The sequence below is a fragment of the Clostridium liquoris genome (genome assembly GCF_002995785.1).
GTDB lineage: Bacteria > Bacillota > Clostridia > Clostridiales > Clostridiaceae > Clostridium_AO > Clostridium_AO liquoris.
The window spans coordinates 1-57,671 of sequence record NZ_PVXO01000030.1 but is presented as its reverse complement, the minus strand read 5'-3'; the positions used below and the strand labels follow the sequence as shown (position 1 = coordinate 57,671).

The 57,671-nt window shown below is 31.4% G+C and carries 51 protein-coding genes, 1 pseudogene and 1 other annotated feature (1 of these 53 running past the window's edge); of the genes and pseudogenes, 43 read left to right on the top strand and 9 right to left on the bottom strand.

What is annotated here, in order from left to right; translation table 11 throughout:
* Positions 1–433: the 5' end (the start) of an SH3 domain-containing protein gene (locus tag CLLI_RS05215; protein ID WP_106063174.1), read on the bottom strand. The gene continues 785 nt to the left of window position 1, outside the view; the window shows 433 of its 1,218 coding nt (coding positions 1–433); the start codon lies at positions 431–433; its stop codon lies beyond the left edge, outside the window.
* A 177-nt stretch (positions 434–610) separates the two neighbouring features.
* Complete coding sequence (locus CLLI_RS05210; RefSeq protein ID WP_106063173.1) at positions 611–856, bottom strand: AbrB/MazE/SpoVT family DNA-binding domain-containing protein; 246 nt, start codon at positions 854–856, stop codon at positions 611–613.
* Positions 857–1,159: 303 nt separating this feature from the next.
* On the opposite strand from CLLI_RS05210, the gene CLLI_RS05205 reads away from it, so the two are divergent.
* Positions 1,160–4,087 carry an insulinase family protein gene (locus CLLI_RS05205; protein ID WP_106063172.1) on the top strand — a complete coding sequence of 976 codons (2,928 nt, stop codon included), beginning with the start codon at positions 1,160–1,162 and terminating at the stop codon, positions 4,085–4,087.
* Positions 4,088–4,135: 48 nt separating this feature from the next.
* On the opposite strand, the gene CLLI_RS05200 is transcribed toward CLLI_RS05205, so the two are convergent.
* Entirely contained in the window at positions 4,136–5,029 is an 894-nt protein-coding gene (locus tag CLLI_RS05200) for a DUF2156 domain-containing protein (protein ID WP_106063171.1), read from the bottom strand.
* Between the two features lie 146 nt (positions 5,030–5,175).
* Positions 5,176–5,421: a binding site (T-box leader), on the top strand.
* Positions 5,422–5,552: 131 nt separating this feature from the next.
* On the opposite strand from CLLI_RS05200, the gene CLLI_RS05195 reads away from it, so the two are divergent.
* The gene (locus CLLI_RS05195; RefSeq protein ID WP_106063191.1) at positions 5,553–6,062 is read left to right on the top strand and encodes a tryptophan transporter; all 510 of its coding nucleotides are present in this window, start codon (positions 5,553–5,555) and stop codon (positions 6,060–6,062) included.
* 82 nt (positions 6,063–6,144) lie between these two features.
* On the opposite strand, the gene CLLI_RS05190 is transcribed toward CLLI_RS05195, so the two are convergent.
* Positions 6,145–7,461: a M48 family metallopeptidase gene (locus tag CLLI_RS05190; protein WP_106063170.1), complete on the bottom strand. Its 1,317-nt coding sequence runs from the start codon at positions 7,459–7,461 to the stop codon at positions 6,145–6,147.
* A gap of 189 nt (positions 7,462–7,650) precedes the next feature.
* Between CLLI_RS05190 and CLLI_RS05185 the strand changes: the two genes are divergently transcribed.
* The 6 genes from CLLI_RS05185 (at position 7,651) to CLLI_RS05160 (ending at position 15,818) form a co-directional block, all read left to right on the top strand.
* Positions 7,651–8,385, top strand: coding sequence for a hypothetical protein (locus CLLI_RS05185; RefSeq protein WP_106063169.1), 735 nt, complete (start codon positions 7,651–7,653; stop codon positions 8,383–8,385).
* A gap of 237 nt (positions 8,386–8,622) precedes the next feature.
* The gene (locus tag CLLI_RS05180; protein WP_106063168.1) at positions 8,623–10,422 is read left to right on the top strand and encodes a putative bifunctional diguanylate cyclase/phosphodiesterase; all 1,800 of its coding nucleotides are present in this window, start codon (positions 8,623–8,625) and stop codon (positions 10,420–10,422) included.
* 813 nt (positions 10,423–11,235) lie between these two features.
* Positions 11,236–12,390, top strand: coding sequence for an amidohydrolase (locus CLLI_RS05175; protein ID WP_106063167.1), 1,155 nt, complete (start codon positions 11,236–11,238; stop codon positions 12,388–12,390).
* Positions 12,391–12,506: 116 nt separating this feature from the next.
* Positions 12,507–13,208: a nucleotidyltransferase domain-containing protein gene (locus tag CLLI_RS05170; RefSeq protein WP_106063166.1), complete on the top strand. Its 702-nt coding sequence runs from the start codon at positions 12,507–12,509 to the stop codon at positions 13,206–13,208.
* Positions 13,209–13,471: 263 nt separating this feature from the next.
* Positions 13,472–13,855 carry a hypothetical protein gene (locus tag CLLI_RS14695; RefSeq protein ID WP_207655078.1) on the top strand — a complete coding sequence of 128 codons (384 nt, stop codon included), beginning with the start codon at positions 13,472–13,474 and terminating at the stop codon, positions 13,853–13,855.
* A 148-nt stretch (positions 13,856–14,003) separates the two neighbouring features.
* Positions 14,004–15,818: a MutS family DNA mismatch repair protein gene (locus tag CLLI_RS05160; protein ID WP_242975533.1), complete on the top strand. Its 1,815-nt coding sequence runs from the start codon at positions 14,004–14,006 to the stop codon at positions 15,816–15,818.
* A gap of 67 nt (positions 15,819–15,885) precedes the next feature.
* On the opposite strand, the gene CLLI_RS05155 is transcribed toward CLLI_RS05160, so the two are convergent.
* Entirely contained in the window at positions 15,886–16,365 is a 480-nt protein-coding gene (locus tag CLLI_RS05155) for a spore coat protein (RefSeq protein WP_106063164.1), read from the bottom strand.
* A gap of 233 nt (positions 16,366–16,598) precedes the next feature.
* On the opposite strand from CLLI_RS05155, the gene CLLI_RS05150 reads away from it, so the two are divergent.
* Together CLLI_RS05150 and CLLI_RS05145 are read left to right on the top strand one after the other, a co-directional pair.
* Complete coding sequence (locus CLLI_RS05150; RefSeq protein WP_106063163.1) at positions 16,599–17,297, top strand: metallophosphoesterase family protein; 699 nt, start codon at positions 16,599–16,601, stop codon at positions 17,295–17,297.
* Between the two features lie 507 nt (positions 17,298–17,804).
* Positions 17,805–18,794, top strand: a complete 990-nt coding sequence (locus CLLI_RS05145) for a ComEC/Rec2 family competence protein (protein ID WP_242975532.1) — start codon at positions 17,805–17,807, stop codon at positions 18,792–18,794.
* 114 nt (positions 18,795–18,908) lie between these two features.
* Here CLLI_RS05145 and CLLI_RS05140 read toward each other — a convergent pair whose 3' ends face one another.
* Entirely contained in the window at positions 18,909–19,355 is a 447-nt protein-coding gene (locus CLLI_RS05140) for an Lrp/AsnC family transcriptional regulator (protein ID WP_106063162.1), read from the bottom strand.
* 142 nt (positions 19,356–19,497) lie between these two features.
* Between CLLI_RS05140 and CLLI_RS05135 the strand changes: the two are divergent.
* A pseudogene (locus tag CLLI_RS05135) lies at positions 19,498–19,902 on the top strand (carboxymuconolactone decarboxylase family protein).
* A 98-nt stretch (positions 19,903–20,000) separates the two neighbouring features.
* On the opposite strand, the gene CLLI_RS05130 reads toward CLLI_RS05135, so the two are convergent.
* Positions 20,001–20,882: a Cof-type HAD-IIB family hydrolase gene (locus CLLI_RS05130; protein WP_106063161.1), complete on the bottom strand. Its 882-nt coding sequence runs from the start codon at positions 20,880–20,882 to the stop codon at positions 20,001–20,003.
* A gap of 378 nt (positions 20,883–21,260) precedes the next feature.
* On the opposite strand from CLLI_RS05130, the gene acrC reads away from it, so the two are divergent.
* From acrC to CLLI_RS05095, 7 genes are all read left to right on the top strand, one after another.
* Positions 21,261–22,406, top strand: a complete 1,146-nt coding sequence (gene acrC, locus CLLI_RS05125; RefSeq protein WP_106063160.1) for an acryloyl-CoA reductase — start codon at positions 21,261–21,263, stop codon at positions 22,404–22,406.
* A gap of 19 nt (positions 22,407–22,425) precedes the next feature.
* Positions 22,426–23,229 carry an acryloyl-CoA reductase electron transfer subunit gamma gene (gene acrB / locus CLLI_RS05120; RefSeq protein ID WP_106063159.1) on the top strand — a complete coding sequence of 268 codons (804 nt, stop codon included), beginning with the start codon at positions 22,426–22,428 and terminating at the stop codon, positions 23,227–23,229.
* Between the two features lie 21 nt (positions 23,230–23,250).
* A complete protein-coding gene (gene acrA, locus CLLI_RS05115; RefSeq protein WP_106063158.1) occupies positions 23,251–24,354 on the top strand; it encodes an acryloyl-CoA reductase electron transfer subunit beta in 1,104 nt (367 codons plus the stop codon).
* A 158-nt stretch (positions 24,355–24,512) separates the two neighbouring features.
* Positions 24,513–25,883 (top strand): branched-chain amino acid transport system II carrier protein, encoded by a 1,371-nt coding sequence (gene brnQ / locus CLLI_RS05110; RefSeq protein WP_106063157.1) that lies wholly within the window; start codon positions 24,513–24,515, stop codon positions 25,881–25,883.
* Positions 25,884–25,948: 65 nt separating this feature from the next.
* A complete protein-coding gene (locus CLLI_RS05105) occupies positions 25,949–26,407 on the top strand; it encodes a beta-alanyl-CoA:ammonia lyase (protein ID WP_106063156.1) in 459 nt (152 codons plus the stop codon).
* A 56-nt stretch (positions 26,408–26,463) separates the two neighbouring features.
* Positions 26,464–26,841 carry a hotdog fold domain-containing protein gene (locus CLLI_RS05100; RefSeq protein ID WP_106063155.1) on the top strand — a complete coding sequence of 126 codons (378 nt, stop codon included), beginning with the start codon at positions 26,464–26,466 and terminating at the stop codon, positions 26,839–26,841.
* 29 nt (positions 26,842–26,870) lie between these two features.
* Positions 26,871–28,052, top strand: a complete 1,182-nt coding sequence (locus CLLI_RS05095; RefSeq protein ID WP_106063154.1) for a CaiB/BaiF CoA transferase family protein — start codon at positions 26,871–26,873, stop codon at positions 28,050–28,052.
* Between the two features lie 115 nt (positions 28,053–28,167).
* On the opposite strand, the gene CLLI_RS05090 is transcribed toward CLLI_RS05095, so the two are convergent.
* Positions 28,168–29,034 carry a MerR family transcriptional regulator gene (locus CLLI_RS05090; protein WP_106063153.1) on the bottom strand — a complete coding sequence of 289 codons (867 nt, stop codon included), beginning with the start codon at positions 29,032–29,034 and terminating at the stop codon, positions 28,168–28,170.
* A gap of 232 nt (positions 29,035–29,266) precedes the next feature.
* Between CLLI_RS05090 and CLLI_RS05085 the strand changes: the two genes are divergently transcribed.
* The 12 genes from CLLI_RS05085 to CLLI_RS05030 all read left to right on the top strand — a co-directional run bounded on the left by CLLI_RS05085 (position 29,267) and on the right by CLLI_RS05030 (position 44,903).
* Positions 29,267–31,048, top strand: coding sequence for a sensor histidine kinase (locus CLLI_RS05085; RefSeq protein WP_106063152.1), 1,782 nt, complete (start codon positions 29,267–29,269; stop codon positions 31,046–31,048).
* Positions 31,049–31,050: 2 nt separating this feature from the next.
* Positions 31,051–32,658: a response regulator transcription factor gene (locus tag CLLI_RS05080; RefSeq protein ID WP_106063151.1), complete on the top strand. Its 1,608-nt coding sequence runs from the start codon at positions 31,051–31,053 to the stop codon at positions 32,656–32,658.
* 52 nt (positions 32,659–32,710) lie between these two features.
* Complete coding sequence (locus CLLI_RS05075; RefSeq protein WP_106063150.1) at positions 32,711–33,262, top strand: YesL family protein; 552 nt, start codon at positions 32,711–32,713, stop codon at positions 33,260–33,262.
* A 129-nt stretch (positions 33,263–33,391) separates the two neighbouring features.
* Complete coding sequence (locus CLLI_RS05070; RefSeq protein WP_106063149.1) at positions 33,392–34,681, top strand: ABC transporter substrate-binding protein; 1,290 nt, start codon at positions 33,392–33,394, stop codon at positions 34,679–34,681.
* Between the two features lie 81 nt (positions 34,682–34,762).
* Positions 34,763–35,647 carry a carbohydrate ABC transporter permease gene (locus tag CLLI_RS05065; protein ID WP_106063148.1) on the top strand — a complete coding sequence of 295 codons (885 nt, stop codon included), beginning with the start codon at positions 34,763–34,765 and terminating at the stop codon, positions 35,645–35,647.
* A 1-nt stretch (position 35,648) separates the two neighbouring features.
* Positions 35,649–36,527: a carbohydrate ABC transporter permease gene (locus CLLI_RS05060; RefSeq protein ID WP_106063147.1), complete on the top strand. Its 879-nt coding sequence runs from the start codon at positions 35,649–35,651 to the stop codon at positions 36,525–36,527.
* A gap of 21 nt (positions 36,528–36,548) precedes the next feature.
* Entirely contained in the window at positions 36,549–38,717 is a 2,169-nt protein-coding gene (gene gnpA, locus CLLI_RS05055) for a 1,3-beta-galactosyl-N-acetylhexosamine phosphorylase (RefSeq protein WP_242975531.1), read from the top strand.
* Between the two features lie 19 nt (positions 38,718–38,736).
* Positions 38,737–40,776 carry a beta-galactosidase gene (locus CLLI_RS05050; protein WP_106063146.1) on the top strand — a complete coding sequence of 680 codons (2,040 nt, stop codon included), beginning with the start codon at positions 38,737–38,739 and terminating at the stop codon, positions 40,774–40,776.
* Positions 40,776–41,699 carry an ROK family protein gene (locus CLLI_RS05045; RefSeq protein WP_106063145.1) on the top strand — a complete coding sequence of 308 codons (924 nt, stop codon included), beginning with the start codon at positions 40,776–40,778 and terminating at the stop codon, positions 41,697–41,699. The genes CLLI_RS05050 and CLLI_RS05045 overlap by 1 nt, the downstream gene beginning before the upstream one ends.
* An 83-nt stretch (positions 41,700–41,782) precedes the next feature.
* Positions 41,783–42,802 (top strand): UDP-glucose 4-epimerase GalE, encoded by a 1,020-nt coding sequence (gene galE / locus CLLI_RS05040; RefSeq protein ID WP_106063144.1) that lies wholly within the window; start codon positions 41,783–41,785, stop codon positions 42,800–42,802.
* A gap of 23 nt (positions 42,803–42,825) precedes the next feature.
* Positions 42,826–43,743, top strand: a complete 918-nt coding sequence (locus tag CLLI_RS05035) for a nucleotidyltransferase family protein (protein WP_106063143.1) — start codon at positions 42,826–42,828, stop codon at positions 43,741–43,743.
* A 50-nt stretch (positions 43,744–43,793) separates the two neighbouring features.
* Positions 43,794–44,903 carry a phosphotransferase enzyme family protein gene (locus tag CLLI_RS05030; protein WP_106063142.1) on the top strand — a complete coding sequence of 370 codons (1,110 nt, stop codon included), beginning with the start codon at positions 43,794–43,796 and terminating at the stop codon, positions 44,901–44,903.
* 385 nt (positions 44,904–45,288) lie between these two features.
* Here CLLI_RS05030 and CLLI_RS05025 read toward each other — a convergent pair whose 3' ends face one another.
* Positions 45,289–45,390 carry a putative holin-like toxin gene (locus tag CLLI_RS05025; protein WP_106063141.1) on the bottom strand — a complete coding sequence of 34 codons (102 nt, stop codon included), beginning with the start codon at positions 45,388–45,390 and terminating at the stop codon, positions 45,289–45,291.
* A gap of 339 nt (positions 45,391–45,729) precedes the next feature.
* On the opposite strand from CLLI_RS05025, the gene CLLI_RS05020 reads away from it, so the two are divergent.
* The 13 genes from CLLI_RS05020 (at position 45,730) to CLLI_RS04965 (ending at position 57,550) form a co-directional block, all read left to right on the top strand.
* Positions 45,730–45,927, top strand: a complete 198-nt coding sequence (locus CLLI_RS05020) for a glycine zipper domain-containing protein (RefSeq protein WP_106063140.1) — start codon at positions 45,730–45,732, stop codon at positions 45,925–45,927.
* 23 nt (positions 45,928–45,950) lie between these two features.
* Complete coding sequence (locus tag CLLI_RS14990) at positions 45,951–46,079, top strand: hypothetical protein (RefSeq protein WP_278335568.1); 129 nt, start codon at positions 45,951–45,953, stop codon at positions 46,077–46,079.
* A gap of 109 nt (positions 46,080–46,188) precedes the next feature.
* Positions 46,189–46,530, top strand: coding sequence for a PadR family transcriptional regulator (locus CLLI_RS05015; protein WP_106063139.1), 342 nt, complete (start codon positions 46,189–46,191; stop codon positions 46,528–46,530).
* Positions 46,514–46,801 (top strand): hypothetical protein, encoded by a 288-nt coding sequence (locus tag CLLI_RS05010; RefSeq protein ID WP_106063138.1) that lies wholly within the window; start codon positions 46,514–46,516, stop codon positions 46,799–46,801. Before CLLI_RS05015 ends, CLLI_RS05010 begins: the two co-directional genes overlap by 17 nt.
* Before the next feature lie 205 nt (positions 46,802–47,006).
* Complete coding sequence (locus CLLI_RS05005; RefSeq protein ID WP_106063137.1) at positions 47,007–47,957, top strand: DUF1002 domain-containing protein; 951 nt, start codon at positions 47,007–47,009, stop codon at positions 47,955–47,957.
* A gap of 16 nt (positions 47,958–47,973) precedes the next feature.
* Complete coding sequence (locus CLLI_RS05000; RefSeq protein ID WP_106063136.1) at positions 47,974–48,843, top strand: DegV family protein; 870 nt, start codon at positions 47,974–47,976, stop codon at positions 48,841–48,843.
* 189 nt (positions 48,844–49,032) lie between these two features.
* Entirely contained in the window at positions 49,033–50,634 is a 1,602-nt protein-coding gene (locus tag CLLI_RS04995; protein ID WP_106063135.1) for an ATP-binding protein, read from the top strand.
* Positions 50,627–51,298 (top strand): response regulator, encoded by a 672-nt coding sequence (locus tag CLLI_RS04990; protein WP_106063134.1) that lies wholly within the window; start codon positions 50,627–50,629, stop codon positions 51,296–51,298. Before CLLI_RS04995 ends, CLLI_RS04990 begins: the two co-directional genes overlap by 8 nt.
* A gap of 347 nt (positions 51,299–51,645) precedes the next feature.
* Positions 51,646–52,824: an NAD(P)-dependent malic enzyme gene (locus CLLI_RS04985; RefSeq protein WP_106063133.1), complete on the top strand. Its 1,179-nt coding sequence runs from the start codon at positions 51,646–51,648 to the stop codon at positions 52,822–52,824.
* A gap of 37 nt (positions 52,825–52,861) precedes the next feature.
* Positions 52,862–54,100 (top strand): dicarboxylate/amino acid:cation symporter, encoded by a 1,239-nt coding sequence (locus CLLI_RS04980; protein WP_106063187.1) that lies wholly within the window; start codon positions 52,862–52,864, stop codon positions 54,098–54,100.
* Between the two features lie 38 nt (positions 54,101–54,138).
* The gene (gene cuyB, locus CLLI_RS04975; protein ID WP_106063132.1) at positions 54,139–54,831 is read left to right on the top strand and encodes a cysteate racemase; all 693 of its coding nucleotides are present in this window, start codon (positions 54,139–54,141) and stop codon (positions 54,829–54,831) included.
* 22 nt (positions 54,832–54,853) lie between these two features.
* A complete protein-coding gene (gene aspA / locus CLLI_RS04970; RefSeq protein WP_106063131.1) occupies positions 54,854–56,266 on the top strand; it encodes an aspartate ammonia-lyase in 1,413 nt (470 codons plus the stop codon).
* 99 nt (positions 56,267–56,365) lie between these two features.
* Complete coding sequence (locus CLLI_RS04965) at positions 56,366–57,550, top strand: MalY/PatB family protein (RefSeq protein ID WP_106063130.1); 1,185 nt, start codon at positions 56,366–56,368, stop codon at positions 57,548–57,550.
* The last annotated feature ends 121 nt before the right edge of the window (positions 57,551–57,671 follow it).

The window sequence follows — 57,671 nt, the reverse complement described above, 5'->3', positions numbered from 1 at the left end:
GTTTATCATAGTCCCTTCGTACGGAAAAGTTACCTTCGTTAAAATATACAGTGTTACCTTCTACCTTTTCTACAAAGGCTACATGACCATAACCTGAGTTTCCGCCAGACCAAACAGCTATGGAATTAGCTTTTGGTTTTGTGCCATAAGGATAATCATTTTTGGATAAATTGCTGTACCACCAATCTACAGCATTACCATAAAACTCTTTAGGTAATTTGGTGTCTAGCTTTTCCAAAACTCTACCGTAGGTAAACCAGGTACATTGTCCTTTATATCCGCAGGTGGTAAATATGTTATCATTATTATAAGCGCTGCTAAATGTATTTGGTGTTAGATTATTACTATAAGCCTTTACTGAAACAGTAAAGGGATTGCTCATAACTGTAGTAGTAATACATGAAATAACAATTAATTTTTTTAATCTATTCATTTTGTAAAGCCTCCAATTTTAAAAAGGTTGCGACGCAACCTTTTTAAATAAGATTTGCACTCCCCAATCTTATCGTGATAAGAATCAAATAATTAACTTTATTTCAAAAAAATTAAATGAAAAAGGCACATGGGGGCATGTACCTTTTTTCAATAGGTGTATAATAGAAAGATACAATTATCTTCCTGATTTTAGTTCTTCAAGACAGCTTTTACAGATATTTTTGCCTTTGTAGTTTACTACATCCTTTGCATTGCTGCAAAAAATGCAGGATGGATTATATTTTTTTAATATAATATGTTCTCCATCTACAAAAATTTCTAAAGAATCTTTTATTTCAATATCAAGAGTTCTTCTTAACTCGATTGGAATGACTATTCTTCCAAGCTCGTCAACTCTTCTTACAATACCAGTTGATTTCATCAAAAAATTCCTCCCTTTAAACAATATTCGACTTTATTTAATTAAATAATAGCAATAATAGCATAAAAAGTCAATGCGCTTTTTGAGTAATTTAAATAAATTTAATAAAAAATTTATTATAATGCAACTTATACAAGATATAGACAAATATTATAGTTTTTAAAATAAATATAAAAAACTCTTCATATTTATGGCATAATATAATTATAATAGAATGTTTTTTTATTATAATTTTACTAATACTATAGTTTATGAGCCCCTGGAAATGTTTTATATTAATATATTTGATTAGGAGGATAAAAAATGACTTTAGAAATAGGAAAAATGTATAATGGATTTAAATTATTAGAAGAGAGTACAATAAAGGAAATCAATTCAAAAGCATTATTATTTCAGCATGAAGAAACTGGTGCCAGATTATTAAAGTTAGAAAATGAAGATGACAACAAAGTATTTTCAATAGCTTTTAGAACACCACCTAAGAATAGTACTGGTGTTGCACATATATTAGAGCATTCTGTACTATGTGGATCAAGGAAGTTTCCAACAAAGGAGCCTTTTGTAGAATTAATAAAAGGATCTTTAAATACATTTTTAAATGCTATGACTTTTGCAGATAAGACCATGTATCCAGTAGCTAGTAGAAATAAAAAAGATTTCTTTAACCTTATGGATGTCTATTTAGATGCAGTTTTCTATCCTAATATATATAATTATCCTCAAATTTTTATGCAGGAGGGATGGCATTATGAGTTAGAGGATAAGAATAGCGATATTACATACAAAGGTGTAGTTTACAATGAAATGAAGGGTGCTTATTCTTCACCGGAATCTATATTAATGAGAAAGATATCAGAATCCTTATTTCCTAATACTACTTATGGGGTGGAATCTGGAGGAGATCCAGATTTTATACCTGAACTTAGTTATGAAGAGTTTATAGACTTTCATAAAAAGTATTATCATCCATCTAATAGCTATATATTCCTATATGGAGATGGAGATGTTCTAGAAGAACTGAAATTTATTCAAGATAATTACTTGAAGGATTTCCACAGGCTTAATATTGACTCTAGCATAAAGATACAGCCTTCCTTCCCTAAAATGAGAGAAATGACAGTAGATTATCCTATATCTCCAAATGAAAAAGAAGAGGATAAGACCTTTCTTAGCTTAAATTTTGCTGTAGGAAAATCTACAGACAAGGAGCTATATCTTGCTTTTGATATATTAGAGCATTTGCTTTTGGAAACTCCAGCAGCTCCATTAAAAAAAGCTCTTATTGGGGCTAATATAGGAAAAGATGTATTTGGAATCTTTGATAGTAGTATTTTGCAGCCTTCTTTTAGTGTGGTAGTAAAAAATTCTAATGAGGATAAAAAAGATGAATTTAAACAAGTGGTATTTAATACATTAAAGGATTTGGTGGAAAATGGGATAGATAAAAAGCTCATAGAATCTTCAATAAATATAAAGGAATTTGCTTTAAGAGAAGCGGATTTTGGGGGATATCCTACAGGTCTTATATATGGAATAAAGTGTATGGATAGTTGGTTATATGATGGAAATCCTTTTATGCATCTTAACTACGAGCCGCAGTTAGAAAAAGTAAAGGAAGCTTTAAGGTCTAATTATTTTGAAAGGTTAATAAAAGAATATATATTAAATAACAACCATAGTTCTCTGCTTATAGTAAAACCTAAAAAGGGATTAGGTGAAGAAAAAGAAGAGCAGTTAAAGAAGAATCTAAAATCTTATAAGGAAAAGCTTTCAGAGAAAGAAATAAATAACTTAATAGAAGAAACTACTAAGTTAAAAGAAAGGCAAACAACTTCTGATTCTCCAGAGAGTTTAAAAAAAATACCACTACTTTCTATAGACGATATAGAGAGAAATACTGAGGAATTACCTTTAGAATTGGGGGAAGAATCAGGTATAAAGATACTTAAACATAATATATTTACAAATAAAATTGCCTATATAAATTTATATTTTAATACTACAGTAGTACCCCAGGAATTAATACCTTATGTAGGGCTTTTATCTAGTGTGCTAGGGAAGGTTAGTACTAAGAAATACAGTTATGAAGAATTGTCTAATGAAGTAAATATACACACTGGAGGAATATATTATACTGCAACAGCATATTCAGATAGTAAAGAGCTAGATGGATTTGTGCCAATGTTAAAAATAAAGGCTAAGGCTTTGACGGAAAAGCTTCCTGATATGTTTAAACTCCTAGGAGAAGAAATAGAAAGCAGCAAATTTGAAGATTACAGCCGTATAAAGGAGATAATTTCTGAACTAAAATCTAGAATGGAAATGACCATATTTGATAGAGGACATATGGTTACTGCTGGAAGAGTAGCCTCATATTTTTCTTCTGTAGGAAGCTACTTAGAAAGTGTAACAGGATTAACTTTCTATCATTTTATAGTGGAGCTAGAGAAGAACTTCCAAAGTGAAAAAGAAAATATAGTAAATAAACTAAAGGAAGTCTCAATGCTTATTTTTAATAAAGAAAATCTTACTGTAAGTGTAGCTATGCAGGAAGAAGAATATAAATATTTTAGAGATAACTTCTCAATACTATACAATAGACTTGGAAGCAGAAAATTACAGTGTTATGAATATAATTTTAATTTGAAGCCTGAAAATGAGGGATTAATGACCTCTGGGAAAGTACAATATAATGCAAAGGGCTATAACTATAGAAAATTAGGATATGAATATACTGGGGCTATGCAAGTACTTAAAACTATTATAAGTTATGATTATCTATGGAATAATGTTAGGGTACAGGGAGGAGCTTATGGATGCTTTGGCGGCTTTAATAGAAATGGAAATATGTATTTTGTATCCTATAGAGATCCTAATTTAAGAGGAACTCTTCAGGTTTATGATGGGGCAGTAAAATATTTAAAGAGTTTTAACACAGATGAACGTGAAATGACTAAATATATAATAGGAACTATTAGTGATATAGATTCACCTCTTACTCCATCCATGAAAGCAGAAAAAGCTGCAGCTAATTACTTTAGTCGAATAACTACAGAAGATTTGCAAAGAGAAAGAGAAGAAATATTAGATACTAATATAAATTCAATTAGGTCTTTAGCAAATGTGGTGGATAGCTGTATGAAGGAACAATATATATGTGTTCTTGGTGGTGAAGACAGGATAAAGGAAAATAAAGATATATTTAACAAAGTAATAAATGTCTTTGAATAGATTATTGCATATCATAATCTATACGATATAATCCATACTCTGTAAAAACTATGAAGTAGTTTTTACAGAGTATTTCATTTCAATTTTATTAGGATTATAAGCAAGCTTTGCTTTTCTTAATCCATCTATGCCCAAATCCTGTTCTCTATTTATATAGGTTACATCATTTAAATATTCCTCTACAAAGGTTTTATTAATATAAGCATAAAGTCCTCTTATATTTGAATCTGCCTTTTCAATATGGATTATAGCCATATCCTTATTTACTTTTTCACCTATGGTGAAGGCAGAGATTTTATCATCTACATATACAGCCATGCCTATGAAATCCAGTTTGTTCATATTTTTAAGCAATTCTTGAATTCCATAAAGCTCATAAAGTATATATCCTTTGCAATCATTTTTATGACACCATTCTTTGGCAGCTTTCATACAATCCCCTATAATATCTTCAGTTATTGGAACTGCCTTATACTGATATTTTTTTATAAATGCATTATAATGATTCTTTTTACCATGAAATTTTCTGCCAGAAAGCTTTATTAAATCTTCCTTCAAATATATATAATCGGCATTATCTCTATCTTTCTCTATTATAAGTTTATCTTTATATATTTCTTTTAGGTCTAACAAGAATGGTTCTTCCACATCTTTAAATAGATAATCTAAATCATTTTCTTCTTTATATTTTATAAGTTCATCTACCAGTTCTTTTAGGTTTTCCTTTTTATAGCCTATAGGCTGCATAAAATGAGAAGAATGATCAAAGTCTACTTTTTTTATTATTAGTGTATCGTTTAAAATAGCATATTCTATATTACAACCCTTTTTCCACAGATATAAATTTGTAAAGGAATATTCACAGGTGGAAAAAGTATATGGATTTAAAAATCTGTTGAATAGTTCCTTATCCTCTATTGAAAGAGGTTTAAAACTTATCATAATAACACTCCTTACTAAAGACAATTAGTATTAATTAATAGTATATATTCATTATATTACAAAAAGGGAAAAGTGCAAAGGAAAAGAAAAAATATATTGAAATTTATTATTTTAAATGGTAATATAAATATATATTTAGTATAAGGGAAAATTCAGTGATAAGGAAGAGTAGTTAGAACTGATTATTCAAAGAGAGCTGAGGATGGTGGAATCTCAGTAGTATAGGTTTTAACGAATGGACCTTATAGAAGTAAACCGAAATCTTTTTTAAGATAGTAGTATTTACCGGGAGCCTACCGTTAAAAAGGACAGGATATGTTAGTATCCTAGTAATGAGAGATGCTTTTGCATAATTTAGGTGGTACCGCGGAAATAATACCTTCGTCCTATTTTGGGATTGAAGGTTTTTTTATTTGCAAAAATATTTTTTACAAAGAAAGGGGGAGTGGTTATGCTTTGAAAGATAGAAACACCATTGGCATTTTCTATTAAAGATGTAAAATTGGAAGGGAAGTTGTTTAATATGAAATTAAAAAGTTTTGTTCTTTCTTCATTGTTTTTAGCTATTGGTTTTTTGCTTCATCAAATCACTCCACCATTCCTGTTTGGAATGAAGCCAGATTTTTTACTTATAATGATGTTTATTTCTATATTTTTAGTGGATGATCATAAGCTTACAACTATAGTAGGTATAGTGTCAGGTATTTTAACAGCAGCAACCACTACATTTCCAGGTGGGCAGATACCTAATTTAATAGATAAAATTATAACTTGCCAAGTTGTGTATATGTTATTTAAAATATTAAAAAATAGGGTAAATAACAACATTACTATTATATTGGTATCTTTTATAGGAACCTTTATAAGTGGATTAGTTTTTTTATATTCAGCCCTCATAATAGTTGGACTTCCTGTATCTTTCATGACTTTGCTGGTAGCAGTGGTTTTACCAGCAACATTACTTAATTCAGTGGTGTCATTTTTCCTGTTTAGGCTTGTAAATAATGCCTTAAGATACTCTATGGGAAATTAAGATAAATAATAAATAATAAAGAATAGATAAGGAGGGAATTTTCGCTTGTAACGTGGATTCCCTCCTTATATTAAGTTTGATATTACTCTTTAATATATTTGCTATATTTTAATGGCTTATTTTCTTTCCATGGCATATATTCAGCAGCAAACTTTATTCTCTCATAATAGGAAGGATGGGAATAGTACCATACTTCATATATTTTACTTGGATGAGGAAGTACTAAACTATTTTCGTGGAGCTTTATAGTAGAGGTTACAACGGAATAATTGTCCTTTGTAAGTTCCAACTCAAATCTGTCTGCTTCCTTTTCTATGTGTCTAGAGTAAGTATTCATCACTGGATTACCTAAAAATATAAAAAAATTCATAAGAAGCACAATAAGCGGAAGCGCTGCAATATCATATAAATTTCTAAAACCAAGCGGATTGCTCCAGTTACTTATTATCCATAAAGAAGCTTTATTTACTAAATACAGTATTAATATGGTGAAGGCTCCACCTAGTACTATTGATTTCCAAACATGACCCATAATGTAATGACCCATTTCATGAGCGGTAATAGCCAAGGTTTCTTTTTCTTCTAAGTTATTTATGGTAGTATCCCATAACACTATTCTTTTAGAAGAAAATACCCCTGTCATATATGCGTTCATTTCTTTAGTGTCTACGCTTTTATTTACTTGATAAATCTTGCTGCTTTCTAGTCCGACCATTTGCAGCTGATCATATATCTTTTCCTCTAAATTTTTATTTTCTAAAGGTGTATATTTATTAAAAAGTGGATCTATATACATAGGAGAAATAAATGTAGTAAAGAAAAGCACAGGTATTGATAATATTCCTATATAAAGCCACCATCTTTTTGGACTAGCTTTCATAATAAAATAGGGAATCCATAAAAAAACAGCTGTCACTAAAGTAGATAAGACAAAATTTTTTAAATAATCATTAAACCATTTGGAAAAGCTTTGAGTGGACAATCCAAAGTTATGCTTATTAATGAAACTACTATAATAGTCTAGCGGGAAAGTGATTAAGTAATTTATTGTTGCAAATATTATAAAAAAAAGTGCTATTTGTAATATAGAATTTTTGGTTATGCCATCTACTAAGGATTTTAATTTCAAAGATAGCCCTGTTGCTAAAAATAAAACTGGAATAGCAAAGGCTAAAATTAGATTTAATGACCATATATTTATATTAATTTTTTTATAAGCTATTGCCTTTTCTGATACTTTAGGAAGACTTATGGGTTGATGATTCTCTATATGTATAGTATAAGAAGAATTGCTTCTTAATTTTTCAATATTGTTATTTTCAGCAGTTCTTATGTAAAAAATAAAAATAAATATGAAAATGAAAAAAGCTGCTAATATTAAATATAAAGATTTTTTCAAAATATCTCTTCTTTCTAAAATTTATATTATACAAATATATTATATTACTAAATTGCTCAACATATTAATATTTAATAAGAAAGGTAAGTAATTTAAATATTATATTAAAAAAGGGATTTATTAATGAATGTCGAAAATATATAATATAGATAGTATTGAATATAAAAAATATTACCTTGAGGTGATAGTATGTATGTAGATTTAGATTATAATGAAATACAAAGCATAGAAAACTTAATTAACAATAGGATAAATGAGTTAAGAATAGGTATAGACGGGGATGCGGAAAATGAAGATGAATTTAAAGAAATAATTAGATCCTACAAAGACTTATTAAAAAAAGTGGAAAATCTAAAAAAGAAACAAAGAGAAAGTAATAACTTGCAAAAAGATATTAATGAGATTCAATATAATGAAAAATTAAAGATAAAAATTAATGAACTAGTTTGGGAAAAATTAAATGGTATAGAAAATAGTAATAAAACTTTTGCAGAGGTTCTTCCACAAGGCTTTGAAAATATTTTAAAAGTATATATATATAATAATAGGGATAAAATTTCTAAGGCTATTAAAAGGTTAATGGAGAGTGATAAGGTAAAGAATAAACTAAAGGAGGAAATTACTAAATTTATTAGTGGTGCTAACCCCATGATTGGTAAATTTATTAATGGAGAAAATGTATGTAATAAGATAATTACAAGGTTTTCCAACTACTTTGACAATGATGAAAATATGATGGCTGTAATTATGAATATAGATAATGCTATAGACAATTTTAAAAATAAGAGAGTTACTGATTTTCTTATGTATGTTCCTTATGAAGGGAAAAAGTCTCTGTGTGATTTTATGAGCAATATAATACTAGATTTTATAAAAAATAAGGAAATTTACGAGGTTATGTGCACAAGAAACAAAAATTATTAATGTCATATAGTATGTAAATTTTATATATTATCTACACTAAGAAAAGGAGGCAATGCCTCCTTTTTATTTTTTTGTAATTTTACATCAATGAATTAATAAATTTTACATTATAAAATCTATATTATAGCATAGGGATATGGTAATATGTAGATAAATAAAATTATTAATAATTACGGAATTTAACAAAGCAGTATTAAATAATGAACTTTATTACTTTAGGTAAGCAGGTGTGAGAATATGGAAAATTCTATAAAAATAAAATATGAGGAACTTTCTAATATATATGAAGAGTTAGCAGTGACAGAAGGGGAACTAAGGGATAAATATGAAGAACTTAGAAGAAATGAAGAAGCATTAAGAATAAGTGAAGAGAGATATAGATTGGCAGTAGAAGGAGCAAATGATGCTCTTTGGGATTGGGATTTTTTAAATAATAAATTTTTTATTTCAGAAAAATGGAAAAAGGAAATGGGTTATGAGGATATAGAAAAAAACTTAAGTATAATTGGAAAGTGGACTAGACTTATCCACCCGGAGGATTTAGATAATGCACTTAACACATTAAAAGATTACTTAATGGGAAAAGCTCCCTATCTTATCTGTGAATATAGAATGAAATATAAAGATGAAGGATATAAATGGGTATTAGCCAGGGGGAAGATATTAAGAGATTATAAAGGAAGACCTATACGTATGGCAGGATCCCTATCAGATATAACAAATAAAAAGATATATGAAGAAAAAATAAAACAATTGGCATATTACGATAGACTTACTGGATTACCTAATTTCCATTTTTTAAAAGAAAAGATAAAAGAAAAGATTGTAGAATGTAATGATAAAGATAAATTTGCATTATTTTTGATAGATTTGGATAACTTTAGAAATATAAATGATACGTTGGGACATAGGTTTGGGGATGAAGTTCTGATAGCTGTTAGTAATGAATTAAAGAAGGTCTTAGATGAAAAAGATATAATATGCAGAATGAGTCAGGATGAATTTTTGATATTTAAGAATTGTATTCAGGATAAAGAAGAGGCAGCTTTAACAGCTGAAAAGATTTTAAAACATTTCCACAATCCTGTTATAGTTGATGAACATGAAATTTATACCACAGTGAGCATAGGTGTAGATATATATCCTAACAATGGTGGTGACTCTTATACTCTATTAAAAAATGTAGACAGTGCTATGTATATAGCAAAGAAAAATGGCAGGAATAGATATGAATTTTTTCATAAGTCTATATATAATAGTATTGTTGAAAAAACAAAATTAGAGGCAGATCTAAGAAAAGCAGTAGAAAATAATGATTTTTTATTGTATTACCAACCTCAAATGAATTTAAATACAGGAGAAATCATAGGAGTTGAGGCACTTGTAAGGTGGAAACATCCGCAAAGGGGAATTGTTTCTCCGGGAGAATTTATTCCTTTAGCAGAAAGCACTGGGCTTATAGTTCCTTTAGGAAAATGGGTATTAGAGGCTGCTTGTAAACAAAATAAGTTATGGCAAAAGCTAGGATATAAAAGTATTAATATATCTGTAAATGTATCTTCACTTCAAATACAACATGGTGATTTTATAGAAATAGTTAAGAATACATTAAATGAGATAGGTATGGATCCTAAATTATTAGATATAGAAATTACAGAAAGCACACTTATGAAATCAATTGATTCTGTTGCTAGGAAATTAGAAAACCTAAGGAAAATGGGTATAAGTATATCTTTAGATGATTTTGGTACGGGATATTCATCCTTAAGTTATTTAAAAAAACTACCTATAAATACCCTAAAAATTGATAAAGTATTTGTAGATGATATTAGGGAACATTCTGCAGAGAATGCTATAACCGGGGAAATAATTCAGCTGGCCCATAAAATGAAAATAGATGTGGTGGCAGAAGGCGTAGAAATGGAAGAACAAGTGGAATTTTTAAAAATGCAAAACTGTGATAAAATACAGGGATATGTTTTAAGTAAACCTCTTCCAAGTGAAGAAATAGAGAGATATTTAAAAAAGAGTGAATAATATATATGATTTTTCTTTACTTTTAGGAATAAAAATCAAAAAAATATGTTGACAAAATAATCTGAACAATGTATTATTATATTAAACAAACAATCAACTTTCTAAATATTACAAAGTTTGATGAATTATAAATAAGTATAAGGAAGCTAATCTATGCTAATTTTAACTTATCTTATTTATAAAATTTATTGATGATAGGGGTGATTCCACCAAAACATTAGCTTAACCAATATAAAAAATATATTAATAGGAGGTATCCTCCAATGGGATAATTATTTAGGGGTGATACCCATAGATTCTAATTCTTTACTATATATCCCTTAGTTTTTAAATTTAAATCTTTAATCTTATTAAGTACAAAGGGTTTTATGTTAGACAAGGATATGGTAATAAGTTAGAATTTGAATATGGAGGTTAGGATAATTTTTTATTTATAAAGTAAGTTGTATTGATTGTGTTATAGGCAAAACAGAAAGGATGGGTGAAAATTCAAATAATTAGTGAAGGGTTTACCATGGAATTAGAATCTATTTTATAGTTGGTTTGTATATGTAAGGGAGTATACAAACCAACTATTATTTTTTGAGGAATTATACGCACTAAAAAACGGAAGATTTCTCTTCCGTTTTAGGGTAAAGGGGGAGGTCGTGTAAAAAATAATGTACAATTCTACTATCTAATGTATAATTTGTACTTTCTACTGTATAATTAATTATATATTTGAATTATTAACTATCAATTATGAATTTATTAACATTCAATAAACTTTTACGTATATGATTATTTATTATTTATTAAGGGGGAATAGGTAAAATGATACTTATAAGAAATGGAAAAACATTTACTGCAACAGGAAGAAATTATGAAAATGGCTGTATATTAATAGATGGAGATAAGATAATTGAAGTTGATGAAAATATAGGAATAAAAAATGATATGAGAGTAATAGATGCCAAAGGCGGATGGGTTATACCAGGTATTATAGATGCTCATTGTCATATAGGCTTAATAGAAGAAGGCATGGGTTTTGAAGGAAGTGATATAAATGAAAGCACAGACCCTATTACACCTGATCTAAGAGCTATAGATGGAATAAATCCATTGGATACAGCCTTTGAGGAAGCTGTTAAGGCTGGTATAACTACAGTTATGACAGGACCAGGCAGTGCTAATGTTATAGGTGGTCAATTTGTTGCTATGAAAACTAAGGGTATATGTGTTGATGATATGATAATAAAAGCACCTGCAGCTATGAAAGTAGCTTTTGGGGAAAATCCCAAAAGGGTATATAATTCCAAAGGAAAAATGCCTATGACAAGAATGGCCACAGCAGCTCTTTTAAGAGAGACTTTAACAAAAGCCAAAAATTATAAACAGAAAAAAGATTCTGCTCAGATTAAAGGTGAGAATTTCGATATAGACTTAAAGATGGAAGCATTAATTCCTGTGATTCAAAAGAAAATACCATTAAAAGCTCATGCACATAGAGCAGATGATATGCTTACTGCTATAAGAATAGCTAAGGAATTTGATGTACTTCTTACTTTAGATCATTGCACTGAGGGAGAAATTATAGCAGAGTATATAAAGAATGCTAAAGTTCCAGCAATAGTTGGGCCAACCTTAACTTTTAAAGGGAAAATAGAAACAAAGAATAAATCCTTCACTACTCCAAAAGAGCTAAATAAGGCTGGAGTAAAGGTAGCTATAATGACAGATCATCCAGTTATTCCAATACAATATCTTCCTATGTGCGCAGGTCTTGCAGTTAAGGAAGGATGGGATTTAGAGGAAGCATTGAAAGCTATTACTATAAATGCAGCGGAAATAATAGGCGTGGAAGATAGAGTGGGTAGTATAGAAAAAGGCAAGGATGCTGACATAGCTATATTTGATGGAAATCCATTGGACAGCTTAACCAAGACCATGTATACAATTATTAATGGAAAAGTGGAATACAGAATTTAAATAATAAATAATAAATAATAAAGTATAAATAATAAAGTATAAATAATAAAGTATAAATAATAAATGTCCAATTTTATTATCTAAAAAGCTGCAAGCAATTTTTGGAGGAGGAGGGAATGGATCCCTATAAAAAAATTGAAGCTTTTAAAAATAAGGTAGTGAAATGTTTTGGAGAAAGGGTGCAGTGCATATTGCTAACTGGCAGTTATGCTAGGGGGGAAGAAAGAGAGAAAAGCGATATTGATATGTGGGTATTTTTAGATAAGGTGGAGTATGAAGATTTAAATTCAATATCAAAAATACTTTTAGAACTTCCTTTAGAACCTAAATTGAATCCTCAGTGTACTTCTTTTGATGAAAGTTTAATTCCTTTTTTCATAAGGGAGTATAGTCCAATACAATACAGCACCGACGGGAAAATACTATATGGTTCCTTAAAAATACCCTATCCTAAAAAAGAAGAGTTTTTAGAGAATAGTAAAAGACTTATAGTTTATGTGTTAATGGGTGTAAGACATTTTATATGTACCAATGAGAGTAATGAAACCTTATTTAAGAAGAAGCTTTGGAAAAGAATTTTAAAGCCATTTATGTGGGCATTAAGATATAGATGTGCAGCACAAGAAGGAATATATCCCCTAAAACTTGAAGAATTAAGAAAGCATTGTAGTGAAGATGAGATAAGTATGATTAATATATATGAAGATTTTTTGGAGGAAGAAAAAGAAAAATATAGGGGAAGATCAAAGGAGATTTTGAATAGTATATATATTCTTTGTGAAAAACTCCTTTATGTTGACGATACAGAAAAGCTTTAAATAAATTTTAAAATAATAAAGTATAAAGAATAAATAATAAATATGGACAATTTTTCTCCATTAACATTACAAAAAATTTTTTATTGAATAGTTTTATTGAAGAAAGCTGCTGGATGTGAGAAAACACTCCCTAACTGTCCACTGTCAATTGTCAATTGTCAACTTAAAAAGATTGCATCGCAATCTTTTTAATAATAGGCACTAAAAAGCCATATGATTAATATAATAGTAGTGTAGTTAAAAATTATTTTATGAGGTGCTTAATGGAGAATTATTCAATGATGGATGACCAAATGAAGGGTATGAGAGAGATGAACCAAATGGGTGGACATATGCACCCAATGTGTCATATGTGTTCAATGCAACATATGTGTCCAACGGCTGGAGGAATGTATCCAATGCAGGGCGGAATGTATCCAATGGCTGGAGCTATGTATCCAATGCAGGGTGGCATGCACCCAATGTGCCATATGTGTCCAATGCAACATATGTGTCCAATGGCTGGAGGAATGTATCCAATGCAAGGTGGAATGTATCCAATGGCTGGAGGTATGTATCCAATGCAAGGTGGAATGTATCCCATGCAGGGAGGAATGGCTCCAACGCAGAGAGAAATGCCCCAAACTCCTGAGGAGGAAGGTATATAATTATCTTTATTAACATAGAAGCATGTAACATAATAAGTTACATGCTTTTATGCATAATTATAATGTATTTCCAATTAGGATAAACTATGAGATAATGTTAATCAATATAATTAGCTTAATAAATAACGTGGATAGGAGATAAGTGAAATTGAGAGATACTAAAATCACATACCTAAAAAGAAAAGATAAATTAGATAAATTGCTTAAGAAACAAATACAAACTATGAATTTTTTTAGCGCCTTAAGACTAATAACTTTTATTACAGGAGCAATCTTTACTTTGGTTTTCTATTATAAAGTTAAAAATTATTATTTTTCTAGCATTATATTATTGGTTACTATTATTCTATTTATAGTATTGGCTATAACTCATGAAAAGGTAATAAAAAATAAAGAACTTACAGAGAAAATAGTAAGCATAAATGAGGATGGAGTAAAACGAGCAGAAGGAAATTGGAAAGAATTTAAGGATACTGGTGAGGAATTTATGGATGAAAATCATCCCTATTCAAAGGATTTAGATATATTCGGTAAATCCTCTCTTTTTCAATATATTAATTGCAGTACTACACCTATGGGAAGAGAGAAATTAAGAAAAACATTAGAATATCCTAATTACACTGTAGAAGAACTATATAAAAGACAGAAAGCTATAGCTGAATTAGGGGAAAAAATATCATGGCGGCAAAGATATATGGCGGAAGGGTTATTAAGAGAAAATAAGAGGGAGGATTTAGAAAGACTCTTAAAGTGGGCAGAAGAAAGATATACATTGTATGATAACAAATTTTTAGTTTTAATGGTTAATGTACTGCCCATTATAACCATAGCAATAAGTATATTGTTTTTGATGACTTCAAGTATACATTATTATACTCCATTATGTTTTATATTTATCCAGGTTATTTTACTATTTTTCCATAAAAATGATAGAGCTGATTCATTAGACACAGTATATATACATAAAAAAAAGTTACAAAGTTATTATGAAATGATTATGCTTATAGAAAAGGGTAATTTTAACTCACAATACCTAAAGGACTTAGAAAAAAATCTTGAAAACAGTAATAATATTAAAGCTTCTCAAGGAATAAAAGAACTAATCAAGATTTCTAATTTAACATCTGATAGAAAGAATCTTTTATATTTGCTTTTTAATATATTTACCCTATGGGATTATCATACTATGATAAAACTAGAAAAGTGGAAGAAAAATTGGGGTGAGGATTTAGAAAAATGGTTAGATACTGTTGGAGAATTTGAAGCATTATCAAGTTTATCTTTATTGAATTATGATCATCCATATTGGGCTTGGCCTACATTTGAGGGAAACTATCTAGTAGTTAAAGGAAAAAACATAGCCCATCCACTAATTGGAGAAAAGGCCGTAGAAAATGATTTTACAATAGGAGAACATGATAAGATACTTCTAATTACTGGCTCTAATATGTCTGGCAAAAGTACCTTGCTTAGAACTGTTGGTATTAACTTAGTTCTAGCCTATGTTGGGGCATCTGTTTGCGGGGAGAATTTTAATTGCTCTTTAATGGATATCTACACTTGCATGAGAATTAGTGATAACTTAGAAAAAAATATTTCTTCTTTTTATGGAGAATTATTAAGAATTAAAGATCTTATGCAAGGGGTTAAGGATAAAAAGCCTATATTCTTTTTATTAGATGAAATATTTAAGGGTACTAATTCTATTGATAGGCATACGGGAGCAAAAATATTAGTAAATAAATTGAGTAATGAAAATGTGCTAGGACTTGTTTCAACTCATGATTTAGAATTAGGGGATTTAGAAAAGGAGAACAAAGAGATAAAGAATTACCATTTTAGAGAGTATTATAAAAATAATCAAATATATTTTGATTATAAATTGAGAAAAGGAATTTCAACAACTAGAAATGCGCTATACCTGATGAAATTAGCGGGAATTGATATAGACAATGAGAAGTAAAATTATTTCATTATAATATGAAAAATGAGCATAAAATTTGCTATATTTATGCTCATTTTCATTAGTATTATTGAGGGTTATACATTCCCTTACTTTGCATATAATTGAATATGTCTTCTCCATGCTGCTGTTCTTCTTTTTGAATGTGATTTAAAGCCTGTCGTATATTTGCATCTCTAAATTCAAATATGCTAGTATCGTAAGTACCTGAAACATATTTTTCTGTCATAAGTAAGTCACCGCAAAGATTTGCATCTATAGGATTATTTAAACTAGATTGGGCAGCAGTTGTGTTGTTTTGCGCAGATGTACTAGTATTATTAGCTGCAGTTCCACCACTTTGCGGCATATTAGGTATTTGGCCACTTAGTATTGTGTTTATAGTGTTTAAATGTTGCTGCTCAGATTGAGCATGTTTACTAAACATTTCCCTAAGTTGAGTATCTTGAGTTTTACTTGCATAATCATTGTATTTAGTTATGCACAATTCTTCATGACTTTTTAAATCTTTTAAAAGCATAGTTTCTTTTTGAGTTAGTTGTACCATTAGAAACACCTCCTATAGTTAGTTTTATCTTTATAGAAGATATTATTCTATAAAAAAGCAGATAGCTTTTCTTTAGGCCATCCGCAAATTTACGAGGAGAAGTAAATCACTTTTTAAGTCATAGTTTGTATATCTTTTTGTTGAAGTAATGTTTATAATATATAATATGTTTTAGTCAAGTTTTGGTTAATTATCTTTGTTGGTATTATTTTAAATTACGGGAGATGATGGCTTTGAAAATAGCAGTTATATCAGATATTCATGGAAATATTTTTGCACTAAAAAATGCTATGGAGGATATAGAGAAAAGAAGAGTGGATTTAATAATAAATCTAGGGGATTTTGTGGGCTATGGACCATATCCTAATGAGGTAATTGATTATATAAGGAATAGAAAAATTATTTCAATTAAGGGAAATTATGATGCATCTGTAGTTGACAATAAGTTTAGCTATATTAGGAACACAGAAATTAATAAATTTTCACTACCCTATGCGGTATCAGTACTTAGAGAAGAGAATAGAAATTATTTAAATAATTTACCTAAAACTTTGGTCATGGAATTTAAAGAAAAAAGCATAACTTTTGTTCATGGAAGCACAAGATCTATCAATGAGTATTTAAAAGAAGATAGTATTGAAGTGGAAGAAGTGATGAAAGAATTTAATGGAGATGTTTTGGTATGTGCTCATACTCATATACCTTATTTAAAGAAGTATGGCAATAAAGTTATTATCAATGAAGGAAGTATAGGAAAGCCTAAAATTGGCAGACCTAATTCAACCTATGTCATATTGAATATAGAAAAGGGAAAGGATATTCAAGCAGAGTTTATAGAAATACCATATGATTATAAGGGTATTGTTGAACTCATGAAAAAGAAGGAGTTTCCAGAAAAACTTATTCAGTCTTATGAAACAGGGAAGGAATAAAATAAAAAAATTGTGGCCAATTTTTTTAGTTGACAGTTGACAGAGGACAATTGACAGTTAAGGAGGCTTTTCTTACGTTGACACTACAGAAAAGCTTTAAATAAAATTTTCTTAAATAATAAATAAGAAAGAAAAAAGAATAAATGTGGATGATTTTTCTCCATTAACATTACGAAAAAATCTTTTATTAAATAGTTTTCTTAAAGAAAACTGCTGGGAGTGAGAAAACACTCCTCGCTTTTTCATAAAAATCTAAGTGTTCTTTTGCTGATGTTACAGGCTTTCGCCTTAAAGTTTATGCAAAAAATTCAATTATTAATTGCTAAATTGTTAATTTGTTAATTTAATAAAGTCCCTTCGGGTCACGCAAAGCGTGCTATTTAGTGAACTTATTAAATTTAAAATTTGACCTAATGACAATGGAGAAAAATTATCCTTATCTGTAATCTGTTCTCTATACTCTGTTATCTAAAAATATTGTGGCACAATATTTTTAAGAGGTGAAATATGAAAATAAGAAGCAGTAATTTAAGAGGAAAATGGTTTAAAACTATACAAGCTATAATGTTAGTAATGTTTATGATTGTTATGGTGGGATGTTCAAATGTTAGTACACCAACCAGCACTAGTACCAAAGATACAAAGGGGAAAATAGAAGAAAATAATAATAATAATAAAGATAATAATAATAAAGATAATAGTAAAAGTAAAGTTCAAGGTAAATTAAAGGTACATTACATAGATGTAGGACAAGGTGATAGTATACTTTTACAGTATGAAGATAAGAATATGTTAATTGACGCAGGGCCAAATGCTGCTACGGAAACAGTGGTTAATTATTTAAAAAGGGCAGGAGTTAAAAAGATAGATTATTTAGTAGCTACACATCCTCATGAAGATCATATTGGAGGTATGGATGGAGTAATAGACAATTTTCAAATAGGCACTATGTATATGCCTAAAAAGACAGCTACCACAGCAACATTTAAAGATGTTGTACAGGCAATGAAAAGAAAAGGTATAAAAGCAAAGACTCCAGTACCTGGTGAAAAATTTTCACTAGGAGATGTTCAGTGTATGATTTTGACTCCTAATAGTGCAGAGTATGATAATGTAAATAACTATTCCATAGTGATAAAGGTCACTTATGGTAAAAATTCTTTCTTATTTGAAGGTGATGCAGAAAGTCTTGCTGAAAAAGAGATTTTAGATAAGGGTTTTGACGTAAGAGCAGATGTGTTAAAACTTGGGCATCATGGAAGCAGAACATCTTCATCTACAGCTTATTTAAAGAAGGTTAACCCTAAATATGCAGTAGTTAGTTCAGGAAAAATAAATGACTACGGACACCCTCATAAGGAAACTATGGACAAGTTAAAAAGTATGGGGATAAAGTTATATAGAACTGATGAAGATGGAAATATTGTAGTCACCAGTGATGGGAAAGATATAAAATTTAATTGTTCTCCAGGAAGTTATACTCCGGGGAGAAGGTAATAAGCATAATAATGTGCTCTCTTTCCTAAGATTAATGTGTTAGGAAAGAGAGTTATTTTATTTAATAATGTATTATAAAATTGAAGATTAATTTATAGATAACATAGTCTTTATTTAAAATAAAAATTTTTTAATATCATCATTTATTTTTACAGATGAAAATGCAATAATGGTTGTGGTTAGTGCATAGGAGGATATTGAATTTATAAATTCTTCTACTTCATTTAACTCTGAAATTGATAATTTTACTAAAAAACATCCATCTCCAGCAATTCTATAGCACCATTCACTTCTTGGAAAATCTTTTATAAATGCTTTGAATTTTTCATATTCCCCATTCTTCATTGTAACTTTTATTATACAATCAATAGGGAACCCCAAATTTTTCTTATTTATTTTTATTGTATATTTTTCGATAACTCCACTATCTTCAAGTCTTTTTACTCTTTCTGAAACAGAAGGGGGAGATAGATTAATTCGTTTCGATAATTCTCTTATGGATAAGCGACTATTTTTTTGCAACTCAGACAAAATCATTGCATCAATTTCATCGATTTTCATATGAAATCAACTCCTCATTATTTCATATCATATGATATATACAACATATTATTATATATCATATGAAATACAATGTTAATATTATATTTTATATAATATTAGTATGCTAAAACAAAATCTGCATAAATAAAGGAGGAATAATATGGCGACAATAACTTTTTCGAAGAATGGAAGTACGCCGTTTGAACAATTATTAGGTCATAACCCAGAAGTCTTAAAGAAATGGTCAAGTCTTGAAGAAACTTTATTTTATTCTGGAGTTTTAGATTTAGAATTGAAAGAAGAAGTAAGAAGAACTTTAGCATTCACAAATCAGTGCCATTATTGAATGTCTAAAGGAGAGCCAAAAGATAATATTAAAAATGTAAAAATTTCTTTGGCAAAATCCTTTGCTCTGCTGGTAGCAGAAAATCATCTTGATGTTGATGATAAAGTCATAAATACACTAAAAGAAGAATTTTCAGATGGTGAGATTTCAGAGTTGTGTGCTTTTATTTGTTTTATAATAGCTTCACAGAAATTTGGGGCAGTGCTAAATCTTTCTTAATGATAGAAATAAGTGCTCAAACATTATTATGGAATAATTGTGAGCACTTATTTTTATATAATCGTGTAACCTTTAAATACTCCATCACGCCAAAATAATTACGCCAGAGTTGATTTAAGCTTTAATTTATTCATTAATTTGTGAATAAAATAAGCTACTCCGTTGAGGTCATTTGACATTGAAACATGGCTGCATATATTTTTTATATCATCTTCAGCATTTCCCATTGCAACGCTTGTCCCAGCTTTTTGAAACATGGATACATCGTTGTAACTATCGCCCATTGCTGTAACATCCTTTAATGAAATACCTAAGTAATCCGCTAGATATTCTAAAGAGTTACCTTTAGAGGCATTGTTATTAGTTAATTCAAAATTATACTCATGGGAAATTACCATGGATAATTCCTTAAATTCTTTATAATATTGCCTACCATAATTAAGCTTTTCTTTATCTATAGAAATTGCAGTTATGCTGCAAAAATCTAAATCTAAGTTTAAAATATCCTCCTTACACTTTATAAGTTTAATACCTTCTTGAGAGAATATGAAGTTTATCATATAGTTGACTAAATTCGTGGGAATAGAAGGATTATTTATTTTTGCTTTTTCAAAGTCTTTTTCTAATAGTGCTTTTATGTCATATGGTAAAAACAAGTTTTTATCTGTGCATATTTGAAAAACATATTCATTTTCATAGAGCCAATTTAGTACATACTTAAGATATTCCTTATCTATAGTATAGGATTTTAGTTTTTTCCCTTCCTTAGAAAATACCATTGCACCATTATTTGAAATTATATGGGCATTAATGTTGGCTTTCTTACATATATGAATAGCATCAGAATGGGTTCTTCCTGTTGCAATTGCTATTTCTATTCCTTTTTTCTGGGCTAATCTTAAAGCCTCTGCATTTTCTTTACTCACTTCATGGTTTGAATTTAGAAGAGTTCCATCTAAATCTGTTGCAATAAGTTTCATTATAATTACCTCGCATTATTCAATTACTATTAAATTTACATTATTCCTTCTTAATATATGCCAATCACCTTTAAAATATAAGGCTGCATAGGTGAATTATAATGAACTATAAGTAAAATGTCAATGAATCATAAGTGATTACAAGCAAATAAAAGCCGTTGCCCTACAGTGGATGGAGGGCTTAATGAAAAAAAGCATATATGCATGATTTAACTTTTAAAAAAGCTATTGACTTTCCACCAACTGTATAAGGTAAAGTCTTATATAAAAGATGATTAAAAGAGCATTATAAAATAAGTTTAAAATATGAAAATGCATGCGTTATATGCTCTCAAGAAATGTTTCTACTTCTATATTAAAAGAAAGGTGGAAGAACATATGGATTTTTCATTAAACAGAGAACAGGAAATGATTAAAAAGTTGGCACAACAGTTTGCTGAAAATGAATTAGAGCCGGTTGCAGAAGATGTTGACCTTGAGCATGTTTTCCCAAAGGAAAATTTTAAAAAGATGGCAGCATTAGGATTTACAGGGATTGGCGTTCCTAGTCAGTACGGTGGCTCTGGCGGTGGTGCATTGGAAAAGATTATAGTTGTTTCAGAATTTGCAAAGAAATGCATGTCTTCGGCAGCGATTTTATCAATCCATTTAATTGCGCCTCAAACTATCTACAAATACGGCAATGAAGAACAAAGACAAAAATATCTTCCTATTCTCACAAAAGGCGGATCTTTAGGAGCATTTGCACTTACTGAGCCAAATGCTGGTTCTGATGCAGGTTCCGCAAAGACAGTTGCTATTTTTGATTCTGAAACAAATGAATATATATTAAATGGGACAAAGTGCTTTATCTCTGGAGGCAGCCGTGCGGATGTACTTATAATATTTGCACTTACACAGCCTAATAAAGGATTAAAGGGAATGTCCGCAATCATAGTTGAAAAAGGTACACCAGGTTTTAGTATTGGTAAAGTTGAGACAAAAATGGGTCTTGCTGGTTCCGAAACGGCTGAACTTGTATTTGAAGATTGCCGTGTTCCAGCTGCTAACCTTCTTGGAAAGGAAGGACAAGGCTTTAAAATTGCAATGCAGGCACTTGATGGAGCGCGTATAGGGGTAGGTGCTCAAGCTGTGGGAGTTGCAGAAGGTGCTTTAGATCTTTCTATTAAGTATTCAAAAGAGCGTGTACAGTTTGGTAAGCCAATTGCAAAGTTACAGGGTATACAGTGGTATATCGCCGATATGGCAACAAAGACAATGGCTGCAAAAACTCTTGTACAGTATGCTGCATATCTTGAGGATGCCGGAAAACCTTTCACAGCAGAGGCAGCTATGTGTAAGCTTAATGCTTCTGAAAATGCACGTTTTGTTACAAATTTGGCACTCCAAATCCATGGAGGCTATGGCTATATGAGGGATTATCCCTTGGAGCGTATGTATCGTGATGCAAAGATTACAGAAATTTATGAAGGTACTTCCGAAATTCATAAAGTAGTCATCTCCAGAGCAGTGATGAGTAAATAAAAAAGGAGTGTAGAGAATAATGAGAATTTACGTTTGTGTTAAACAGGTTCCAGATACTTCAGGCAAGGTTGCAGTAAATCCAGATGGAACTCTAAATCGTGCTTCTATGTCCACTATTATTAATCCGGATGATATGAGTGCAATAGATCAGGCACTTACACTTAAGGGCGCAACTGGTTGTCAGGTAATAGCAGTAACAATGGGGCCTCCTCCAGCAGAGGGAATGCTTCGTGAGCTTCTCGCAATGGGTGTAGATGATGCTGTTTTAATTTCTTCACGTGAGTTTGGTGGTTCCGACACATTTGCAACATCTCAGATTATTGCAGCAGCAATTTCACATCTTGGAATAGGTAAAGATGACATGATTTTCTGTGGCCGTCAGGCAATTGATGGAGATACGGCGCAAGTTGGACCCCAGATTGCAGAAAAACTTAATATTCCTCAGGTTACTTATGCAACTGAAATTCATAAGAAAGATAATGTATTAGTTGTAAAGCGCATGCTTGAAGATGGCTATATGATGATTCAGGTTAAGACACCTTGTCTTATCACATGTGTAAAAGAGAAGAATGTTTCCAATAGTTATATGACTGTAAACGGTATTATGAATTGCTACAGCAAGCCGCTTACCATTCTTGATTTCGAAACACTTAAAGAGGAACCATTAATTGACATTGATATAATCGGACTTAAGGGTTCACCTACTAACATTTTCAAGTCCTTCACACCTCCACAGAAAGGAACCGGCGTAATGTTTGAAGGGGCTAACAGAGAAACAATAGCAGATTTAGTTAGCAGATTACAGAAGGAACACGTTATATAATTTGAAAGGAGATATGAGAATATGATTTTTAATAGTTATGATATAGATGTATTCAAGGACATTTGGGTATTTTGTGAACAACGTAATGGAAAATTAATGTATACTGATTTTGAATTAATCTCCGAAGGCCGTAAACTGGCTGATGAGCGTGGCTCAAATCTCATTGGCATACTTCTTGGATACAACGTGAAGGACATGGCTAAGGAACTTGGAGGATATGGTGCAGACAAGATAATTGTATGTGATGATCCTGCCTTAGATATTTACACAACAGAGGCATATACAAAGGTGCTTTGTGATGTTGCAATGGACAAGAAGCCTGAGGTTATCTTAATGGGAGCATCTAACATTGGTCGCGATCTTGGACCACGTTGTGCAGCTCGTTTACATACAGGTCTTACAGCAGACTGCACACATCTTGATATTAATATGGATAAGTATGTTGATTTTCTTACAACATCTTCTACACTTGATCTATCCAAAACAGCTTTTAAAATGGATGACACTAACTTAAAGATGACACGTCCTGCATTTGGAGGACACCTTATGGCAACAATTATTTGTCCACGTTTTCGACCATGTATGTCAACTGTACGCCCAGGGGTTATGAAGAAGGCAGAGTTTAGTAAGGAAAAGGCTGATGCATGTGAAATAGAGCTATATCCTATTTCTATTTCTGAAGGCGACATAAAGACAAAGGTTCTTAATGTGGTTAAGGAAGCAAAACAGATGATTGACTTAATTGGTGCAGACGTTATAGTTTCTGTAGGTCGTGGTATAGGTAAGAATGTAGAGGATGGAATAGAGCTTGCACATAAGCTTGCAGAGGCTTTTGGCGGTGGAGTTGTAGGTGGAAGCCGTGCTGCTATTGATTCTGGCTGGCTTTCAGCAGACCATCAGGTTGGGCAAACAGGTAAGACTGTACATCCAAAGGTTTATGTTGCCCTTGGCATTTCTGGTGCAATTCAGCACAAGGCAGGTATGCAGGATTCAGAATTAATAATTGCAGTAAACAAGGATGCAACAGCTCCAATCTTTGACTGTGCAGACTATGGCATCACTGGAGACTTATTTAAGGTTGTTCCAATGATGATTGACGAAATCACAAATAGAAAAAAGCAATAAATAGCTAACTTTACCCTAGGTGGACAGTTGGTGTACTAATTTGGGAATATGGGTTTAAAAATATCTAATATATGGTTGACTATCCAACCACTGTATCAAATATAATAATAATAATAACAGTATTTTATTAACTAGGGTAAATATTTAATTTGGGGGGGATGTGTATGAACAACAATTTAAATGAGAAGGGAGATTTGAAATTACCAGCATTATTGTTAATGGGTGGTGGGCTCTTCTCAATGCACTTTGGTGCATCCAGCATGGTGTGGCCAATGAACTGGGGTAAAGAAAGCGGTACATCTGTATGGATTGCATTCTGCGGAGTATTTATAACGGCTTTATTGCTTACGTTGCTTGCATATGTTGCATTAGCAAGGGGGGAAGGCACTTATAGCAAAATAACCAATCGTGTACTTGGAAATAAACTAGGCGCAGTATATACAATAGTAACCATTATTGTGCTTGGACCTCTGTATGCTATTCCCCGTATGAGTGCAGCATCTTGGGATTCAGTAATACAGGCCTTTTCTTTAAATTACGAAACAAAATTACCACTGATTATATTTACGGTATTATTCTATCTGGTAACTTATTGGTTCTTAATGAATCCTGGAAAGACAATGGATCGTATTTCACAGCTTCTTTTTCCTTTCCTTATTATCATTGTTATTGTCGTTGTAGGAAAGGGGCTTATAACACCAATTGCAGAGCCAGTTGCAAAGTCATATAAAGGTTCAGCATTTGCATATGGTTTCACAAATGGTTATGCAACAGCGGAAATTCTTTGCGCATTAATATTCGGTGTTGTTATAATAAATGGTCTTAAATCAAAAGGTGTTCCTGAGGAACGTATGAGTAAGAATGTTATCAGGGTTGGTATTATTGGTGTAGGACTATTAAGCTGTACACACCTTTGCCATATGTTAATAGGTGCTTCTACAGGGGGAACAATTGATTTAACTTATACAGCTCTTTATACAGCAGTTGCTACTAAACTTCTTGGATCATTAGGGGGAATCTTATTTTCAATAGCACTATTCTTTGCAGCACTTACAACAGCAATTGGTATGACTTCTGGATGTGCTGAGTTCTTCGTTGATATAACACAAGGAAAGATTGATTACAAGAAGGCATCTATTGCAATCTTGGTTTTAAGCACATTATTTGGATGCATGGGCCTTGCTTCAATCCTTGAATTACTAGGACCAATACTTGATGGTATATATCCAGCAGCTATTGTACTTGTTATATATTATGCATTAATGCCAAACAGCCAGAATGCAAGACACTTAAATGTATGTCGTTATGCAATGATAACAGCATTAGTATTTGGTATCTTTGATATGGTTCATACTTATGGAATTAAATTAAATATAAATTTAGGCTACTTCAATACATTTTATGATAGCCTTCCGCTATCATCTGATATGCTTGCATGGTTCCCATGGACAGTAGCTGCTGCAATTATTGGATACTTAGTATTTCCAAAAAACAAAGCAGCAGTTGGGAAAAATATAAAAGAAATTTAGATTAATGGATGTTTGTGGAATTCCGCAAGCGTCTAAATAATAAAAAATACTAGGAGGATATCATAATGAGAAAAGTATCTTTTTTAAGCTATAATATGACAACAGCAGATGCTAATAATCCAGATGGGTTAGTTCCAATTGGACGTCAATTTGATTTTATAGGAGACGTTGAGACAGAAGAAATGATTTTAGTTGATGGCGATGAGTCACTTTGCCTTGGATACCATGATGTTAAATGCTATAAGGACATTTATGTAGGAGATATGGTTGATTTTAAAGCAACTCTTACACATATAGGAAACACATCTCGTGACTGTAAAATTGAAGTTTTCAAAGTTGCTACACCTGCTTTCCGTGAAGGTAAGAAGGATTGCAAACCAGGAGATATGGTTTGGTTTGAGGAGCCTGTACTTTGTACACAGGGAAATGTTCGCCTTGTAGTTAAGAAACACTTACAGCGTGGAGAGCAGCCAGACGGATTAGTAATTGATCCATGGCGTCCGCTTGAAGACTTTCCAGAATAAATATAAGCTCTAAAAATAAGATAAACTTAAAATATAGAATAAAGGAGAATTGTATTATGAATGAACAACAAACAGTAACATTTCGTTATAGAATGTCAGACCGTGACGTATTTTATGGTGGCGGAGTTGTAAACGGTGCCAGAAACATTACACTGATGAATGATGCAGCAAATCGCCTTATGGCAAAGGTATTTGGAAACACAGGTCATTGTGTTGAGGTAAAGAAGGTTCGTCTTTATGTGCCTTCACATGCAGGTGATTACATGGAATATATTGCAAGAGTTAAGAACATAGAGGGAAATCGCGCATTAATTGAGGTTCGTTCCTTCAAGATTATTGAAGTTCCTGAACATCCAGAATTTCCAAGTTCTATTGATGTACTAACGGATCCACCGTTATCAACAGTGGTTCAGTTCGTCTATGAGGCATATTAATAAATTACGAATATAGGGGGAGTTTATATATGAGAAAAGCACTTCAAGGCTTAAAAGTAATTGATCTTACCTCTGCGCTAAATGGACCATTTTGTACAATGATGCTAGCTGATTATGGTGCAGATGTTATAAAAATTGAACCAGTTAATGGTGATCAGTGCCGTAAATGGGGACCAATTGATAAAAAAAGCGGTGAAAGCGGTTTTTACTGCTACGTAAATCGTAATAAAAAGGGCACCACTCTTAATCTTAAATCTGAAAAAGGGTTACAGATGTTCTATGAGATTGTTAAAGATGCTGATATCCTAGTTGAAAACTATAAGGGTGGTGTTACAAAGAAACTTGGTGTTGATTATGAATCTGTAAAGAAGGTTAACCCAACTATTATCTATGCTTCAGGTTCAGGCTTTGGTCAGTATGGACCAATGTCACACCGTCCTTGCTATGATGTTGTAGCACAGTCTATGGGTGGTATGGTTTACCTTACAGGCTTTAAGGATACAAACCCAGTTAAGGCTGGTCCTTCTATTGCAGACCATGTTGCAGGTATTTACTTAACAGTAGGGATACTTATGGCTCTCTACAACCGTGAGAAAACAGGACAGGGTCAACTTGTTGATGTATCAATGGTAGACTCAATTTTTAGTTTGCTTGAAAATGCAATTGTAAACTATACAGTTGGTGGTTTTATTCCAGAACGTAATGGGAATGTAGACCAATCCATTGCTCCTTTTGATATATATGAGTGTAAAGATGGTTTTGTTGCTCTTGGAGTAGGTAATGATAGACTGTTCGAAAAATTATGTTCTACTATAGGACATGAAGAACTTCTAGAGGATCCTCGTTATAAAACAAATGTTTTACGTTTCGAAAACTATATACCGGATTTACAAAATTTAATTCATGACTGGTGTAAGGATTACACAAAGAAAGAAATAGATAACATAATGGATAAGGCAGGAATACCATGTGGTCCAGTGTTAAATATTAAGGAAGCAATTGAGCATCCACATATTCAGGCTCGTGAAATGATGGTGCATTGTAAGCATCCAACAGCAGGTGATCAGTATTTCCAGGGTTGTGTTGTAAAGCTTTCAGAAACCCCAGGCAGCGTAGAAACTCCAGCTCCATTGTTGGGGCAGCACAATGCTGAAGTTTTCGGACTTACAGAAGAAGAAATTAAGAAGTTAAGCGCAGAAGGTGTAATATAAATTAAGTATATACACAAGAATATATTGCAAGATAGGCTCCATCCTGGAATAACTTTTTAAGGGAACCCTTAAAAGTGGTTCCCTTAATTTGCACTTTATGTTAACTATTTATAATTTAAATCTTTGTCACTGGAATTATTACTTTGGTAATATGCTCATCAACGTTGTTTACATCAAGAGGCGATATAATAAATTCCTCGGATATATTACCAGCAATCTTGTAACCATTTTTGTTAATCCACTGTATCATTTTTATATGAGTGTTCATGATATTCGAATAATCTCCGATGTGGGTAGTGGTAACAGCAGTAAAACCGCCAAACTTCCTGCAATTATTGCTATTGCAGTTAGCAGGCGATTCTATGGACATTCCAAATTCAACCATTACATCCTTAAAAAAAAACTGATCAAGAGGGTCTGAATCATATGTAACAACAATTAATCCTTTGCTTTTTAGCTGCATCTTATTGCATAAACTAATTATTTCTATCCATCTCTCTAAAGACACCTCTGAATTTGAATATTTTTTCATTAATTTTCTGGTAAACAATAAATACATTTCAGGAATTTCCTCAATGCGTATGTTTTCGGCAGATGTATTTTCTTCTGCACAGTAAGAAATGATATCTACCCCTTCTTTTAACCTTTCCCAAAAAGCATAAGCATCAGAATATATTTTTTGAAGATTATTTATTTCGTTATGTATTTCCAGGAGCTTACATTCTATACTTTCTTTGAGGGTTTCAGTTTTATTATCGTTTACAATATGCTGGATCTGTTCTAATGTAAATCCAAACATTTTTAGTTTACGAATTATACATAGTGTTACCATTTGATCCTTACTATAATATCTATATTTTGTCTCTTCATCTCTAAATTTAGGAACAACCAATTTTATCGAATCATAATAACGCAATGTCTTCCTGGGAATATTACAGATTTCTTCCACTTCACCTATTGAGTATTTATCCCCTCTTTTCATTTATAATTCCCCCTTGATAATTCCTTATTTTACATATACTACTAATAGGCTTCTATTATAGGTTACTACTAATGTGAAAGAAGTGCAATAGTTTAATTAGTACACCCCTGGGGTTATAAAAAATGTGCTACAATTAAATGGGAAAAATAATTTTTAAATGTAAGGCAAATAATAATTATTTATATTGAAAAGGTATTCAAATTTATCTTATTATTAAAATAGGGGGAATTTGATGATTAAAAATAAAAGTATGTCGAAAAAATTTATTAGCAGTTTTATTATATTAATTGTAATACCATTTTTTATTATCACTATTGTTATTAATAGTTTATATGAAGGAGTTTTGGTTTCACATTACAATGAAAAAATTGAACAAATTATGGTGCAATTATCTAGTGATATTGAAATTGAGCTTAGACGAATCCATCTTTATACAGCGAAGGTTTCTAATGAACAAGAATTATTACCACTTGTGAATAGTTGGTACCATGAGAAGGATTCAATTAAAAAGCTTGAAACTTATGAAAAGATTGAAACAAAGCTAGATTATTTATTTGCCTATCAAGGAGAAATAAACTCAATAGTGTTTTTTTCAAAAAACGGTGAAGTGTTTAAATATAAGGACCCACTTTATAAAAATGATTCTGATGTAAAGAAAAGTTCTTTATATAAGGAATGTATGGGCAATAAGGGAAAAGTATTAAGTATAAACAACTTTAATAGTTCTAATGATGTAAATGCTGGTAGAATAGATTTTTTAGTTGGTGTTAGCCCAGAATATAATTGGTACAATTCAGATACGGAGTTTATATATTTTGAAATTAAAACAGATTTACTAAATTCAATTTATTCGAGATTTACAAATGATACTGTAGGAAAAATGATAATAGCTGATTCTAAAGGTAATATTGTAATATCACCAGATAAAAACTTGCTTGGGAAAAATATTTCAGAAGTAAAGTATCTTAATAAAATTAGTAATAAGAACAATGATTATGCTCCTTATAAATATAGATATAAAAAAGATATTAAGTATATATCAAAATACACTTCAGATAAATCAGGATGGACTGTAATTAATATTATTGATTATAAGGCTTTAACAAAGGATACAACAAATATTACAAAAGTACTGTTAATGATATTTTTAATATTCAACTTATTGTTTATTTTATACTCTAAAATGTTCTTTAAAGATATTATTAAACCAATAAAAGAACTTGTGGAAACAATGAAAGGTGTTAAAGATGAGAAACTTGAAAAGATTACAATTACTAATACTAATTTGGAAGAAATTAATGAACTAGGAAGCAGCTATAATAAGATGATTAATGACATTAAGGATCTTATAGCAGAGAGAGATTTGAAGGAAAGAGAGCGTTCCAAAGAAGAAATTAAAGCGTTGCAAGCTCAAATTAATCCTCATTTTATTTATAATACCTTAAATGTAATTAAATTAATGGCTATGATATCAAAGGCAGAAAACATTAGGAAGGTGACAGATTCATTTATGAAGCTTCTACGCGCAACCTTTAGAAGTAAATCAACCTTTATTACCGTAAGGGAGGAATTGGAGTATCTTGATAACTATACGGATATAATGAAGGTAAGATTTGGAGATAATTTCAATATAGTGGTTAATGTTCAGGATAATGTGAAAGATCTTTATATTATCAAATTAATTTTACAACCTATAGTTGAAAATGCAATTATTCATGGAATTAATGATATTGATAGAGAAAAATATATTACAATTTCAGGCTTTCTAGAGAATGGAAAGTTAATTTTCCAAGTTGAAGATAATGGCATAGGAATGACGGAAGATGAGATAAAAAATGTTTTGAATAATAAAGAAAATGATAAGACAGGTTTTAATCATATAGGAATAAATAATGTTAGGAGTAGAATTAAACTTAATTGTGGACAAGAGTATGGATTAAAAATTGAAAGTGAGAAAAATAAGTTTACAAGAGTAACACTTATACATCCTATACTAACAGAAGAGGAGCGATAATAATGTACAAAATGCTTTTGGTTGAGGATGAACCCATTGTAAGGCTTGCATTAAAGTCTTTAGTAGATTGGAATGCTTATGGTTTCGATGAAGTTTTAGAAGCTTCTAATGGGAAAAGGGCTTTGGAAATAATGACAGCCAGGGGAGATATTGATATTGTAATTACCGATATTAATATGCCTGTTATGAATGGCATTGAACTTATTGAAAAGGGTAAGAAACTTGGGGGTAACACTGAGTTTTTAGTGTTAAGTGCCTATGATGACTACCCGCTTGTAAGAAGTGCTTTTAAGCTTGGAATAAATGATTATATTTTAAAAACGGAAATGGAGCCAGATAAGATTGTTAAAATGGTTATGACCGCTTTGGAGAAGAAAGATGGAGGCAGTAATAAGAGGAGCACTATTGATAGAAATGAGTTAATTAGAAAACTTATTGATGGAGATTTAAGCAAGGCGGAGCTTGATCATAGCATACTAAGACTAAAAGGAGATTATTATCTTTGCTGCTCTATTCTAATAGACAACTTTAGAATTATTAAAAAAAGATATGAGGATAATGATCTAAAGGAACTCATAAGCTCTGTAGTAAACGCAGTTTATCAGGTTCTTGAAACAGTAAATACAGGAGAAATTATATCTTTATCTTCAGAAGAATATGGCATGATTTTTGCCTTTGAATCTTCAATGAAAAGCGATATAGATAAGAAATTAGCAGAAATTTTAAGTAAGATTAGGACTTCTCTTTCAAATTTTTTAAACATTGAAGTAACAATTGGCATAAGTGAGATGAATAAAGATATAAGGAAGATAAAGCCTCTTCTCGAAGAAGGGCAAAGAAATGCTCGTCTTAGATTTATCTATGGGAAAGGAAAGAATATTTATCCTAAAGATGAAGAAGAGGTTAATAATATGAGGAAAAACAAAAATAATAATATAACCCAACAGATAATTATTGAAATGGGTAAGGAAAATGGAATACTTGAGGCTTTGGACAGATTAGATGAAGAAAAATGCATAGAGGAAATGAAAAGAATTTTTAAATTGAAAGAACTGTCTTTTACAGGTGACATTGAAAGTTTTTATATATATTATTTAGAAATAATACTAATGATTATTCAGTATGTAATTAAGGATGAGGAAAATAATTATGAAAGTACCATTTTAGAAAACACGGATTTTTATGGAGAAATAAGAAAGTTTGATACTATAGCTGAAATAGAAGAATGGATAATTAAGCTTTTGAAAAATATAATTTCTTCCTTAAGGAAAATGAATATGGTAGAAAGTGAAGCAATTAAACATGCAAAAGATTTTATTCAAAAAAACTATGGCGCCAAACTTACCTTAGATATGGTAAGCAAAGAGGTAGGCTATAGCAAGGCATATTTTAGCAAAATATTCACAGAGGAAACAGGAGATAACTTTACTACTTATTTAACTAATATAAGAATAGAAAAAGCTAAGGAACTTTTGACTAAGACTGAAATGAAAATATATGAAATTTGCGAGCATATAGGATATTCTAATATAGAGCATTTTAGCAGAACGTTCAAAAAGATTGTAGGAGTAAGTCCTATACAGTATAAAAATAACTACATGGGAAGGTGATATTACGAAAGGATTATTTAGCATTGATGGCCCGTTGTATGGGTTTTGCGTATTGATATATGAAACCTTTATGCTGAATTTATTATGGTTTTTAGGAAGCTTGCCACTATTGACAATAGGAGCTTCTACCTCTGCATTATATTATGTTTATGGGAAAAAGGTAAGGGGAGACAGCTATAGTATATATAGGGATTTTGTTAAAGGGTATAAGGAAAGTTTTAAGCAGGCTTTCCCTATTGGAGCCATTGTAACTGTGGTTTTATTCCTTAGTATTTTCAATTTATATAAATTAAATAATATGGGAGGCGGATATAATGCACTTAAGATTCTGCAAGTATTTATTATATTGCAAATACTCCTCATAAGTGTTTTCCTTTTTCCTTTAATATCCAAGTTTAATTTAGGATTATATGATCTAATTAAAGATTCAGTTATTTTAGCTTACAAGCATATAATTGTGAGTGTTTGTTCTGTAGTAATGTTTACAGCTTTTATTATATTTACTATGTACAAGTTATCCTTTGCATTATTTGCCATGAGTGTTTATGCTTATATATCGTCTTATTTTATTGAAAAAGTATTTAATAAATGTGTTAAATTTTAAGATATAGCTTTAGCTGAATATAAAAACATAATAAATATCAAAAAAGCATTAATATATATCATTCAGTAAAAGTGTAAGAATATTTAAAATATAATTATAATATAGTGTAAAATTTAGGGGGGAAGAGGAATGATAAAAAAGAGTTTATTAAAAAAATTAAGCCTGGTCTTGGTAGGTGCAACATTGCTAGGCACAGTTGCTGTAGGATGTTCAAATTCAAAGAGTACCACAGCAGATAGTGATAAGAAGGTAACACTAAAGCTCGCTCTTTGGGGAGAAGGAGATTATAAATATTTATCTGAAACAAACAAATTGGCGGATGCATACAAGAAAGATCATCCAAATGTAACTATTGAGATAGAACACATAGCCCCAAAGGAATATGACAATACAATGAAAATAAGAAATTCAGCTAATCAGCTGCCAGATGTATTCCCAATCAGACAAGCTCAACTTTCTCTTTATGGAGATGTAATGGTACCTTTAAATGATTTAGAGGCAACTAAAAATAATATTTATGCTAATGAAACAAAGATTAAAGGTAATGTTATTGGTATACCTCAAGCTGCTTTTAATGAATTTGTTTTTTACAATAAGAACATTTTTAAGGAATATAACTTACAAGTACCTAAGACTTGGGATGAATTTTTGAAGGTTTGTCAAACAATAAAAGATGGAAATAAATATATACCATTATTAATAGGTGGAAAGGATGGATGGCCGGATTATCCATTTAATGAATATATGCCAATGCTTGAAGCTGGAGATGGACAATATTACAACAAGATGGCAACTATGGATGCACCTTTTACAAAAGGACAGCCATTCTATAATGCATATGAAAAAATACAAAAGCTATATGATGCTAAGGTATGCGGAGATGACCCACTTGGCTATGGATGGGATCAGGAAAGAGCAATGTTTGTAGCAGGAAAAGGTGCAATGATGGCGGCTGGCTCATGGTATAAAGATGATTATGACCAAAATGGCGGAAAAGACGAAAATTTAGGAGTTTTCTTATTACCAACAAGGAATACTACTAGTGATCCATTCTATACCACTGCAATGACTGAGTTCTTCTGGGGAATTCCTAAGACTTGTAAAAATCAAAAGGAAGCAAAGGAGTTCCTGGAGTGGTTCTTTAGCAGCGACTACTATGCACAATTTGTAGGTTCTTTAAAACAAAAGCCTACAGTTAAGGGCGTTAAGTATAATGATAAATTCTTTGCCCAGGCTTTTGAAGGTCTTGATGTTAAGCCAATAACTGTTTTCTATGATGAAAACTTTAATAAAATAATGAATTCTATGAAGTTTGATGTTAAATCAATAGGTCAGCAACAGATGGCAGGAAAAACTAGCTTAGATTCAATTATGAATAATTTAAATGCGCAATGGAAGAAAGCAAGAAGTAATCAATAAGTAAAATAGTTAATCGAAGAAGAATAAGGTATCTGACAGCTGCTTTATTCTTCTTTTAATTAGCAGGCTAGGAGGCAAGGTATGTTTAAAAATAAAGATTTGAAGACGCAAAAAAAATTAGTATTAGTAACTTTCTTATTTATACCAACTATTTTAATATTACTTTTTATGATATATCCACTTATAAAATTAATAGGGTTAAGTTTTACAAATTGGGATGGATTGAGCCCAACATATAATTATATAGGGCTTAAAAACTTTAAAAAGATAATCTTTGATTCCCCAGAGGTATGGGCAGCTTTAAAAAATAATGGGATGTATTTTATTGGTCATATAATTTTTATACCAATAGAATTATTCTTAGCCTTTTTATTAGACAACAGAGTTAGAGGCTGCAAGATGTTTAAAACAATTACCTTCTTGCCTTATATGATCAATGGAGTAGCAGTGGCATGCATGTTTACATTCCTTTATAGCTCCCAAGATGGAGTGCTAAATAATATGCTTCAATATTTCCACTTAAATAAAATTGGATGGCTTAGTGATCCAAGCATTGTCAATTATTCTCTTACGGGAGTTTCATTGTGGAGATTTTCAGGCGTTCATATAATATTATTTTTAGCAGCCTTTCAATCGCTTCCTTCAGATATGATTGAGGCATCTATCATTGATGGTGCTAACAGCTTTCAGCAGTTTTACAAAATTGTACTGCCAAATATTAAGCCTGTAATAGAAATAGTATTATTTTTGAATGTAAGAGGAGCTCTTCAGGTATTTGATATTCCATATGTAATGACTGGTGGAGGACCAAATCATGCCAGCGAAACTTTTACAGTACAAACAATAAATACAGCGTTTCAGTATGCAAACTTTGGAAGAGCCTGTGCAATGGCTGTTGTGTTAATGGTAATAATTATAGCCTTTTCTATTATTCAACAGAAATTATTTAATTTAAAGGAGCGATAAAATGGAAGCAAAGATTGAACCAAGTAAAAAAACTATCTCCAAAAACACTAAGAAAAAAGCTAGTGGTTGGGAAATATTAAAGATATTATTGTTCGTATTTATTGCTGCAATAGTTATTTTACCAATACTTATAACATTATTTGCATCCTTTAAAACCTTGCCCCAGATTGGAGCTGAATCAGCTCTTAAACCACCAACCGCTCTTAACCTTGAGAATTATAAAGATGTTATCAAAAACAATCATGTTTTTGTAGGACTTAAAAACTCCACTATATTGGTGGTAGCGTCAGTAGTTATAAATTCTATACTAAGTACAATGGTAGCTTACTGCTTAACAAGATTCAATTTTAAACTGAAAAAGGTATATCTTGCCGTTTTCTTAATAGGAATGATAATCCCAGGTACCGTTACTGAAATATCAAGATTTGGACTGATGGTTAACCTTCATGTTTATGATACTCTTTTAGCACCAATACTGATTTATGTTGGAGCAGATTTAATGCAGATATATATTTATAATCAATTTTTAGTGCAGATTCCAATTTCAGTGGATGAAAGTGCTATGATGGATGGAGCATCATACTTCACAATATACTGGAAGATAATATTTCCTATGGTTATGCCAGCTACAGCTACTTTAGGAATATTGAAGGCTGTAGAGGTGTTAAATGATATGTATATTCCATTCCTATATATGCCAAGTCCAAACCATAAAACTTTAAGCACCATGCTTTTTGCTTGCATACAAGATCCAAGAACTTCTTCAATTCCAAAGCTTAGTGCGGCAGCAGTTATAGTTATGATTCCAACACTTGTAATATATTTTGTATTTCAAAAATTTATTTTTAGCGGCATAGCAGCAGGTGCTGTAAAAGAGTAGTGGCTCATAGGAGGGATTCATTTGATAGAAACTTCAAATAAAGGCAGATTTACTTTGCCAGCAGAAACAGGCATTGATGATGATGTTAAAAGACTTATAGACAAATGGGGTGCAGATGCTATTAGGAATAGTGATGGAACTGTGCTTTCAAAGGAATTAATGGATATGGCAGTTAAAGTTTATACAACCTATTTAACTGTAAGAAATGATCAAGAGTGGGCTTATTCCCATAAGAATCAATTACAGATGCAGTACTTAATGTCTAAATATAATACTGCAACAACAGAACTATTGGAGATAAATCCCTTGGAAGGATATTTTAATAGACAATTTGAAATTGATAAAAATCATGATTTTAAAAGGTATTGGGAAGTAATAGACAGATCTACTGGAGATGTGCTGGAGGATAGCAACTGGTACTTTGACTGTAGCAAAGAAACAGTAGTTATCACTAATGCGAAAAGGTGGCATAGGTATACCGTAAGCTTTTTAGCATATCAGGTATGGGATACAACTCAAATGTACAACCATTTAACAAATAATTGGACTACACCGCCACAGATGCCCTATGATGCAATTCATGAGGAAACTAGAGAACATATCTTTAGCTATTTAGAAAATTGGCTTAAAGAAAATCCAAGTGTAGATGTAGTTAGGTTCACCACATTTTTCTATCACTTCACTATAGCCTATAATGACAAAGCTAAGGAAAAATTTGTTGATTGGTTTGGATATAGTGCAAGCGTCAGCCCTGAGGCATTAGATGAATTTGAAAAGGTAAAAGGCTACAAGCTTAGAGCAGAAGTTTTTGTTGATGAAGGATACTATAATACCCCCTTTAGAGTGCCCTCTAAAGAATTTTTAGATTGGATAGATTTTATTCAAGGTTTTGTAGCTGAAAATGCTAAAAAATGTGTGGAATTATGCCACAGGCATGGAAAAGAAGCTATGATGTTCCTAGGGGACAACTGGATTGGGACAGAACCTTATGGGGATTATTTTGGAAACATTGGAGTAGATTCTGTAGTAGGTTCTGTAGGAAGCGGGGCAACCTTAAGGATGATTTCAGATATTCCTCATGTTAAATATACAGAGGGAAGATTCCTTCCATACTTCTTTCCAGATACCTTTTGTGAAGGCGGAAATCCTACAAAGGAAGCTGTAGAAAATTGGATACAAGCGAGAAGGGCTATACTAAGAAAACCAGTGGATAGAATGGGATACGGAGGATATTTAAGCCTGGCTCTTAAATTCCCTGACTTTGTAGATAAAGTAGAGGAAATTACTAATGAATTCAGAGAAATTCATAATAGAATAAAGGGAACAAAAGCTTATACTGGAAAGTTTAAAGTAGCTGTTCTTAATGCTTGGGGAAGGCTAAGAAGCTGGCAGTGCAACATGGTTGCCCATGCATTATTGTACAAGAAAACATACTCTTATGTAGGAGTAATAGAATGTTTAAGTGGAATGCCTGTGGATGTAGTATTCATGAGCTTTGAGGATATAAAGAAAAATGGCATACCAGAGGATATAGGTGTGATTATTAACGCTGGTGATGCTGGAACAGCGTGGTCAGGGCATAGTTATTGGATAGATGATGAAGTCACATGTAAAATTAGAGAATGGGTATATAATGGCGGTGGTTTCATTGGAGTAGGAGAGCCAACGGCATATCAGCATCAGGGCAGGTATTTCCAGCTGTCAGATGTATTAGGCGTAGATAGGGAAATGGGCTACACATTAAGCTACACTAGACATGATAAGGTTTATCATGGGGAACATTTTATTTTAGAAGATCAGCAATCGGAAATAAACTTTGGTGAAGGGATGAAGTATGTATATGCGGTTCAGGAAAGCACTAAGATTCTTTCAATGGACAAAGGTGACATAAATCTTGCTGTAAATGAATTTGGGAATGGTAGATCAGTGTATATTTCAGGGCTTCCATACACACCAGAAAATGTGAGAATACTTCTAAGAGCAATTTACTTTGCAGCATCAAGAGAGGAAGAGATGTTTAACTGGTACACATCAAATTGTAATACAGAGTGTGCAGCATATCTGGAGGTAGGAAATGTGGCAGTGATAAATAACTCAGATAAAGAACAAGAAACAGAACTTTACAAGGATAAAAATAATATTGAAAAATTAACTCTTAAGCCATATGAAATAAAATGGATTTCTAAATAAGCATAAGGAGAAATTTTGTATGATCAATAATAAAATTAAAGGGTTTTTATATGGTGCCGATTATAATCCAGACCAATGGAGCGAAGAAATATGGATGGAAGATATCAGGCTGATGAAAATACATAGAGTAAATGTTGTAACATTGCCTGTATTTTCATGGGCAAAGCTACAGCCAAGTGAAAATGAGTTTGATTTTTCATGGCTTGATAAAATAATAAATCTTTTATATGAAAATGGAATATATGTTAATATGGCTACTCCAACGGCTGCGCAGCCTGCTTGGATGAGTAAAAAATATCCTGACATCACAAGAACAGATATATATGGTCGCAAACATAAGCATGGTGGCAGGACGAATTTTTGCCCTAATAGTCCTGAATATAGAAGATTTTCTAAAACTATAGCAGGGAAAATGGCTGAACACTATAAAGATAATCCAGCAATTGTGTTATGGCATGTTAACAATGAATATGGAGCTTATTGCTATTGTGAAAATTGCAGACAAGCTTTTATAAAATGGCTAAAAAATAAATATGTTACCTTAGAAAATTTAAATAGATGCTGGTACACAAGTTTTTGGGATCATACAATATATGATTGGGATGAAATTGAAGTCCCATCTGCTTTAACAGAAATATTACCAGGAGCCTCGGGAGAAAGGGATAGAACTTATTTTCAGTCCATAGCAATAGACTATAGGAGATTTATGTCTAACAGTTTATTAGAATGTTTTAAGGGAGAAGCGGAGGAAATAAGGAAATATCATAAAGAAACACCTATAACTACTAACATATGGAGCATAAGCCCTGAGCTGGACTTATTTAGATGGGGAGAACAATGTGATATTGCTTCTTGGGATAGTTATCCATCAATTAAGGATAATCCAAGCATAATTGCCTTTAGACACGATGTTGTAAGAGGATTAAAAAAGGGTGAACCCTTTCTACTAATGGAGCAAACACCAAGTCAACAAAATTGGCAGGCCTATAATGCTCAAAAAAGACCAGGGGTAATGAGGCTATTAAGTTATCAATGTATAGCACATGGTGCGGATGGAATAATGTTTTTTCAATGGAGGCAGTCTCTAGGAGCCTGCGAAAAATATCATGCTGCCATGGTGCCTCATGTTGGCCATGAAAATACGAGAATTGGAAAAGAACTTACTCAATTAGGAAGTGAATTAAAAAGTCTTCAAGATAAAATTATTTATTCCAAAATCGAATCAAAAGTAGCTATTATTATGGATTGGCCTAATTGGTGGGGAGTTGAATATTCCAGTGGCCCTAGTGTGGATTTAACATATATTGATAGAATTATGAAATATTATAGAGCCTTATATGATTTGCATATTTCTGTAGACATAGTTGAACCTACAGCAGATTTATCAAAATATAAAATAGTAATTGCTCCACTTTTATATATGGTTAGTGATGACTCCATAGCAAACATAGAAAAGTTTGTAGGCCATGGAGGTACATTAATAACAACATTCTTCAGCGGTATTGTTGATGAAAATGATATTGTGAGAGCTGGAGGATATCCAGGTGCCTTTAGGGAACTGCTTGGAATATGGGTAGAGGAGGTAGATGCCCTATATCCTGATATGAAGAATGGAATAAAGGTAGAAAAACAGCTGGATGAAAATCAAAAAAGCTATGAATGTAAACTAATATGTGAGGTGGTTCACAGTGAAAATGCTGTTGTACTAGGAACCTTTACAGAAGACTATTATCAAGGCTTTCCTGCTATAACAGAGAATGTTTATGGAAATGGAAAGGCTATATATGTGGCAACGGAACCAGAGGATAATTTAATAAAAGTATTAGTAGAAAAATATTGTGCAGAGAAGAATATTGAGCCTATTATTAAAACCAATGCTGATGTAGAGATAACCAGAAGAGTCAAGGATAGTAATAAATATATATTTATATTAAATCACAGCAGCAGCCTACAAAAGATATTACTTGGGGAAAAAACATATACTGATTTGCTTAAGGGTGACATATTAAAGAATGAAGTTGAAATTGAACCAAAGGGAGTATTAATTTTAATGGGGTGATGAAGATTAAGAACATTATATGTTTTGATATAGGCGGAACCTTTATAAAATATGGAGTTATTACTGAAAATGGGGATATATTATACAAGGATAAAACACCCACACCTAAATCCCTTTGCAGAGTTAATATACCAAAAAAGTTATGTGAAATAATAAATGACTTAAAAGAACAATATAACATTGAATATGCAGGAATAAGTACAGCAGGACAGGTAGATATTCAAAAAGGGGAAGTAGTAGCTGGAGCTATTAATTTTGCGGACTATAGTGGAGCTAAGCTGGCAGAGGAAATACTAAAAGAAACAGGGGTAAAAGCATTTGCGGAGAATGATGTAAATGCAGCTGCACTTGGAGAAATGTGGGTTGGTGCTGCAAGAAATTTGGACACTTTTGTCTGCCTTACATTAGGAACGGGTATTGGTGGAGCAATTGTTATAAACAGGAGCCTATACAGAGGGGTTGGCGGATATGCCGGTGAAGTAGGGCATATGACTATAAACTTCAATGGGGAGAAGTGTAATTGTGGCTTCCAAGGATGCTTCGAGAATTATGCCTCAACCTCAGCTTTAGTAAAAAAATATAATAAAGCAGTGAAAGTAGAAGATAGTTTGGCAAATGGCGAAGAAGTAATGCAAAAAGTTCAAGATGGGAATACAATTGTTTGTAATATATATAAAGAGTATTTAAATAATTTAGTAGTGGGTTTAGTAAATTTAACCCATATACTAGATCCAGGGACCATAATTATTGGTGGTGGAATAGCTGCACAAGGAGATAAATTTTTTAACCAAGTTAATAGCTTATTTAAGAAGAAAGTAATGGAGCCTTACAGGGGACATACAAAAATAATTAAAGCAGGTCTTAATAATGATGCTGGGTTACTAGGGGCGTGCTATATAGTTAAAGACAGGCTGAGCCATTAAATTTATAAGTATCAGTAAAATACATCTCAAATATTATATATAGAATCATAAATTATTTATGTAAATTTTAAGGAGAGATGAAAATGTCAATATTAATTACAGGTGGTGCGGGCTATATAGGTAGTCATACAGCTGTTGAATTACTTGAAAAAGGTTATGAAATAGTTATTGTAGACAACCTTATTAATAGCAATGAAGAATCACTAAATAGAGTAAAAAAAATAACCGGAAGAGATTTCAAGTTTTATAAAGCGGATTTATGTGATAAAGAGGCTGTAAGAAAAATATTTAAAGAAAACAATATTGATTCTGTTATACATTTTGCAGCGTTAAAGGCTGTAGGAGAATCCGTTTCAATTCCATTAAGATACTACAATAATAACCTGATGAGCACATTGAATTTATGTGAAGTTATGAATGAATTTAATGTAAAGAAACTTGTATTCAGCTCATCCGCAACGGTCTATGGAAATCCAAGTACTGTTCCAATAACTGAGGATTTTCCGCTTAGTGCAACAAATCCATACGGAAGAACAAAGCTTATGATTGAAGATATTCTTAGAGATTTATATATATCAGATAATAATTGGAATATAATTCTGCTTCGTTATTTTAATCCTATTGGTGCTCATAAAAGCGGGCTTATAGGCGAAGACCCAAAGGGTATACCAAACAATCTGGTTCCATATATAGCACAGGTAGCATGTGGAAAACTTGCTTACCTGAATATATTCGGAAATGATTATCCAACAAAGGATGGTACAGGAGTAAGAGATTATATTCATGTAGTTGATCTAGCAGAGGGGCATATTAAAGCCCTAGAAAAATTAAATTCAAATCCAGGGATACAAGCCTATAATTTAGGTACAGGCAATGGATATACAGTGTTAGAAGTAGTAAAAGCCTATTCTAAAGCCTGTGGCAAGAAAATACCTTATAAAATAGTGGATAAGAGACCTGGGGATGTGGCTTCCTGCTATGCTGATACCTTAAAAGCAAATAAAGAGCTAGGGTTTACAGCAAAAAGAACAATTGAGGACATGTGTGCAGATTCATGGAATTGGCAGTTAAATAATCCTAATGGATATGGGGATACAAAATAAATATCAGTGAAAGGAGAATTTTTATGGTAAAACCAACGCTTGTAATAATGGCAGCAGGAATGGGAAGCAGATATGGAGGCCTAAAGCAAATAGACCCCGTTGGGCCGAGTGGTGAGATTATAATGGATTATTCCATATATGATGCCATGAAGGCAGGTTTTGGGAAAGTAGTATTTATAATTAAAAAAGAAATTGAAGATGCATTTCGTGAAACTATAGGAAATAGAATAAGTAAAATTGTTGACACTGCCTATGTATACCAAGAGGTTTATAAGGTACCTTCAAATTTTGAAGTACCGCAAGATAGAATTAAGCCCTGGGGTACAGCTCATGCAGTTTTGTGCTGTAAAGATGTTGTTAATACACCTTTTGCGGTAATAAATGCAGACGATTTCTATGGCTCTACATCTTTTGAGGAAATAGGAAAATTTCTTTCAGAGGTTAAGGACGATAGAGAGTTTTATAACTATGCTATGGTTGGTTTTCAGCTTGAAAATACTCTTACTGAACATGGAACCGTTGCTAGAGGTGTATGTAATGTAGATAATGAGAATTATTTAGTTAATATAACTGAAAGAACTAAAATTAAGAAATTTGAAGATGCTGCAAAATATACAGAGGACGGTGAAAGCTGGATTGATATTCCAAAGGGGAGCACAGTATCAATGAACACTTGGGGATTTACTCCAAGTATATTTGAAGAATTAGAAGAAGGCTTTTCAAAATTCTTGGAAGGTAATAAAGAAAATATATTAAAGTCTGAGTATTTCCTTCCAAGTGTTGTTGATAATCTTATAGCAGAAGGCAAGGCAAAGGTTAAAGTGATGACTTCAAAGGAACAATGGTACGGAGTTACTTACAGAGAAGATAAGCCCAATATTAATAAGGCAATTAATGATCTTATAAATAGTGGCGTATATCCAGAAAAATTATGGGATTAGATGCTTAATTTTCATCAAGTGCGGTATAAGGAATACAGGGGGGATAAATAATGAATGTAAATTATGATATTAATGAAATAATAAAACAATTCAATTTTAGTGGTAATTTTATAAAAGCAGAACCCTATGGTTTTGGACATATAAACAGCACCTTTTGCGTTTATTTTCAAAAGGGTGATTGTTCTATTCATAGATATATTCTTCAAAAAATAAACACTAATGTTTTTAAATCACCAGAAAATCTAATGGAAAATATAGAAAATGTAACAGCACACCTAAAGATGAAAATTATGGCTAGTGGAGGAAATCCAAATAGAGAAACATTAATAATTGTAACTACGAAAGATGGGAAAAGCTTTTATAAAAGTGAAACTGGTGACTGCTTCAGGGCTTATATATTTATTGAAAATGCCAGAACTTATCAGCTGGTTGAAAATCCAAAGCATTTGTATAATTCCGGAAAAGCCTTTGGTAAGTTCCAGCAGCTTCTTTCAGATTTTCCAGCGGAAAAACTACATGAGACAATCCCTGATTTCCACAATACCGTAAAAAGATATGAAACATTTTTAAAATCAGTTGAAAAGGATGTTAAAGGCAGAGCAATAGAAGTTAAGGATGAAATAAAGTTTGTAATGGATAGAGCTGATGATACAAAGGTTCTTTTAAATCTTCTTAAGGAAAATAAATTGCCATTGCGTGTTACCCATAATGATACTAAATTCAATAATGTAATGATAGATGATATTACCGGGGAAGGTATTTGTATTATAGATTTAGATACAGTTATGCCAGGTTTATCCTTATATGATTTTGGGGATTCTATAAGATCTGGAGCTGCTACTGCAGAAGAAGATGATACTGACCTTTCAAAGGTAGGAATAAGTCTTGAATTGTTTGAGAACTTTACTAGAGGGTTTATAGAAACAGCAGGAAAATCACTTACAGACATGGAAATAAAACTTTTGCCTTTTAGTGCAAAACTATTAACCTTTGAGTGTGGCATAAGATTCCTTACTGATTATTTAGATGGGGATGTTTATTTTAAAATTCACAGAGAAAAACACAACCTTGAGAGAGCAAGAAATCAATTTAAAATGGTAGCTGATATAGAAGCAAAATTCCAGCAAATGGAGGCTATTATCGGCAAAGTATGCCAATAAGGAGATACTCCCCTGGGGTCAAAGTTGATATGAATGTTGGAATCAAATAGAAAATGAAAATCTTTTAGGAGGTATTTTATATGGAAAATAAGGATATTAATTTATATGATATTTTTACAAGATATTCCTATAATAATATTCAAATTAAATGTGCAAGAGAAGCTGTAAAATTTCAATTAATCTAACAGTTAATAAATTTAAATATAAAAAATTATTTATGTTTATTTTTTATGAAAATTTGATATAATATAAATAAGAAATGCAGATAATAAAAAAGTAGAGTGCGTCAACACTCTACTTATACAATTCTAGTTGCTTAGGCAACTGGTATCACTATAATTTAATATAGTTAAAAAATAGTAGCATCCAATTGCGCGTGGGGCTACTATTTTTTTGATATTTTATCTATAAGTAACACTATAAATGTCAATAGTGATGATAAAAATAATCCACCAGTAAATAGTAACATTAGAACGTCATTACTCATTAAGTATCACCTCCCTTCATAAAAGAGGTAAGTGATACCAGTAGCCCACAATTAGCTATAGAATTGTACTTTAAAATTATACCATATTTATGTAGAATATATACAGAAGAATAAAATGGAAAAACCTCATTTAGAGTAGTTACGGAGAATCGTACCATAAATAAATGAGAAAATTAGACTTGTGTATTGATATAGCGTGATTAGGAATATTTTAGTTTATATTAGGGTGGAATATTTAGTATGCAATTTGTATATTGCATTTGCAAATTATAGTATAATGAAGAAAGTATAAGTAATATTCTGGTAGAAGATAAATAGTAAATTTGAAAGAGGTGTGATATGAAAAAAGATGCAAATAAGTATTTAACAATAGGTATATCACTTGGGTTATGTTTTGGTGCTGGTATAGGAATTATTATAAGCATTATCATAGATAGGGCTAGTTCTCTATTTTCTATACCTTTAGGGGCCGGAGTAGGAATGCTTATTGGCATCGTCATTGGTTCTATTTTGGATAGTAATAACAAAAATAACTGATTTACAAATTCCAGTAAGGGGAAATGATATATAAACAAAAAAATAGGAATTTGGTAATTTTAAAAAATAAGTTGAAATACATTTTAAAGCATTATATGATGAATTCAGGCATCGATGTACTCTGTGAAGAACTTCTTTGGGAAGATGAATAAAGTAGATAAGTATCTGCTTTATTTTTTTAAACCTAATATTGACAAATACAGTATCTTGCATTACAATATACACTATATTGCATTACAAGGTACAAAAGAAGGTGATTAAATGATTCCATCACAAATGCTTAAAGGTATGCTGGAAGGTTGTATTTTAGAGATTATTAGTAAACAAGAAACCTATGCATATGAGATATCGGAGAAACTTAGTAAATATGGATTTGGTGAAATATCAGAAGGTACAATATATCCTATAATATTGAGATTACAGAAAAATGAAATGATAAGTGCTACTTTAAGAGATTCTGATAGTGGTCCTAAAAGAAAATATTATAAGCTTACTTCAAGTGGTATAGAATCATTAATACAATTCAAAAGTAATTGGATAGCATTGGATGATGCAGTAAATAAATTATTGAAGGGGGATAATGACAATGAAAAAATATTGTAAGGGATTGCTTAAAAGTAACAATAAAATGGAAAAAGAAATTCACAAGAATAATGAAAAAATACTTACAGATATGATAGTATATCTTAGAGGTTCAGATATGACAGAGTATAATCAGGAGTTGATACGTGAAGATTTAATTCAAATGATTATTGATGGACAGAATCGTGGAGATGATATACAAAAGGTTATAGGAGATAATTATAAGGAAATATGTGATAAAATTATAGAAACTATGCCAAAGAAAACAATATCCCAAAAAATAGGAAGCTAGTATAAAAATCAGCATAATACTAGTTGACAAATTTAAATTAAGACGAATTTGTAAAATTGTTTGTAAAAAGAGAACAAATCTTTAATTATTTATAAAGCTATTTATGATTTATGAATTCACGTATATAATATATAATATATTAACTAAACGGATTAAACAATTACATCATGGTTTTAAACATAAAAGGTAAAGGAGATTTGATGGTATGAAATTTAAAATGATTATAAGTAAACTTTTGATTATGGTATTTACTATATCTGTATTAACAGCTGTACCAACAAAAAAAGTTTATGCTGATGCTTTTAAGAATGTTACATTAGGAGCTGATTTAACTGCTCAGCAAAAAGAAGACATGCTTAAATATTTTGGCGTTACTAGACAGGAAGTCAATGTACAAGAAATTAATATAGACGAAGAAACGAAGTATTTAAGTGGAGTAGCTTCAGAAAAACAAATAGGAACAAAATCTATATCCTGTTCTTATGTAGAACCTACTGATAAAGGCGGATTAAACATATCCGTAAATAATATATATTGGGTTAATGAAAGCATGATAAGAAATGCTTTAATTACTGCAGGCATACAAAATGCTAATGTTAAAGTATCTGCTCCTTTTAATGTGTCTGGAACAGCAGCGCTTACAGGAATATTAAAGGGTTTTGAAAGCAGTACTGGAGGAAAGAAAATTAGCGAAGATAAAAAGAAAGTAGCTAATGAAGAGTTGATGGTAACTGGTAATTTAGGTGAAAAAATTGGACAAGACAAAGCGGCTGGTTTAATAAATGAGGTTAAAAAAGAAGTAGTTAAAGAAAAGCCTAAGGATGAAAAGGCAGTAGAAAAAATAGTATTAAATGTAACTAATAATTATAACTACAACTTAAGCCCAGAAGATATTAAGAGTATAACTGCTTTAATGAATAAGATAAATGGCTTACATTTAGATTTTAAACAACTAAAAGGTCAATTTAATGATGTTACAAGCAAATTACAAGCAACACTACAAAGTGACGAAGCTAAGAATTTCTTCGGCAAGATGTGGGATTCAATTATAAACTTTTTCTCAAGCATTTTTTCTAACCACAGTAAAGATGCCAAAACTACCTTAGGTAATGGTACTGACCCATGGGGGCATTCCATAATTAAGTTAAATTTTTAAGAAGGTGAACTTTTACATGACAAAAATAATAGTTGATAGTACTTGTGATTTACCCGAAGAAATTTTGGATAAGCATAACATAGAATTTTTACCGCTAAGAATTTTAATTAAAGGTGCAGAATATCTAGATAAAAAGACAATAAAAATAGAGCAGGTTTACTCTGCAATGAAAGAAGGCATTGTACCAAAAACCTCTCAACCAAGACCTGCTGATATATATAATTTATTTACTGAATATTGTAATAAAGGAACGGATTTTATATACCTTTCATTCTCATCTGCTTTATCTGGCACATATGAAGTTGCTCATAGTATTGCTGCAGAATTTAAGAAAAAGTTTAAAGAAGTAAAAATTTCAGTAATTGATTCAAAAGCCGGGTCAACAGCCACTGGCTTAATAGCTTTGCAGGCTGCAAAACTAGCTGAGGCTGGCTATGACTTTAATATTATAACTAATGAAATATCAGAGCTAGTTAAGCATGTAGAACATATATTTACTATTCCAGATTTAAGCTGGCTTATTAGAGGTGGACGAATAAGTAAAACTAAAGGGCTTATAGGCAATGTTCTTGATATTAAACCAATTTTAGATGTTAAGGATGGAAAAATGGAAGTTATTCAAAAAATTAGAGGCAGGAAAAAAGCTCTTAATACAGTTGTAGATATTTTAGAAAAAAGAATTGAAAAGTTTCCTGATCAGGTTATTGGAATCAGCCATGCAGATGATATGGAAACTGCAAATGAACTTATGGAAATTATAAATAAGCGAATGGGAAAACATAATTTTATTGTTAATAAAATTGGGAGTGTACTAGGAAGCCATATAGGAATTGGCGGTGTAGGTGTGTTTTTCTTTAATGACAAAAACAAGCTATACATTGAATGAACAAATAAGCCATGGGGACGTTTCTCGTGGCTTATTTTTAATTGTCTATAAATAAAAACCACCTGCTAGAATATTGTGTTGATTGCAAACATGTCTCCACTTGAATATGTACTTATATTACATTATTATTAAGTTAATGATAAAATTTCAGTAAAATATCCCTGGGACTTAAATTTAAGGAGAAAGTATATGAAAAATACAAAAATAAAGCTAAGGACTAAAATAACAATGTTAAATATAATAGTAGTTTTTATAGCTTTAATACTCACAGTTATATTTATGTCTCAACTTAGAGTGTCTTGGATTAGAAAAGATACGGAAATCAACTTAATGAATATAAGTAAAATAGTATCAAAGTCTCCTTTAGTAGTAGAAGCTCTTAAAAATAACGATAATAAAGAAAAGGTACAAGCTTATGTAAAAAGTGTAATAAATTCATCTAAAAATATAGATTCATTAATTGTAATGGATTTAAGTGGAAATAGTTATGGCAATTCAGAATTTCAGAATATTCCTATTGGAAAGGATATAGATATATATAGTGAAGCTGCTATTCAAAATGGAGATAATTTAAATGATATGATACAAAGCTTTGGAAAACTTATTATATGTTTTGTACCTATAAAAGATGGAAATAATGTTCCTGTAGGCTTTGTAGTATCAAAGGTTCTAACTTCAAATTTAGAGGTAGCACGATATGAAATAATGGCAGTGCTGTTAATGGTAATATTTTCAGGACTACTTATAGGCAGCGTAGGCGCTCTTATAATATCCAATAGCGTAAAAAGCTCTCTTTTAGGATATGAAGCAGAGCAAATTTCAAAGCTATTTGTTCAGAAACAGGAAGTTTTAGATACATTAGAGGAAGGAATTATTGCAGTAGATGAAAAATTTAAAATAACCTTTTATAATAAAGGTGCTATAAATATATTAAAAATAAAAGATGAAGATATAATAGGAAAGGATATTTTTAAGATAATCCCTAATTCAAATTTGGGAAAAATATTTGTAAATGGAGAGGCTCAGTATAATAAGGAAATGCTTATAAAAGATACGGTTATATTAACCAACAGAATACCTATAATGAAAAAAGACAAAATTATAGGAGCTGTTGCTATATTTAGGGATAAAACAGAATTAACCAGATTAGCAGAAGAATTAACAGGTGTAAAACAGGTGGTTGAAGCACTAAGAGCTAATAATCATGAGTTTATGAATAAGCTTCATGTAATATTAGGACTTATACAAATAGGGGAATTAGAAGAAGCAAAAAAATATATTTTAAATCAAACTAAAATTCAGCAGCAAAAGGTGAGCTTAGTAATGAATAAAATTGAGGATGCAACTATTGCGGCACTTATGCTAGGGAAAATTAGCAGGGCAAAAGAAATGGGAGTAGAGCTTATTATAAATCCAAATAGTAATATAAAAAGAAGAAGGGGAAGAATAAATAGTCATGTTCTAGTAACTATAATTGGTAATTTATTGGAGAATGCTATGGAGGCTGTAAGTTCCAGTGAAAAGGATGAAAAAAATGTGGAAATTCTTATTGATGAGAATGAAAAAGAAATACTTGTAGAGGTAAAGGATACAGGAGTTGGAATAAAGAAGGAGAATATTCCCAGTATATTTGATAAAGGCTTTTCTACAAAGGGAAGTAATAGGGGAAGGGGATTGCCTCTTTTAAAACAAATAGTAGAAAATTTAGATGGAAAGGTAGAGGTTTTATCAGAGGAAGAAGTAGGAACGAAATTTATAGTTCAAATTCCAAAGGGGGATAAGAATGATTAAGGTACTAATAGTGGAAGATGATCCTATGGTGGCTCAGATAAACAAAAAGTATACAGAAAGTGTTGATGAGTTTAATGTAATTGGCATTTGTAATAATGGTAAAGATGCTTTAGAGATGATAAAGAATAATAATATAGATTTGATTATATTAGATATTTATATGCCTAAATTGGATGGTATAGGTTTTTTAAAAGAAATAAGAAACTCTGGTATTAGTACAGATATAATTATGGTTACTGCAGCGGATGAGTCGGACAAATTAAATGAGGTTTTAAAATTAGGAGCTATAGATTATCTCATTAAGCCTTTTGAATATGAAAGATTTAAGGATGCCTTAAATAAGTTTAAAGTTAGACATAAGGTGCTGAGCCAAAAATCTATAATTAGTCAAGATGATATAGATAGAATAACTAATCAAAGTAACTTTAATATAAATGAAGATGCTCAAAAGGGTATTAATGATAGGACTTTAAAAAGACTAAAGGATTTTTTAAAAGACTATAGCGAAGAATGTTTTACTTGTGAGGAAATAGCAGAAGAAATGAGATTATCAAGGGTTACTATAAGAAGATATTTAGAATATATGACTTCCATAGGGGAATTAAATAGAGATATAGAATATGGAGAAATAGGAAGACCTAAAACCATATATAAACTATTATAGATAGTTAACAATTTACATGAAAAAATATAAATCTTTTTTTTGCAAAAAAGATAATGAAAGCCTTCATAAAGTATTCATACTTATGGAGGTTTTCAGGCTTAATGAAATGAAATTTTAAAATTAATTCACGAATTATTGATAATTGTGAGAATATTTACAATATTGTGTTATAATATTAACAATAATAACTTTACTTACAAAATGGTTATAATAATTACATAATATAGAAGTTATTGCTCCTATGGTATATCATTAATATAGAAACAAAGTAATCAATTGGCCAATTGATCAATAAATAATCCAAAATTAAAGTTTAAAATACTCATTACATGATGGGAGAGATTCATATGGACTATAAAGAAATGAGTTTAAAGCTTCATGAGGAAAATGAAGGGAAAATAGAAGTAACATCTAAAGTGCCAGTAAAAGACAAAAATGATTTAAGTGTAGTATATACACCGGGAGTAGCAGAGCCATGTAAGAAAATTCATGAGAACATTGAAGACGTATACAAATATACAGCTAAAAAGAATTTAGTTGCAGTGGTAACAGATGGAACAGCAGTATTAGGGCTTGGAGATATTGGACCAGAAGCAGCTATGCCAGTTATGGAAGGTAAGTCTATTTTATTTAAGAAATTTGGAAATGTAGATGCCTTCCCTATATGTCTTAAGACGAAGGATGTAGATGAAATAGTTAAAACTGTAAAATATCTATCCCCAACATTTGGAGGAATAAATTTGGAGGACATATCTGCTCCAAGATGTTTTGAAATAGAAAGAAGACTTAAAGAGGAGTTAGATATACCTGTATTTCATGATGATCAGCATGGTACAGCTATAGTAGTTTTAGCAGGACTTATAAATGCTTTAAAATTAGTTAATAAAAAAATAGAGGAAGTAAAAATAGTTATTAATGGAGCAGGATCTGCTGGCATATCCATTTGTAAATTACTTATGGCAGCTGGAGCTAAAAATATAGTTATGTGTGACTTGAAGGGCGCTTTACGACAGGGAGAACAATGGATGAATGAAGCTCAGAGTCAAATTGCAAAGGTTACCAATAGAAATTTAGAAAGGGGGACTATTAAAGACATTATTAAGGGAAAAGATGTATTTATTGGTGTGTCTGGACCTAAGGTATTAACAGAAGAAATGGTATCTACCATGAATAAGGATGCTATAGTATTTGCTATGGCAAACCCTGTACCAGAAATACTTCCAGAGGAAGCACTAAAAGGTGGAGCTAGAGTTGTAGCTACTGGTAGATCAGATTATCCTAATCAAATAAATAATGTGTTGGTTTTCCCAGGTATATTTAGAGGGGCACTAGATGTTAGGGCAAAAGCTATAACAGAAGAAATGAAATTAGAAGCTGCTAGGGCTATAGCTAGTATAGTGGATGACAGTGAATTAAATGAAAAATGTATTATACCAGATGCTTTTGATAAAAGAGTAGCTGAAGTTGTAGCAAAGGCAGTAGGAGAAATAGCCATAAAAACTGGTGTATCAAATTTAAAAAAATAAAATAAGGTTAGGGGGCTTTTCTATGAGTAAGAAAAAAATGAGCCTAGTTACAAAAATAATGATAGGCTTAATTCTAGGAATTATAGTGGGATTATTCTTTGTATCTGCACCTAAAATTGCAACTACCTATATTCAACCTATAGGAACTTTATTCTTAAACCTTATCAAGATGACCATAGTTCCATTGGTATTTGCTTCATTAGTTGTTGGTGCAGCAAGTATTGGAGATGTTAAAAAGTTAGGTAGAATTGGTGGAAAGACTATGATATATTTCTTTGCTACTACTGCCATTGCTATACTAATAGGATTAGTTGTTGCTAATATATTTAAACCAGGAGTAGGAGTTCAATTAGTTCAGGGTGCAAAACCAAAGGCTACTGAGGCACCTTCAATAGTACAAACTTTATTGGATATAGTTCCAACTAACCCAGTAGATGCATTAGCAAAAGGAAATATGCTTCAAATTATATTCTTTGCATTATTTACAGGAGTAGGAGCTACTTTTATAGGAGAAAAAGGGCAAGCTTATTTGAAATTTTGTGATAGCTTAGCAGAAATTATGTATAAAATTACTGAGATCATAATGAACTTAGCACCTTATGGTGTATTTGCTCTTATAGTACCAGTTATAGCTACTAATGGACCTAAGGTATTACTTCCACTTGCTAAGTTAATACTAGTTTGTTATTTAGGATTTATTTTACATGCAATTATAGCTTACTCTTTCTCAGTTAGAGCTTTTTCAAAGATATCTCCAAAGGAATTCTTTAAAGGGGCTTCACCTGCTACAGCAATTGCTTTTAGTACAAGTAGTAGTTCAGGAACATTACCTATAACTATAAAAACAGCAAAAGAAACCTTTGGAGTATCAGATAGTATTGCAAGTTTTGTGCTTCCACTTGGGACTACAATAAATATGGATGGAACTGCAATTTATCAAGGTGTTTGTGCAATATTTATTGCCCAAGCTTATGGAATACCACTTGGCATAGGACAACAGCTTACAATTCTACTTACTGCCCTTCTTGCTTCAATTGGAACAGCAGGAGTTCCAGGTGCAGGATTTATGATGCTCATGATGGTATTGTCTTCAGTAGGACTTCCTCTTGAGGGAGCAGCACTAATAGCTGGTATAGATAGAATATTGGATATGGGTAGAACAGCAGTTAATGTTACAGGAAATGTATCTGCGGCTATTGTTGTAGCTGCTTCAGAAGGAGAATTAAATTACGAAGCCGCTACAATAAAAAATAAGAATAACTCTGCCAAGGCTTAAAAATTTAATATTAATAACTCTTAAATGGGGGAATTATTATGGGTAAAACTGTGGGTATTTTAGGGGGTATGGGACCTAAAGCAACGGCGGATTTGTTTAATAAAATTGTAGATTTTACTGAGGCTAAAAGTGATCAGGAACACATTCACATACTTATTGATAATAATGTAAATATTCCTGATAGAACAAGCTTTATATTGGGTAAGGGTGATAATCCTATAAGTGAATTAATAGAGACAGCTGTAAGATTAAGAGATAATGGAGCGGATTTAATTATAATGCCTTGTAATACAGCACATTACTTTTATGATAAATTAGTGGATGCTGTGGGAGTACCTTTTATAAATATGATAGAAGAAGTTGGTAAATATATTTTAGAGCATTATGGTAAATGTAAAGTTGGATTATTAGCTACCCTAGGAACCTATGAGGGAAAGGTATATGAAAAATACTGCGGAAAGTATGGTATAGAAATAGTTACACCCAGTGAGGAGGGAAAGAAAAAACTTTTAGATTTAATCTATAGGGTAAAAGCGGGGGAGAGAGATTTTAGTTTAGAATATATTAATGGGTTTTTAAGAGAATTTAGAGAGAATAATATTAATGTGGTCATACTAGGATGTACGGAATTGCCACTAGTATTTGATCCTTTAAAGAAAGAATTAAATGATTTTGATTTTATATCATCCACGGATATTTTAGCTAGAAAAACCGTGGATATAGCAAAATAATATAATTTTGGGGGGTTTTTAAATGTTATATAGAATAGAAAGTGATTCCATAGGAGAAAAACAGGTGCCAAAGGATGCTTATTATGGAGTACAGACTTTAAGAGCCTACGAAAACTTTAAAATAACAGGCAGAAAAATACACCCTGAGCTAATAAAGGCTTTAGCCCAAATCAAGAAAGCCGCAGCTATAACCAATATGGAAATAGAACTTTTAAATAGAAAAATAGGAAATGCTATAGTTAAGGCTTGTGATGAAATAATAGAAGGGAAATTACATGATGAATTTATAACAGATGCAATCCAGGGTGGAGCAGGTACTTCTATGAATATGAATGCTAATGAAGTTATAGCGAACAGGGCCATAGAAATATTAGGAGGAGAAAAGGGAGATTATAGTATAGTTCATCCTAATGATCATGTAAATATGGGACAGTCTACCAATGATGTTATTCCTACAGGTGGGAAAATTGCAACCATTAGACTTTTAGAGAAAGCAATAGCAGAATTAAATAACTTAGATAAAGCTCTTATGAAGAAGTCAAAGGAATTTGATCATGTTATAAAAATGGGAAGAACTCAACTTCAGGATGCAGTCCCAATTAGACTTGGACAGGAATTTAAGGCTTATGCCGATGTAATAAAGAGAGATATTGTAAGAATTAAAAGAAATATGGATGATTTAAGATATGTAAGTATAGGGGCTACTGCCATAGGAACAGGATTAAATGCAGATGAAGAGTATGTAAAAAATATTACTCCTAATCTATGCAAAGTTTCAGGCTTAGATTTAGTTCAGTGCGAAGACTTAGTAGATGGAACTCAAAATTTAGATACTTTTGCAGCAGTATCAGGAGCCTTAAAGGTATGTGCAATTGATTTATCAAAAATAAGCAATGATTTGAGATTATTATCTTCTGGACCAAGAACAGGTATTGGAGAAATAAATCTTCCTCCGAAACAAAATGGATCTTCCATAATGCCAGGGAAAATCAATCCTGTTATACCAGAAGTGGTTAGCCAAGTAGCTTTCAATGTAATAGGCAATGATATGGCTATTACTATGGCGGCGGAAGGTGGTCAGCTAGAATTAAATGCTTTTGAGCCTGTACTTTACTATAATTTATTTGAATCTATTGAAACATTAGCAAATGGAGTAGACACCTTTATAGAAAATTGTGTAAATGGAATAACTGCTAATGAAAAACATTGTAAGGATTTAGTAGAAAATAGTGTAGGAATAATAACTGCTCTATGTCCACATGTAGGATATAAAGCTTCTGCTAGAATTGCTAAAACTGCTATAAAGACTGGAGAATCAGTAAGAGAATTAATATTAAAGGAAGGTCTTTTAAAAGATGCGGAGATGGATGTAATATTTGATGCCTATGGTATGACAAAACCAGGTATATCAGGAAAGGAACTTTTGAAGAAATAAAACTTCAAATAAAGCCTTGCATTTTGCAGGGCTTTATTTATGTGAATATGATAAAATTAAGTAGGGGTGAGTGTTCCTAGATCTAAAGGGGGGATTGTGATGAAATATGATTTTAATGAAGTAATAGATAGGCATAATACAAATTCAGTAAAATGGGATTTTAATAAGGAAAAGTTTGGTGAAGAAGATGTAATACCTATGTGGATAGCGGACATGGACTTTAAGGCGCCTGAAGCTATAATAGAAGCTATTAAAAAAAGAGCTGATCATGGAGTTTTTGGATATACTGCTCCTGATGAAAACTATTATAAATCTATAATAAATTGGATGGATAAGCATCACAATTTTAAAGTAGAAAAACAGTGGATTTGTCCAGCTCCTGCAGTAGTACCAGCACTATATTGGATAGTGCAGAGCTATACGGAAAAGGGAGACAAAATTATTATTCAACCTCCAGTATATCATCGTTTTAAAGGAGCCATAGAAGATAATCAGCGTATTGTAGTTGAAAACCCATTAAAGTTAGTAGATGGCAAGTATTATATGGATTTTGAAGACTTAGAGAAAAAAATAGATTCAAAAGTAAAACTACTATTTTTATGTAGTCCACATAATCCAGTAGGGAGGGTATGGACAAAAGAGGAATTAACAAGACTTGGTGAGATATGCTTAAAACATAACATTATAGTTGTATCAGATGAGATTCATTCAGATTTAGTATTTGAAGGATATAAACATATTGCCTTTCCAAATATAAGTGAAGATTGTGCTAATAACTCCATAATATGTACAGCCCCAACTAAAACCTTTAATATAGCTGGTTTACAGGTTTGCAACATAATTATACCTAATGAAGTATTGAGAGATAAATTTTTAAATGCATTAAAAATAAATGCTATGGGAGATTTAAATACTTTTGGAATAGTGGCGTTAGAGGCTGCTTATAATGAAGGAGAAAATTGGTATAGGGAAATGCTGAATTATATTCAATGTAATTTTAATTTCTTAGAAAATTATTTGAGAAAATATCTACCTGAAATTAAAGTTATTAAAGCAGAAGCTACTTACTTAGCTTGGGTAGATTTTACAGCATTAGGTATGAAGAATGAAGAACTGAGAGATTTTTTACTAAAAAAAGCTAAGGTAGCTTTTAATGACGGATATATTTTTGGAAAAGCAGGAAATGGGTTCCAAAGAGTGAATTTAGCTTGTTCTCGATATACCTTACAGGAAGGATTAAGAAGGATAACCAAGGCCTTAAATGGTTTGGAAAAAAATATATAAAAAAGTTTCAAAAAACTATTGCAAAATAATAATAACTATTATATAATAATAATTGTAAACAGAGAACAAAAATAATTTTAAATAAATAATAATTTTAAATAGGAGGAATATAAAAATGAAA

Excerpts from the sequence above, each read along its gene's own strand:
- CLLI_RS05210 (WP_106063173.1), bottom strand. The coding sequence starts at position 856 with ATGAAATCAACTGGTATTGTAAGAAGAGTTGACGAGCTTGGAAGAATA.
- CLLI_RS05205 (WP_106063172.1), top strand. The coding sequence starts at position 1,160 with ATGACTTTAGAAATAGGAAAAATGTATAATGGATTTAAATTATTAGAA.
- CLLI_RS05200 (WP_106063171.1), bottom strand. The coding sequence starts at position 5,029 with ATGATAAGTTTTAAACCTCTTTCAATAGAGGATAAGGAACTATTCAAC.
- CLLI_RS05195 (WP_106063191.1), top strand. The coding sequence starts at position 5,553 with ATGAAATTAAAAAGTTTTGTTCTTTCTTCATTGTTTTTAGCTATTGGT.
- CLLI_RS05185 (WP_106063169.1), top strand. The coding sequence starts at position 7,651 with ATGTATGTAGATTTAGATTATAATGAAATACAAAGCATAGAAAACTTA.
- CLLI_RS05180 (WP_106063168.1), top strand. The coding sequence starts at position 8,623 with ATGGAAAATTCTATAAAAATAAAATATGAGGAACTTTCTAATATATAT.
- CLLI_RS05175 (WP_106063167.1), top strand. The coding sequence starts at position 11,236 with ATGATACTTATAAGAAATGGAAAAACATTTACTGCAACAGGAAGAAAT.
- CLLI_RS05170 (WP_106063166.1), top strand. The coding sequence starts at position 12,507 with ATGGATCCCTATAAAAAAATTGAAGCTTTTAAAAATAAGGTAGTGAAA.
- CLLI_RS14695 (WP_207655078.1), top strand. The coding sequence starts at position 13,472 with ATGGAGAATTATTCAATGATGGATGACCAAATGAAGGGTATGAGAGAG.
- CLLI_RS05155 (WP_106063164.1), bottom strand. The coding sequence starts at position 16,365 with ATGGTACAACTAACTCAAAAAGAAACTATGCTTTTAAAAGATTTAAAA.
- CLLI_RS05145 (WP_242975532.1), top strand. The coding sequence starts at position 17,805 with ATGAAAATAAGAAGCAGTAATTTAAGAGGAAAATGGTTTAAAACTATA.
- CLLI_RS05140 (WP_106063162.1), bottom strand. The coding sequence starts at position 19,355 with ATGAAAATCGATGAAATTGATGCAATGATTTTGTCTGAGTTGCAAAAA.
- CLLI_RS05130 (WP_106063161.1), bottom strand. The coding sequence starts at position 20,882 with ATGAAACTTATTGCAACAGATTTAGATGGAACTCTTCTAAATTCAAAC.
- acrC (WP_106063160.1), top strand. The coding sequence starts at position 21,261 with ATGGATTTTTCATTAAACAGAGAACAGGAAATGATTAAAAAGTTGGCA.
- acrB (WP_106063159.1), top strand. The coding sequence starts at position 22,426 with ATGAGAATTTACGTTTGTGTTAAACAGGTTCCAGATACTTCAGGCAAG.
- acrA (WP_106063158.1), top strand. The coding sequence starts at position 23,251 with ATGATTTTTAATAGTTATGATATAGATGTATTCAAGGACATTTGGGTA.
- brnQ (WP_106063157.1), top strand. The coding sequence starts at position 24,513 with ATGTGTATGAACAACAATTTAAATGAGAAGGGAGATTTGAAATTACCA.
- CLLI_RS05105 (WP_106063156.1), top strand. The coding sequence starts at position 25,949 with ATGAGAAAAGTATCTTTTTTAAGCTATAATATGACAACAGCAGATGCT.
- CLLI_RS05100 (WP_106063155.1), top strand. The coding sequence starts at position 26,464 with ATGAATGAACAACAAACAGTAACATTTCGTTATAGAATGTCAGACCGT.
- CLLI_RS05095 (WP_106063154.1), top strand. The coding sequence starts at position 26,871 with ATGAGAAAAGCACTTCAAGGCTTAAAAGTAATTGATCTTACCTCTGCG.
- CLLI_RS05090 (WP_106063153.1), bottom strand. The coding sequence starts at position 29,034 with ATGAAAAGAGGGGATAAATACTCAATAGGTGAAGTGGAAGAAATCTGT.
- CLLI_RS05085 (WP_106063152.1), top strand. The coding sequence starts at position 29,267 with ATGATTAAAAATAAAAGTATGTCGAAAAAATTTATTAGCAGTTTTATT.
- CLLI_RS05080 (WP_106063151.1), top strand. The coding sequence starts at position 31,051 with ATGTACAAAATGCTTTTGGTTGAGGATGAACCCATTGTAAGGCTTGCA.
- CLLI_RS05070 (WP_106063149.1), top strand. The coding sequence starts at position 33,392 with ATGATAAAAAAGAGTTTATTAAAAAAATTAAGCCTGGTCTTGGTAGGT.
- CLLI_RS05065 (WP_106063148.1), top strand. The coding sequence starts at position 34,763 with ATGTTTAAAAATAAAGATTTGAAGACGCAAAAAAAATTAGTATTAGTA.
- CLLI_RS05060 (WP_106063147.1), top strand. The coding sequence starts at position 35,649 with ATGGAAGCAAAGATTGAACCAAGTAAAAAAACTATCTCCAAAAACACT.
- CLLI_RS05050 (WP_106063146.1), top strand. The coding sequence starts at position 38,737 with ATGATCAATAATAAAATTAAAGGGTTTTTATATGGTGCCGATTATAAT.
- CLLI_RS05045 (WP_106063145.1), top strand. The coding sequence starts at position 40,776 with ATGAAGATTAAGAACATTATATGTTTTGATATAGGCGGAACCTTTATA.
- galE (WP_106063144.1), top strand. The coding sequence starts at position 41,783 with ATGTCAATATTAATTACAGGTGGTGCGGGCTATATAGGTAGTCATACA.
- CLLI_RS05035 (WP_106063143.1), top strand. The coding sequence starts at position 42,826 with ATGGTAAAACCAACGCTTGTAATAATGGCAGCAGGAATGGGAAGCAGA.
- CLLI_RS05030 (WP_106063142.1), top strand. The coding sequence starts at position 43,794 with ATGAATGTAAATTATGATATTAATGAAATAATAAAACAATTCAATTTT.
- CLLI_RS05025 (WP_106063141.1), bottom strand. The coding sequence starts at position 45,390 with ATGAGTAATGACGTTCTAATGTTACTATTTACTGGTGGATTATTTTTA.
- CLLI_RS05020 (WP_106063140.1), top strand. The coding sequence starts at position 45,730 with ATGAAAAAAGATGCAAATAAGTATTTAACAATAGGTATATCACTTGGG.
- CLLI_RS14990 (WP_278335568.1), top strand. The coding sequence starts at position 45,951 with ATGATATATAAACAAAAAAATAGGAATTTGGTAATTTTAAAAAATAAG.
- CLLI_RS05015 (WP_106063139.1), top strand. The coding sequence starts at position 46,189 with ATGATTCCATCACAAATGCTTAAAGGTATGCTGGAAGGTTGTATTTTA.
- CLLI_RS05010 (WP_106063138.1), top strand. The coding sequence starts at position 46,514 with ATGAAAAAATATTGTAAGGGATTGCTTAAAAGTAACAATAAAATGGAA.
- CLLI_RS05005 (WP_106063137.1), top strand. The coding sequence starts at position 47,007 with ATGAAATTTAAAATGATTATAAGTAAACTTTTGATTATGGTATTTACT.
- CLLI_RS05000 (WP_106063136.1), top strand. The coding sequence starts at position 47,974 with ATGACAAAAATAATAGTTGATAGTACTTGTGATTTACCCGAAGAAATT.
- CLLI_RS04995 (WP_106063135.1), top strand. The coding sequence starts at position 49,033 with ATGAAAAATACAAAAATAAAGCTAAGGACTAAAATAACAATGTTAAAT.
- CLLI_RS04990 (WP_106063134.1), top strand. The coding sequence starts at position 50,627 with ATGATTAAGGTACTAATAGTGGAAGATGATCCTATGGTGGCTCAGATA.
- CLLI_RS04985 (WP_106063133.1), top strand. The coding sequence starts at position 51,646 with ATGGACTATAAAGAAATGAGTTTAAAGCTTCATGAGGAAAATGAAGGG.
- CLLI_RS04980 (WP_106063187.1), top strand. The coding sequence starts at position 52,862 with ATGAGCCTAGTTACAAAAATAATGATAGGCTTAATTCTAGGAATTATA.
- cuyB (WP_106063132.1), top strand. The coding sequence starts at position 54,139 with ATGGGTAAAACTGTGGGTATTTTAGGGGGTATGGGACCTAAAGCAACG.
- aspA (WP_106063131.1), top strand. The coding sequence starts at position 54,854 with ATGTTATATAGAATAGAAAGTGATTCCATAGGAGAAAAACAGGTGCCA.
- CLLI_RS04965 (WP_106063130.1), top strand. The coding sequence starts at position 56,366 with ATGAAATATGATTTTAATGAAGTAATAGATAGGCATAATACAAATTCA.